Source organism: Pseudomonas sp. R-28-1W-6 (assembly GCF_009799925.1).
GTDB lineage: Bacteria > Pseudomonadota > Gammaproteobacteria > Pseudomonadales > Pseudomonadaceae > Aquipseudomonas.
In genome coordinates, this window is sequence record NZ_WELK01000014.1 from 1 (window position 1) to 48883 (window position 48883).

At 66.4% G+C, this 48883-nt stretch carries 49 protein-coding genes and 3 tRNA genes; 29 read left to right on the forward strand and 23 right to left on the reverse strand.

What is annotated here, in order from left to right; all coding sequences use genetic code 11:
• Positions 1–213: 213 nt before the first annotated feature.
• Both F3I62_RS18365 and F3I62_RS18370 read right to left on the reverse strand, forming a co-directional pair.
• Complete coding sequence (locus tag F3I62_RS18365; RefSeq protein ID WP_160491094.1) at positions 214–813, reverse strand: FMN-dependent NADH-azoreductase; 600 nt, start codon at positions 811–813, stop codon at positions 214–216.
• Between the two features lie 155 nt (positions 814–968).
• Positions 969–1283 (reverse strand): 3-phosphoglycerate kinase, encoded by a 315-nt coding sequence (locus F3I62_RS18370; protein WP_160491095.1) that lies wholly within the window; start codon positions 1281–1283, stop codon positions 969–971.
• 49 nt (positions 1284–1332) lie between these two features.
• On the opposite strand from F3I62_RS18370, the gene F3I62_RS18375 reads away from it, so the two are divergent.
• From F3I62_RS18375 to F3I62_RS18385, 3 genes are read left to right on the forward strand one after another with little or no spacing between them, the layout of a single operon-like run.
• The gene (locus tag F3I62_RS18375; protein WP_160491096.1) at positions 1333–2259 is read left to right on the forward strand and encodes a LysR family transcriptional regulator; all 927 of its coding nucleotides are present in this window, start codon (positions 1333–1335) and stop codon (positions 2257–2259) included.
• Between the two features lie 13 nt (positions 2260–2272).
• On the forward strand, positions 2273–3064 hold the full coding sequence (locus F3I62_RS18380) for an alpha/beta fold hydrolase (protein WP_160491097.1): 792 nt from the start codon (positions 2273–2275) through the stop codon (positions 3062–3064).
• Positions 3065–3084: 20 nt separating this feature from the next.
• Entirely contained in the window at positions 3085–3645 is a 561-nt protein-coding gene (locus tag F3I62_RS18385) for a peptidylprolyl isomerase (protein ID WP_160491098.1), read from the forward strand.
• 172 nt (positions 3646–3817) lie between these two features.
• Here F3I62_RS18385 and F3I62_RS18390 read toward each other — a convergent pair whose 3' ends face one another.
• The 3 genes from F3I62_RS18390 to F3I62_RS18400 all read right to left on the reverse strand — a co-directional run bounded on the left by F3I62_RS18390 (position 3818) and on the right by F3I62_RS18400 (position 6379).
• Complete coding sequence (locus tag F3I62_RS18390) at positions 3818–4171, reverse strand: VOC family protein (RefSeq protein ID WP_160491099.1); 354 nt, start codon at positions 4169–4171, stop codon at positions 3818–3820.
• A gap of 241 nt (positions 4172–4412) precedes the next feature.
• Positions 4413–6071 carry a cation acetate symporter gene (locus F3I62_RS18395; protein WP_160491100.1) on the reverse strand — a complete coding sequence of 553 codons (1659 nt, stop codon included), beginning with the start codon at positions 6069–6071 and terminating at the stop codon, positions 4413–4415.
• Entirely contained in the window at positions 6068–6379 is a 312-nt protein-coding gene (locus F3I62_RS18400) for a DUF485 domain-containing protein (RefSeq protein WP_160078813.1), read from the reverse strand. Before F3I62_RS18400 ends, F3I62_RS18395 begins: the two co-directional genes overlap by 4 nt.
• A gap of 372 nt (positions 6380–6751) precedes the next feature.
• On the opposite strand from F3I62_RS18400, the gene F3I62_RS18405 reads away from it, so the two are divergent.
• Together F3I62_RS18405 and F3I62_RS18410 are read left to right on the forward strand one after the other, a co-directional pair.
• Positions 6752–6976, forward strand: a complete 225-nt coding sequence (locus F3I62_RS18405; protein ID WP_160491101.1) for a DUF2061 domain-containing protein — start codon at positions 6752–6754, stop codon at positions 6974–6976.
• 70 nt (positions 6977–7046) lie between these two features.
• Positions 7047–8600: a beta (1-6) glucans synthase gene (locus F3I62_RS18410; protein WP_160491102.1), complete on the forward strand. Its 1554-nt coding sequence runs from the start codon at positions 7047–7049 to the stop codon at positions 8598–8600.
• 59 nt (positions 8601–8659) lie between these two features.
• On the opposite strand, the gene F3I62_RS18415 is transcribed toward F3I62_RS18410, so the two are convergent.
• The gene (locus tag F3I62_RS18415) at positions 8660–9031 is read right to left on the reverse strand and encodes a hypothetical protein (protein WP_160491103.1); all 372 of its coding nucleotides are present in this window, start codon (positions 9029–9031) and stop codon (positions 8660–8662) included.
• Positions 9032–9116: 85 nt separating this feature from the next.
• On the opposite strand from F3I62_RS18415, the gene F3I62_RS18420 reads away from it, so the two are divergent.
• From F3I62_RS18420 to F3I62_RS18435, 4 genes are all read left to right on the forward strand, one after another.
• Positions 9117–9686 carry a hypothetical protein gene (locus F3I62_RS18420; protein WP_160491104.1) on the forward strand — a complete coding sequence of 190 codons (570 nt, stop codon included), beginning with the start codon at positions 9117–9119 and terminating at the stop codon, positions 9684–9686.
• A gap of 80 nt (positions 9687–9766) precedes the next feature.
• Positions 9767–11065 (forward strand): serine/threonine protein kinase, encoded by a 1299-nt coding sequence (locus F3I62_RS18425; RefSeq protein WP_160491105.1) that lies wholly within the window; start codon positions 9767–9769, stop codon positions 11063–11065.
• 178 nt (positions 11066–11243) lie between these two features.
• Positions 11244–12005, forward strand: a complete 762-nt coding sequence (locus F3I62_RS18430; protein ID WP_160491163.1) for a VacJ family lipoprotein — start codon at positions 11244–11246, stop codon at positions 12003–12005.
• A 101-nt stretch (positions 12006–12106) separates the two neighbouring features.
• Entirely contained in the window at positions 12107–12958 is an 852-nt protein-coding gene (locus F3I62_RS18435) for a pirin family protein (protein WP_160491106.1), read from the forward strand.
• Positions 12959–13057: 99 nt separating this feature from the next.
• On the opposite strand, the gene F3I62_RS18440 is transcribed toward F3I62_RS18435, so the two are convergent.
• Together F3I62_RS18440 and F3I62_RS18445 are read right to left on the reverse strand one after the other, a co-directional pair.
• Positions 13058–14278, reverse strand: coding sequence for a patatin-like phospholipase family protein (locus F3I62_RS18440; RefSeq protein ID WP_160491107.1), 1221 nt, complete (start codon positions 14276–14278; stop codon positions 13058–13060).
• A gap of 37 nt (positions 14279–14315) precedes the next feature.
• On the reverse strand, positions 14316–15251 hold the full coding sequence (locus F3I62_RS18445; protein ID WP_160491108.1) for a lipid A biosynthesis lauroyl acyltransferase: 936 nt from the start codon (positions 15249–15251) through the stop codon (positions 14316–14318).
• A gap of 111 nt (positions 15252–15362) precedes the next feature.
• Between F3I62_RS18445 and minC the strand changes: the two genes are divergently transcribed.
• The 5 genes from minC (at position 15363) to F3I62_RS18470 (ending at position 19366) form a co-directional block, all read left to right on the forward strand.
• On the forward strand, positions 15363–16094 hold the full coding sequence (minC, locus tag F3I62_RS18450) for a septum site-determining protein MinC (RefSeq protein WP_160491109.1): 732 nt from the start codon (positions 15363–15365) through the stop codon (positions 16092–16094).
• A gap of 99 nt (positions 16095–16193) precedes the next feature.
• Complete coding sequence (gene minD / locus F3I62_RS18455) at positions 16194–17006, forward strand: septum site-determining protein MinD (RefSeq protein ID WP_160491110.1); 813 nt, start codon at positions 16194–16196, stop codon at positions 17004–17006.
• On the forward strand, positions 17006–17260 hold the full coding sequence (minE, locus tag F3I62_RS18460) for a cell division topological specificity factor MinE (protein WP_160491111.1): 255 nt from the start codon (positions 17006–17008) through the stop codon (positions 17258–17260). The genes minD and minE overlap by 1 nt, the downstream gene beginning before the upstream one ends.
• A gap of 56 nt (positions 17261–17316) precedes the next feature.
• Entirely contained in the window at positions 17317–17952 is a 636-nt protein-coding gene (locus tag F3I62_RS18465) for an RluA family pseudouridine synthase (RefSeq protein WP_160491112.1), read from the forward strand.
• A 124-nt stretch (positions 17953–18076) separates the two neighbouring features.
• Positions 18077–19366: a M18 family aminopeptidase gene (locus F3I62_RS18470; RefSeq protein ID WP_160491113.1), complete on the forward strand. Its 1290-nt coding sequence runs from the start codon at positions 18077–18079 to the stop codon at positions 19364–19366.
• A gap of 147 nt (positions 19367–19513) precedes the next feature.
• Here the strand turns inward: F3I62_RS18470 and F3I62_RS18475 are convergent, their stop codons facing one another.
• A complete protein-coding gene (locus F3I62_RS18475) occupies positions 19514–20230 on the reverse strand; it encodes a UTRA domain-containing protein (protein WP_160491114.1) in 717 nt (238 codons plus the stop codon).
• 311 nt (positions 20231–20541) lie between these two features.
• Between F3I62_RS18475 and F3I62_RS18480 the strand changes: the two genes are divergently transcribed.
• The 6 genes from F3I62_RS18480 to F3I62_RS18505 are packed head-to-tail and all read left to right on the forward strand — an operon-like array spanning position 20542 to position 25727.
• Entirely contained in the window at positions 20542–21597 is a 1056-nt protein-coding gene (locus F3I62_RS18480; protein WP_160491115.1) for an ABC transporter substrate-binding protein, read from the forward strand.
• Positions 21598–21655: 58 nt separating this feature from the next.
• Positions 21656–22462, forward strand: a complete 807-nt coding sequence (locus tag F3I62_RS18485) for an alkaline phosphatase family protein (protein WP_160491116.1) — start codon at positions 21656–21658, stop codon at positions 22460–22462.
• Positions 22459–23304, forward strand: a complete 846-nt coding sequence (locus F3I62_RS18490) for an ABC transporter permease subunit (protein ID WP_160491117.1) — start codon at positions 22459–22461, stop codon at positions 23302–23304. The genes F3I62_RS18485 and F3I62_RS18490 overlap by 4 nt, the downstream gene beginning before the upstream one ends.
• Positions 23291–24088, forward strand: coding sequence for an ABC transporter permease (locus F3I62_RS18495; RefSeq protein ID WP_160491118.1), 798 nt, complete (start codon positions 23291–23293; stop codon positions 24086–24088). Before F3I62_RS18490 ends, F3I62_RS18495 begins: the two co-directional genes overlap by 14 nt.
• Positions 24085–25074 carry an ABC transporter ATP-binding protein gene (locus F3I62_RS18500; protein WP_160491119.1) on the forward strand — a complete coding sequence of 330 codons (990 nt, stop codon included), beginning with the start codon at positions 24085–24087 and terminating at the stop codon, positions 25072–25074. The genes F3I62_RS18495 and F3I62_RS18500 overlap by 4 nt, the downstream gene beginning before the upstream one ends.
• Positions 25074–25727, forward strand: coding sequence for an HAD family phosphatase (locus F3I62_RS18505; protein WP_160491120.1), 654 nt, complete (start codon positions 25074–25076; stop codon positions 25725–25727). The genes F3I62_RS18500 and F3I62_RS18505 overlap by 1 nt, the downstream gene beginning before the upstream one ends.
• Positions 25728–25846: 119 nt before the next feature.
• Here F3I62_RS18505 and F3I62_RS18510 read toward each other — a convergent pair whose 3' ends face one another.
• Entirely contained in the window at positions 25847–26809 is a 963-nt protein-coding gene (locus F3I62_RS18510; RefSeq protein WP_160491121.1) for an NAD(P)H-quinone oxidoreductase, read from the reverse strand.
• Positions 26810–26943: 134 nt separating this feature from the next.
• Between F3I62_RS18510 and F3I62_RS18515 the strand changes: the two genes are divergently transcribed.
• Together F3I62_RS18515 and F3I62_RS18520 are read left to right on the forward strand one after the other, a co-directional pair.
• Complete coding sequence (locus tag F3I62_RS18515; RefSeq protein WP_160491122.1) at positions 26944–29019, forward strand: carboxy terminal-processing peptidase; 2076 nt, start codon at positions 26944–26946, stop codon at positions 29017–29019.
• Positions 29020–29121: 102 nt separating this feature from the next.
• Positions 29122–30876: a bifunctional diguanylate cyclase/phosphodiesterase gene (locus F3I62_RS18520; RefSeq protein ID WP_160491123.1), complete on the forward strand. Its 1755-nt coding sequence runs from the start codon at positions 29122–29124 to the stop codon at positions 30874–30876.
• On the opposite strand, the gene F3I62_RS18525 is transcribed toward F3I62_RS18520, so the two are convergent.
• The 7 genes from F3I62_RS18525 to F3I62_RS18555 all read right to left on the reverse strand — a co-directional run bounded on the left by F3I62_RS18525 (position 30868) and on the right by F3I62_RS18555 (position 34076).
• Entirely contained in the window at positions 30868–31338 is a 471-nt protein-coding gene (locus F3I62_RS18525; RefSeq protein WP_160491124.1) for a sel1 repeat family protein, read from the reverse strand. The genes F3I62_RS18520 and F3I62_RS18525 overlap by 9 nt on opposite strands.
• Positions 31339–31707, reverse strand: coding sequence for a hypothetical protein (locus tag F3I62_RS18530; protein WP_160491125.1), 369 nt, complete (start codon positions 31705–31707; stop codon positions 31339–31341).
• Positions 31704–32021 carry a helix-turn-helix domain-containing protein gene (locus F3I62_RS18535; protein ID WP_160491126.1) on the reverse strand — a complete coding sequence of 106 codons (318 nt, stop codon included), beginning with the start codon at positions 32019–32021 and terminating at the stop codon, positions 31704–31706. Before F3I62_RS18535 ends, F3I62_RS18530 begins: the two co-directional genes overlap by 4 nt.
• 151 nt (positions 32022–32172) lie before the next feature.
• Positions 32173–32610, reverse strand: coding sequence for a YkvA family protein (locus tag F3I62_RS18540; RefSeq protein ID WP_160491127.1), 438 nt, complete (start codon positions 32608–32610; stop codon positions 32173–32175).
• A gap of 364 nt (positions 32611–32974) precedes the next feature.
• Positions 32975–33682, reverse strand: a complete 708-nt coding sequence (locus F3I62_RS18545; protein ID WP_160491128.1) for an FKBP-type peptidyl-prolyl cis-trans isomerase — start codon at positions 33680–33682, stop codon at positions 32975–32977.
• A 221-nt stretch (positions 33683–33903) separates the two neighbouring features.
• Positions 33904–33980, reverse strand: a tRNA-Asp gene (locus tag F3I62_RS18550).
• 20 nt (positions 33981–34000) lie between these two features.
• A tRNA-Val gene (locus tag F3I62_RS18555) sits at positions 34001–34076 on the reverse strand.
• A 202-nt stretch (positions 34077–34278) separates the two neighbouring features.
• Between F3I62_RS18555 and rdgC the strand changes: the two genes are divergently transcribed.
• Positions 34279–35199 (forward strand): recombination-associated protein RdgC, encoded by a 921-nt coding sequence (gene rdgC, locus F3I62_RS18560; protein WP_160491129.1) that lies wholly within the window; start codon positions 34279–34281, stop codon positions 35197–35199.
• A gap of 167 nt (positions 35200–35366) precedes the next feature.
• On the forward strand, positions 35367–35681 hold the full coding sequence (gene sugE / locus F3I62_RS18565) for a quaternary ammonium compound efflux SMR transporter SugE (RefSeq protein ID WP_160491130.1): 315 nt from the start codon (positions 35367–35369) through the stop codon (positions 35679–35681).
• A gap of 525 nt (positions 35682–36206) precedes the next feature.
• Here the strand turns inward: sugE and F3I62_RS18570 are convergent.
• From F3I62_RS18570 to cysM, 5 genes are all read right to left on the reverse strand, one after another.
• Positions 36207–36746, reverse strand: coding sequence for a DUF2058 domain-containing protein (locus F3I62_RS18570; RefSeq protein ID WP_160491131.1), 540 nt, complete (start codon positions 36744–36746; stop codon positions 36207–36209).
• A gap of 20 nt (positions 36747–36766) precedes the next feature.
• Entirely contained in the window at positions 36767–37597 is an 831-nt protein-coding gene (gene mazG / locus F3I62_RS18575; RefSeq protein WP_160491132.1) for a nucleoside triphosphate pyrophosphohydrolase, read from the reverse strand.
• A gap of 120 nt (positions 37598–37717) precedes the next feature.
• A complete protein-coding gene (relA, locus tag F3I62_RS18580; RefSeq protein ID WP_160491133.1) occupies positions 37718–39964 on the reverse strand; it encodes a GTP diphosphokinase in 2247 nt (748 codons plus the stop codon).
• Between the two features lie 80 nt (positions 39965–40044).
• A complete protein-coding gene (rlmD, locus tag F3I62_RS18585) occupies positions 40045–41412 on the reverse strand; it encodes a 23S rRNA (uracil(1939)-C(5))-methyltransferase RlmD (protein ID WP_160491134.1) in 1368 nt (455 codons plus the stop codon).
• Between the two features lie 61 nt (positions 41413–41473).
• Positions 41474–42367, reverse strand: a complete 894-nt coding sequence (cysM, locus tag F3I62_RS18590; protein WP_160083236.1) for a cysteine synthase CysM — start codon at positions 42365–42367, stop codon at positions 41474–41476.
• Between the two features lie 231 nt (positions 42368–42598).
• On the opposite strand from cysM, the gene F3I62_RS18595 reads away from it, so the two are divergent.
• From F3I62_RS18595 to F3I62_RS18610, 4 genes are all read left to right on the forward strand, one after another.
• Positions 42599–45352 carry an ATP-binding protein gene (locus tag F3I62_RS18595; RefSeq protein ID WP_160491135.1) on the forward strand — a complete coding sequence of 918 codons (2754 nt, stop codon included), beginning with the start codon at positions 42599–42601 and terminating at the stop codon, positions 45350–45352.
• Positions 45353–45468: 116 nt separating this feature from the next.
• A complete protein-coding gene (locus F3I62_RS18600) occupies positions 45469–46464 on the forward strand; it encodes a 2-hydroxyacid dehydrogenase (protein ID WP_160491136.1) in 996 nt (331 codons plus the stop codon).
• A 30-nt stretch (positions 46465–46494) separates the two neighbouring features.
• Positions 46495–46932 (forward strand): hypothetical protein, encoded by a 438-nt coding sequence (locus F3I62_RS18605; RefSeq protein WP_160491137.1) that lies wholly within the window; start codon positions 46495–46497, stop codon positions 46930–46932.
• Positions 46929–47333, forward strand: a complete 405-nt coding sequence (locus F3I62_RS18610) for an META domain-containing protein (RefSeq protein ID WP_160491138.1) — start codon at positions 46929–46931, stop codon at positions 47331–47333. Before F3I62_RS18605 ends, F3I62_RS18610 begins: the two co-directional genes overlap by 4 nt.
• Before the next feature lie 107 nt (positions 47334–47440).
• Here the strand turns inward: F3I62_RS18610 and dinB are convergent, their stop codons facing one another.
• Positions 47441–48496, reverse strand: a complete 1056-nt coding sequence (gene dinB / locus F3I62_RS18615; protein ID WP_160491139.1) for a DNA polymerase IV — start codon at positions 48494–48496, stop codon at positions 47441–47443.
• 137 nt (positions 48497–48633) lie between these two features.
• Between dinB and F3I62_RS18620 the strand changes: the two genes are divergently transcribed.
• Positions 48634–48710: transfer RNA gene (locus F3I62_RS18620), tRNA-Met, on the forward strand.
• The last annotated feature ends 173 nt before the right edge of the window (positions 48711–48883 follow it).

Sequence of the window (48883 nt, forward strand, 5' to 3'; positions counted from 1 at the left end):
CGGGGGCGGGGGCGGGGGGGGGGGTGGGGCGGGGTGGGGGGGGGGGAGGGGGGCGGCTAACAATTGCCGGCAGCACTTTTCGACGTCGCGTAGCGACGGCCCTAAGGGTGGCCGCCAGGCATGGCGGGTGATAAAAAACGACCCGCCGGGCCATCGCGGCCGGGCGGGTCAAGAATTGGACCGAGGAGCGTCGGCCCGGGGAAACGGGGAGCCTCAGGCGACCTTGGCCAGCTGCTCGCGGGCCTGGGCCAGGCCCTTCTCGAGGAACTCGGCGCCCAGGTTGAGGCCTTCAGCGTGGATGAAGGTCACGTCGTGGATACCGACGAAGCCCAGCGCCTGGCGCAGGTAGGGTTCCTGGTGATCCAGGCTGCTGCCACTGTAGACGCCGCCGCGGGCGGTCAGCACATAGGCGCGCTTGCCGCTCAGCAGGCCCTGCGGGCCGGTCTCGGTGTACTTGAAGGTGACGCCGGCGCGCAGCACGTGGTCCAACCAGGACTTCAGGGTGCTGGGGATGGCGAAGTTGTACATCGGTGCAGCCAGAACCAGCACATCGGCAGCCAGCAGCTCGTCGGTGAGCAGGTTGGAGCGGGCCGCGGCGGCCTTTTCCACCTCGTTCTGCTGCTCGGCGGGCTTCATCCAGCCACTGAGCAGGTCGATATCCAGGTGCGGCACCTGCTCCACAGCCAGGTCGCGGACCTGGATCTGGTCCTGCGGGTTGGCGGCCTGCCACTGGGCGATGAAGTCGGCGGTCAGCTGACGGGATACGGAACCTTCTTTGCGGGCGCTGCTTTCGATAACCAGGACACGGGACATTGGGCTTACCTCCATCGGGGGTTGTTGTGCGTCGATGGGGGCAGATTAGGGGAATGTAGTTCGATAAAAAAGCGCAAAAAACCGCTACTAACTATCGATTAAGTTGATTTGTAGGCAACCCCGCACTAGGCTGCCAACAGTTCGGCTCAACGGGCTCAGCTGGGATGGCACACCAGGTCGATGCGCAGCTTGATCACGTTGCGGTTGAACTTCACCGTCAGGTTGCTGTTCTGCCCCGGCGCCAGATCGATCTTGCGCGTGCGCGGCGCATCCGGGCCATTGCGGAACGTCGCCTTGCACTGGGCGGCGCGCTCGCCGTAGTTGTAGAGCATCACCGAGCCGATATCGCTGTCGATGTCCTCGGCGGTCGCCGACACTTCGGCACCATTCATCTGCTTGTTCATCTCCACCGGATACGCGACGGCGGTGAGCGGCAACAGCGCGACCAGGGCCAGGCAAAGCTTGTTCATGCGGCAGTCTCCTTCAGGGGACGTCAAGAGTAGAGAAGAGGAAGCAACGATGAAAGCGCCCCGTGTCACCCTCGATCAATGGCGCACGCTGCAGGCGGTGGTCGACCACGGCGGCTTCGCCCAGGCCGCCGAGGGGCTGCACCGCTCGCAATCCTCGGTGAGCTACACCGTGGCGCGCATGCAGGAGCAGCTCGGCGTGCCGCTGCTGCGCATCGACGGGCGCAAGGCGGTGCTCACCGAGGCCGGCGAAGTGCTGCTGCGCCGCTCGCGGCAACTGGTCAAGCAGGCCAGCCAGCTGGAAGACCTGGCCCATTCCATGGAGCAGGGCTGGGAAGCCGAGGTGCGCCTGGTGGTCGATGCTGCCTACCCCAACGTGCGCCTGCTGCGCGCGCTGTCGGCCTTCATCCCGCAAAGCCGCGGCTGCCGCGTGCGCCTGCGCGAGGAGGTGCTGTCGGGGGTCGAGGAGGTGCTGCTGGAAGGCACCGCCGACCTGGCCATCACCGGCCTGAACATTCCCGGCTACCTGGGCACCGAGCTGTGCAGCATCGAATTCGTCGCCGTCGCCCACCCCGATCACGCCCTGCACCGCCTGCAGCGCGAACTGACCTTCCAGGACCTGGAAAGCCAGATGCAGGTGGTGATCCGCGACTCCGGGCGCACCCAGCCGCGCGATGTCGGCTGGCTCGGCGCCGAACAGCGCTGGACGGTGAGCAGCCTGCCCACCGCCGCCTCCTTCGTCAGCAGCGGCCTGGGTTTCGCCTGGCTGCCGCGCCACTCGATCGAGCGCGAACTGCGCGAAGGCCTGCTCAAGCCGCTGCCGCTGGCCCAGGGCGGCACGCGCAACCCCTCCTTCTCGCTGTATGCCAACAAGGACAAGCCCCTGGGCCCGGCCACGCAGATCCTCGTCGAGCTGATCAAGACCTTCGATGCCGCCCCGCTGGACGCGCCGTTCGCCGCGCCGCTGCCGAGCCACTGAGAGCACACACCCCATGTCCTATTTCGAACACGCCGGCTGCCAGCTGCATTTCGAGGATCATGGCCAGGGCACCCCGCTGCTGCTGGTGCATGGCCTCGGCTCGAGCATTCGCGACTGGGAGTACCAGCTGCCGGCACTGAGCGCCGGGCATCGGCTGATCGCCCTCGACGTGCGCGGCCACGGCCGCTCCGGCAAACCGCGCGAGGCCTACAGCATCAAGGCCTTTGCCGACGACGTGGCGGCGCTGATCGAGCACCTGGGCCTGGAGCGGGTGCACCTGGTCGGCATCTCCATGGGCGGCATGATCGCCTTCCAGCTGGCGGTCGACCAGCCGCAGCTGCTGCTGAGCCTGACCATCGTCAACAGCACCCCGGAAGTGAAGGCCAAGAACCTGAACGAGCGCTGGCAGCTGCTCAAACGCTGGAGCCTGTCGCGCCTGCTCAGCCTGGAAACCATCGGCAAGGGCCTGGGCCGCATCCTCTTCCCGCGCCCGGAACAGGCCGAGCTGCGGCAGAAGATCGAGCAGCGCTGGCCGCAGAACGACAAGCGCGCCTACCTGGCCAGCCTGGATGCGATCATCGGCTGGAGCGTATGGGAACGCCTGGACGCGATCACCTGTCCTACCCTGGTGGTCAGCGGCGACCGCGACTACACCCCGGTGGCGCACAAGCAGCGCTATGTGCAGGCCATGCGCAATGCGCGCCTGGTGGTGATCGAGCAGTCCCGCCACGCCACGCCGATGGACCAGCCCGAACGTTTCAACACCACCCTGCTCGACTTCATCGACTCCGTCGAACACCCCTGACCCACAACAAGGATCTACCCATGCTGAAGAAACTTGCCCTCGCCGCCTCCAGCCTGCTGCTCAGCCTCAACCTGCTGGCCGCCCCCGTCGCCAACCCGCACGTGCTGCTGACCACCAGCCTGGGTGAAATCGAAATCGAGCTGGCCGCCGACAAGGCGCCGATCAGCACCCAGAACTTCCTCGCCTATGTGGAGTCCGGCTTCTACGACGGCACCCAGTTCCACCGGGTGATTCCCGGCTTCATGGTTCAGGGCGGCGGCTTCGATGCCGACATGAGCGAGAAGGACACCCAGGCGCCGATCAAGAACGAGGCCGACAACGGCCTGCGCAACGAGCGCGGCACCCTGGCCATGGCCCGCACCCAGGTGGTCGACTCGGCCACCAGCCAGTTCTTCATCAACCACAAGGACAACGCCTTCCTCGACCACGGCGGCCGCGATTTCGGCTACGCGGTGTTCGGCAAGGTGGTGCGCGGCATGGACGTGGTCGACAAGATCGCCCAGGTGCCGACCGGCAACCGCGGCATGCACCAGAACGTACCGCGCCAGCCGGTGCTGATCGTCTCGGCGAAGAAGCTCTAAGAGCCGGTTGCGAACTGTCTCGGCCGCTCACTGGCTTCGGAACTGGGCGGCTCCTGGGTAGGCTGCGCCGTGCGCACCGGCGACCTGCACCTGGCTTGCGGTGCGCACGGCGCACCCTACGCGAGGGAGTGAGCTGCCCCCAGGAGCCCCGCCATGGAAGTGCCTGCCCTGCTCAGTGCGCCGACCACACCGCCAGCTCGTTGCCGTTGGGGTCGGCGAACTGGAAACGGCGGCCCCCGGGGAAGCTGAAAATATCCCGCACTATCGCCCCGCCGTGGGCACGCACCCGCGCCAGCGCCGCCTCCAGATCGTCGGCATACAGCACCACCAGCACCGAGCCGTTGGCGGTCGACGCCTGCCGGTCGGCCTGGTAGAAGCCGCCATCCAGGCGCCCGTCATTGAAGGCGCAGTACTCCGGGCCGTAGTCGACGAACTGCCAGCCGAACACCTCGTGGTAAAAGCTCTTGACCCGCTCCAGGTCACGGGCGGGCAATTCGATGTAGTCGATCTTGCGGTCTGCGGGCATGGTCATTCTCCTCAAGAAGTCCAACCGCTGCGGTTGGCGAGCAGCTGTTCGGCCGTGGATCTGCACAAGCGCTTACGGATGCCGATCAACACCAGGCAACCCGCTTTTCCCGTGGCCGGCAATCCGGGAAGCGACTGAGTCATCGCCAGCCTTCGCTGGATACACGACTCCAGCCTAGCCAATAGCGCCCACAAAAAAGGGCAGCCCGAGGGCTGCCCAATCACACGGAGAAACTGGCGGGTTAGTGGGACACCGCACCGCTGGCGCCGAGGCCGGTCTGCGAGCGGACGAACTGCGAGTAGAAGCGTGCACGTTCTTCGCTGGCTGCCGCGGACTTGTCGGTGATCGAGAAGAACCAGATGCCGGCAAAGGCAATCGCCATGGAGAACAGCGCCGGGTACTCGTAGGGGTAGATGGCTTCGGCATGGCCGAGGATCTGCACCCACACGGTTGGGCCGAGGATCATCAGCGCCACGGCGGTGATCAGGCCGAGCCAGCCGCCGATCATGGCGCCACGGGTGGTCAGCTTCTTCCAGTACATGGAGAGGATCAGTACCGGGAAGTTGCAGCTGGCCGCGATGGAGAAGGCCAGACCGACCATGAAGGCGATGTTCTGCTTCTCGAACAGGATGCCCAGCACGATCGCCAGTACGCCGAGGCACACGGTGGTGATCTTCGATACGCGCAGCTCATCCTTCTCGTTGACGCGGCCCTTGCGGAACACGCTGGCATACAGGTCGTGGGACACCGCCGAAGCGCCGGCCAGGGTCAGCCCGGAGACCACCGCGAGGATGGTGGCGAAGGCCACGGCCGAGATGAAGCCGAGGAACCAGCTGCCGCCCACGGCGTTGGCCAGGTGGATGGCCGCCATGTTGTTGCCGCCGAGCAGGGCACCGGTGGCGTCCTTGAAGGCCGGGTTGGTGCTGACCAGGAGGATCGCGCCGAAACCGATGATGAAGGTCAGGATGTAGAAGTAGCCGATGAAGCCGGTGGCGTAGAACACCGATTTACGCGCTTCCTTGGCATCCGACACGGTGAAGAAGCGCATCAGGATGTGCGGCAGGCCGGCGGTACCGAACATCAGCGCCAGGCCCAGGGAGATGGCCGACACCGGATCCTTCACCAGACCGCCGGGGCTCATGATGGCCTCGCCTTTCGGGTGCACGGCAATGGCTTCGCTGAACAGGCGGGCGAAGTCGAAGTCGACGTGCTTCATCACCATCAGCGCCATGAAGGAGGCACCGGAGAGCAGCAGCACGGCCTTGATGATCTGCACCCAGGTAGTCGCCAGCATGCCGCCGAACAGCACGTAGAGCACCATCAGGATACCGACCAGGACGACCGCCACGTGGTAGTCGAGACCGAACAGCAGCTCGATCAGCTTGCCGGCACCGACCATCTGCGCGATCAGGTAGAACGCCACCACCACCAGCGAGCCGCTGGCGGACAGGGTGCGGATCTGGGTCTGACCGAGGCGGTAGGAGGCCACGTCGGCGAAGGTGTACTTGCCGAGGTTGCGCAGGCGTTCGGCGATCAGGAACAGGATCACCGGCCAGCCGACCAGGAAGCCGATCGAGTAGATCAGGCCGTCATAGCCGCTGGTGAACACCAGCGCGGAAATACCCAGGAACGAGGCCGCCGACATGTAGTCGCCGGCGATCGCCAGGCCGTTCTGGAAGCCGGTGATGCTGCCGCCGGCGGTGTAGAAATCGGACGTCGAGGTGTTGCGCTTGGACGCCCAGTAGGTGATATACAGGGTGGCGCCGACGAAGGCGAGGAACATGACGATGGCCGAGGTGTTGAGCGGCTGACGCTGTACGTCGCCCTCAATCGCACCGGCAGCCCAGAGGGCCGGAGCCAGGGCCAGCAGACCTATGGCAGTGAGGAGTCGCGCGATCATTTCTGCACCTCGTCGAGAATGGCCTTGTTCAGACGGTCGAATTCGCCGTTGGCGCGCTTGACGTAGATACCGGTCAGCACGAAGGCGGAAACGATCAGACCGACACCCAGGGGAATCCCCCAGGTAACCGGCGAGTCGGCATTGATACGGGTTCCGAGCAGTTGCGGCTCGAAGGCGATCAGTAGGATGAAGGCCACGTACATGCCGAGCATGATGGCGGATAGGATCCAGGCAAAGCGTTCGCGCTTGGCGACCAGTTCCTGGAATTGCGGATTCTGTTCAATCCGCTTGTAGATGCTGTCGTTCATTGTTGTTGTCCTCCGCAGCATGGGTTGCTGGTGAGTTCACTCTAGTTGGCCGGCCAACGGCTGACAGACGACCTTAGTCGTAGCAGCCGGGCTTTCTCGACCAAAGTCTTAGGGCCCGCCAGCCGCGACGGCGCACCAGGTCGGAGGCGGCGCCGCGCGTGCCGGTTGCCCGACCTACTGCATTCAGGCTAACGCGAGAACAGCAGCCCCCGAGGCGGACAGACGACCGGTCAATGCCGCCCCTGTGCCAGCCGGCGCGCCCCGCCAGAACAGCCTTCTCGCTATCGAGTCGATGCACAGGCCTTATTTCACGGGCATCGCCCCGCGACCTAGGCTGCAGCACAAGACACAACGACTCCTTCGAGGTGCGCCATGCTCAAGACCCTCACCTTCACCGCCATGCACTTCTGCATCGCCTTCGGCGTGACCTATGCACTGACCGGCAGCGTGGCGGCCAGCGGCCTGGTGGCGGCGATCGAGCCGTTGTGCAACTCGGTGGGGTTCTACTGCCACGAGAAGCTCTGGCAGCGTTTCGGGAAGCGCGGCGCACGGCAGCAGGCCATTCCCCAGCATGCCTGGCTGCATCACCAGGCATAAGCGTCCGGACTGCCCGCAAGGCGCCGTGATCCGCTAAGATGCGCGGCTTTGTCGCCACGCATCCAGAGCCATGAGCCAGCCCGTCCGTTTCCCCGTTCTGCCCTACCTGTTCACCAGCCTGCTCGCCGTGCTGGCGCTCGCCGCCCTGTGGTACGGCATCGGCCGCCCGGTCGTGCTGGCCGATGCCGCCACGCCGACGCACAAGCTGCAGTGCGCCTCCTACACGCCGTTCGGCAAGGACCAGTCGCCCTTCCAGCAACCCTTCGTGCTGCGCCCCGAGCTGGTGGATGCCGACCTGGCCCTGCTGGCCCAGCGCTTCACCTGCATCCGCACCTACTCGCAGATCGGCCTGGAAGGCATTCCCGAGCTGGCGCGCAAGCATGGCCTGAAGCTGCTCGCCGGCGCCTGGGTCAGCAGCAACCCGCAGGACACCGACCGCGAAGTGGCGGCGCTGATCGACACCGCCAACCGCTACCCGGACGTGGTCGACGGGGTGATCGTCGGCAACGAGGTGCTGCTGCGCAAGGACGCCACCGCCGAACGCCTGATCCAGCTGATCGGCCAGGTCAAGGCCGCGGTCAAGCAGCCAGTCACCTATGCCGACGTCTGGGAGTTCTGGCTGCAGCACCCCGAGGTGGCGCCGGCGGTGGACTTCATCACCATCCACCTGCTGCCCTACTGGGAAGACGAACCCAGCGGCATCGAGGACGCCCTGCACAAGGTCGCCGAGGTGCGCCAGACCTTCGGCAACAGCTACGCGCCCAAGGACATCCTGATCGGCGAAACCGGCTGGCCAAGCGAGGGCCGCCAGCGCGAGACCGCCCTGCCCAGCCGGGTCAACGAGGCGCTGTTCATCCGCGGCTTCGTCAAGCTGGCCGAGGACAATGGCTGGCGCTACAACCTGATCGAGGCCTTCGACCAGCCATGGAAGCGCGACAGCGAAGGCGCCGTCGGCGGCTACTGGGGTCTGTTCGATGCCGACCGCGGCGACAAGGGCATCCTCGCCGGGCCGGTGTCCAACCTGCCGCACTGGCCGCTGTGGCTGGGTCTGAGCGGCGTCCTGTTCGGCCTGAGCCTGCTGCTGGCCGGCGCCCCGGCGTCGCGTCGCGCCGCCCTGCTGCTGCCGCTGAGCGCCGCCCTCGGCGCCGCCTGCATCGCCGGCTGGGGCGAACTGGCCAGCATCACCAGCCGCAACGGCGGCGAGTGGCTGTGGGCCGGCGCGCTGCTGGTGCTCAACCTGATCGTCCTGGCGCATGTCAGCCTGGCCCTGTCCGCCCGCAACGGCTGGCGCGCAGGGCTGTTCGCCTGGCTGGACAGTCGCGGCGGCTGGTGGCTGGCCGCCAGCGGCTTCGCCGGCGCGATCCTGATGCTCGGCCTGGTGTTCGACGCGCGCTACCGCAGCTTCCCGAGCATGGCCCTGCTGCTGCCGGCCCTGGTCTACCTGTGCCGCCCGGTCGGCGGCCCGCACCGGGAAATCGCCCTGCTGGCGGTGCTGATCGCCGCCGGCATCGCCCCGCAGCTGTACCAGGAAGGCCCGCACAACCTGCAGGCCATCGGCTGGGCGCTCACCTCGGCGCTGCTGGTGGCGGCGCTGTGGCGCAGCCTGCGGTTCAAGCGCGGCTGAGACGCCAGCAACAGCAAAAAGGGACGCCCAGGCGTCCCTTTTTGCATTCCGGCAAGGCCTCAGGCGCTGACGGGCACCTGGCGCACCAGGCGCAGCCCCGCCAGGACCACGGCGAACACCGCCAGGCTGGCGCTGTACAGCACCAGCGCCGGCAGGCCGACCAGCAGCGCCAGCAAGGCCAGGCCCCAGCCCAGGCGCCCCGGCATGCAGAAGGCCAGCAGCGCCAGACCCAGGGCGGTGCTGGCGATCACCCGGAAATGGATCAGCCAGCCCAGCCCGGCGCGCGCCTGGCACTCCCAGCGCGCCGCCTCGTCCACGCACAGGCCCACCCACTGGCTGTCCTCCATCAGGGCGAAACGCACGCCGTAGCTGGCCGCCAGCCACAGTGGCAGAAGCAGCAACAACACGAGCAAGGGCAGATGACGGGACATGGGCGAACTCCGGTGGTCGAAAAAGCGGCGCCCAGCTTAATCGGCCTGCTGATTAGTGCAACAACGGCATTCTAGAATGCACGCCATGAATGCCCGTCGCCTGCTCTACGCCCTCGCCGCCCTGTCCGTGCTCTGGCTCGGCTGGGCCATGCTGCAACCGCCTGCGTCCCTGCCGGATCACGGTCAGCCGGGCGCGGCCGGCTACCGCCTGGCCGGGCACACCATCACCCCGCTCGAGCCGTTCCAGCTTGAGGCCCGCGTGCTTGGCCGCGAAGACTACCGCTTCGACCGCGGCGCCCAGGTCTCGCCCACCGACCTGGCCTTGGGCTGGGGACCGATGGCCGACCCGCAGGTGCTGGCGCAAATCGCCATCAGCCAGGGCAACCGCTGGTATCGCTGGCGGGTCGAGGAGTTCCCCATCCCGCGCCGCGAGATCGAGATCCACAGCGCCAACATGCACCTGATCCCGGCCAACGCCGCGGTGGCCGACGCCCTGGCCGCGGTGCGGCCGGGCCAGCGCATCGCCCTGCGCGGGCAGCTGGTCGAGGTAAAGGGCGATGACGGCTTCCGCTGGCTCAGCTCGCGCACCCGCGAGGACACCGGCGACGGTGCCTGCGAGCTGATCTGGGTGGAGCAGCTCAGCCGCGTCGACTGAGCGCCACGGCACTCTTCGCCCTTGCGCTTGTCCTAGCCCTGCTATTCACTGCCCTACGCCTCATGCAAAAGGATTCGGCCATGTCCCGCTTGCCCGCCCTTGCCGCCCTGCTCGGCAGCCTGCTGGCCATCCTGCCCGTGCAGGCCGCCGACATCGACGCCGCCAGCTATGGCTACCCGTTGAGCAACCCGTTCGAGGCGACCATCGCCAGCACGCCGCCGGCCCTGCGCCCGCAGCTGCCGGCCGACGACGACATCGACCAGGCCGACTACGACCTCAAGCTGCGCCCGGAACGCGAGTTCCAGCTGCCGAAAAACTTCTGGCCGGTGACCAAGCTTCGTTACCGCCTGGCCCGGCAGGACGGCCGCGCGCCGCTGATCTTCATCATTTCCGGTACCGGCGCGCACTACGCCAGCAGCAAGACCGAGGACCTCAAGCGCCTGTTCTACGGCGCCGGCTACCACGTGGTGCAGCTGTCCTCGCCGACCAGCTACGACTTCATGAGCGCCGCCTCGCGCAGCGCCACTCCCGGCATCTCCAGCGCCGACGCCGAGGACCTGTACCGGGTGATGATGGCCGTGCGCGCCCAGCACCCCAGGCTGGAGGTCAGCGAGTTCCACCTGGTCGGCTATAGCCTCGGCGGGTTGCACGCGGCCTTCGTCAGCGAACTGGACGAGCGCATGCGCAGCTTCAACTTCAAGCGCGTGCTGCTGGTCAACCCGCCGGTCAACCTGTACACCTCGGTGAGCAACCTCGACCGCCTGGTGCAGACGCGGGTCGCGGGGATCGACAGCGGCCCCACCTACTTCGAGCAGATGCTGGAGAAACTGGCGCACTACTTCGAGGCAAAGGGGCATATCGATCTGAATGAGGCCATGCTGTACGACTTCCTGCAGACGGACGAGCAGCTGAGCAACGAACAGCTGGCCATGCTGATCGGCAGTGTCTTCCGCTTCTCCTCGGCGGACATCGCCTTCACTTCGGACCTGATCAACCGCCGCGGCCTGATCACCCCGACGCAGTACCCGATCCGCGAGGGCACCAGCCTGACGCCCTTCTTCGAGCGCGCCCTGCAGTGCGACTTCGACTGCTACCTGAGCGAACAGCTGCTGCCCTACTGGCGCGCCAAGTACGACGGCGGCAGCCTGCTGCAAATGGTCGACCAGGCCAGCCTGTACGCCCTCGAGGGCTACCTGAAGAGCAGCGCCAAGGTGGCCGTGATGCACAACGCCGACGACCTGATCCTCGGCCCCGGCGACCTCGGTTTCCTGCGCCGCACCTTCGGCGAGCGCCTGACCCTGTACCCGCTCGGCGGGCACTGCGGCAACCTCAACTACCGCGTCAACAGTGACGCCATGCTGGAGTTCTTCCGTGGCTAACAGGCCGTTGAAAAATGTTGGCGAGGCAGCCGAAGCTAGGCGCAACGTTAGTAACAGCCTACGGCTGGTCAAAACGGCGAAGAAGCGCAGTTTACGAGTTGTAAATGAGCATTCTGAGCCTGTTTTTAACGACGCATCGGCAACGCAGGTAGTTTTTCAACGGCCTGCTAAGCGAGGGATTTCGCATGCAGCACTGCTGCTCAGCCTGGCGCTGCCGGCCGGCGCCGCCCAGGCCGCCACGGATGCCGACGGCTTCACCAACCCCCTGGAGCAGCTGCAGTTCAACCCCAGCCTCGACCAGCGCGAGTTCGAGCGCTCGAGCCTCAGCGCGCTGAACGTGTACGACCCCTGGGAGTCGTGGAACCGGCGGGTCTACCACTTCAACTACCGCTTCGACGAATGGGTGTTCCTGCCGGTGGTCAACGGCTACCGCTACGTCACCCCACGCCTGGTGCGCAGCGGCGTGAGCAACTTCTTCAGCAACCTGGGCGATGTGCCCAACCTGCTCAACAGCCTGCTGCAGTTCAAGGGCAAACGCTCGCTGCAGACCACCGGGCGCCTGCTGCTCAACACCACGGTCGGCGTGGCCGGGCTGTGGGACCCAGCCAGCCGGCTCGGGCTGCCCAGGCAGAGCGAGGACTTCGGCCAGACCCTGGGCTTCTACGGCGTGCCCGATGGGCCTTACGTCATGCTGCCGCTGCTCGGCCCGTCCAACCTGCGCGACACCGGCGGCAAGGTCTTCGACTTCGCCGCGGAAAGCCAGATCAACTACCTGAACATGAGCGAAACCAGCAGCGACCACCCGGAAATCACCGGCCTGCGCGTGGTCGACCTGCGCCACAGCACCAACCTGCGCTATGGCCAGCTCAACACCCCGTTCGAGTACGAGAAGATCCGCTACGTCTACCGCGAGGCGCGCAAGCTGCAGATCGCCGAGTAGCGAAAAACATCGATATCTTCGATTGAATCGACGCGCATTTCGCAACCATCAATTCAATCGACAGGCATAACATAGGCACATTCCCACTTCGGAGGTGCCCCATGACCCAGTTCCGCCAAGTCGTCTCCCAGCATATCGGCCAGCCTGCCTCGGACGGCGCCGGCGTGCGCCTGACCCGCGTGTTCGGCGGCGCCGGCATCGAGCGTTTCGACCCGTTCCTGATGCTCGACGAGTTCGGCTCGGACAACCCCGACGACTACATCGCCGGCTTCCCGCCGCACCCGCACCGCGGCTTCGAGACCATCACCTACATGCTCGAAGGACGCATGCGCCACGAGGACCACCTGGGCAACGTCGGCCTGCTGCAGAGCGGCGGCGTGCAGTGGATGACCGCCGCCCGCGGCATCATCCACAGCGAGATGCCGCAGCAGCAGGAGGGCGTGATGCGCGGCTTCCAGCTGTGGCTCAACCTGCCGGCCAAGGACAAGCTGGGCGCCGCCGGCTACCGCGACTACGGCCCCGAGGAAATCCCGCGGCTGGTCACCCAGGATGGCGTGGCGGTCAGCGTGATCGCCGGACAGTTCGACGACGGCCAGGTGCAGCAGGCCGGCGCCGTGCAGCGCCCGCAGACCCGGCCGCAGCTGTTCGACCTGCACTTGCCGGCCGGCAGCCGTATCGCCCCGCGCCTGGCCGATGGCCAGCGGGTGCTGCTGTATGTGTACGAGGGCGAGCTGGGGGTGAACGGCCATGCCATCGGCAAGAGCCGCCTGGCGCGCCTGTCCGAGCAGGGCGCCATCGAGCTGGCCAGCGAGTCCGGCGCGCGGGTGCTGCTGATCGCCGGCACGCCGCTGGGCGAGCCTATCGTGCAGTACGGCCCCTTCGTGATGAACAGCCGCGAGGAGATCGAGCAAGCCCTGCGCGACTTCCGCGACGACAAGCTGACCGAAGCCTGAGAGCCGGTGGGTTGAGGGGCGGTGCACCGGAGCCGACAACTGCGGGATCGACTCCCGCAGCGCTCAAGCCACCCCATGCACCGCAGGATCGGCTGGCAGTCAGCGCGTCGAGGTCACACCGATGACATCGCTGGCGGTTGACGCCGGCACGGCCACGGCCAGGCCGAGGAAGCGGCACAACTCCTGTTTCTGCGCCATGGCGTCCTGATAGCCCAGTTCGATCAGCTCGTTGCAGTAGCCGGGCTCGAACAGCAGGTAGCTGAGTACCCCGGCCCCGCTGGCGCGGGTCGCCCCGGGGCCGCGCAGGAAGAAGCGCATGGACCGGGCCAGCTCGTGGCGATGGCGGGCGGCGATCTGGTCCAGCGGCTGGCTGGGGGCGATCACCAGCACCTCCACCGGTTTCAGGCCCAGGCCACGCGGATGCAGGCCGGACGGCACCAGGCGGCCCATGTGGTTGAGCCGCTCGAGCAACTCGATATCGCCTTCCAGGCTGTCGATGAAGGTGCTGTTGAGCATGTGCCCGCTGATCTGCGCCAGGCTCGGCGGCCTGCCGCTCTGCGGGCGCGGCACCATCTGGTTGGCCCCACGCCCCAGCGGATTGCCGCTGACCCCGACCACCAGCACGCGATTGGCGCCCAGGTGCAGGGCCGGGCTGATCGGCGCCGACTGGCGCAACGCGCCATCGCCGAAGTACTCGCGGTTGACCTTCACCGGCGGAAAGATCAGCGGAATCGAGGCGCTGGCCAGCAGGTGATCGAGGCTCAGGCGGGTCGGCACCCCGACGCGGCGGTGACGGAACCAGGGGTCGATGGTCGCGCGGCCCTGGTAGAAGGTCACCGCCTGGCCGCTCTCGTAGCCGAAGGCGGTCACCGCCACCGCGCGCAGCTGGCGCATGCGCACCGCCGCGGCGATCCCGGAGAAATCCAGTTCGCGTTCGAGCATGGCGCGCAGCGGCGAGCTGTCGAGCAGCGCCACCGGAATATCCCCGCCCATGCCCAGCAGGCTGTGACCGATAAAGCGCCCGGCCTGGCGCAGCACGCCGGGCCAGTCGGTACGGTAGACCTGATCGCAATGGAAGTTCTGCCAGACCTGGGTCAGGCGGCGGATCGCCTCGCTGAAATGCAAGGCGCCGCAGGCCAGGCCCACGGCATTGATGGCCCCGGCCGAGGTGCCGACTATCACCGGGAACGGGTTGTGCGCGGCATTCGGCAACAGGTCGGCGATCGCCCCGAGTACGCCGACCTGGTAAGCCGCCCGAGCCCCGCCGCCGGAGAGAATCAGCCCGGTCAGCGGGGTTTCGGAATGCACGGCTTGGTTCATGAACGATTCCCGCAGGTTTTTCCGCCAGTATAGGGGGCTATCGGCGGCGCTTCTTATACAGCTTCGGCTCGCCCGGCGGGCGGGTCTTGAAGCGCCGATGGGCCCACAGGTACTGCTCCGGGTGCTGACGAATGGCCGTTTCGACCCACTGGTTGATGCGCAGGCAGTCGGCTTCCTCGCTCTCACCGGGGAAATCGGCCAGCGGCGGGTGGATGGTCAGCTGATAACCCCGACCATCGGCCAGGCGGCACTGGGTAAAGGGCACGACGATGGCCTTGCCCAGCCGGGCAAACTTGCTGGTGGCCGTCACGGTAGCCGCCTGGATACCGAACAGCGGCACGAAGACACTGCGCTGGGCGCCGTAGTCCTGATCCGGCGCATACCAGATTGCCCGGCCGCTGCGCAGCACCTTGAGCATCGACCGCACGTCATCACGCTCGATGGCCGTGGCGTCGAGATTGTGCCGCTCGCGGCCGCGGCGCTGGATATAGTCGAAGGCCGGATTCTTGTGTTCACGGTACATGCCATCGATGGTGTGTACCTGCCCCAGCAGCGCGGCGCCGATTTCCAGGGTGGTGAAGTGCATCGCCATGAGAATCACCCCCTGGCCGTCCGCCTGGGCCTGCTTGAGCAGCTCCAGGCCCTTGATGTGAGCCAGGCCGGCCAGGCGCCGCCGCGACCAAAACCAGCCCATGGCCGCTTCGAAGAAGGCCATGCCGGTGGAGGCAAAGTTTTCACGCAGCAGCAACTGCCGCTCGGCGGTCGACAACTGGGGGAAACACAGCTCGAGATTGCGCTCGATGATGTGCCGCCGCGCGCCAGCCAGGTGATACATCAGCCAGCCGAGCCCACGCCCCAGCACCAGCAGCCAGCGATACGGCAACTGCACCAGCAGCCAGAGCAGGCCCATTCCCAGCCACAACGGCCAGAAACGCGGATGCAGGAAATAGACTCTAAATTGCGGGCGATCCATGAAACATTCCGGACAGACGACAAGGCCGGGCATTCTACAGGACTCGCCGCGGCTTGCGGCCTCACGGTCTTATCGTTATAAGTCGTCGCCATCACAAGGCACGACAAGACCATGAGCCAAGCCGATCTCCTCGACCAAGACCCCGTGTTCCAGCTCAAAGGCAGCATGCTCGCCATCACCATCCTGGAGCTGGCGCACAACGACCTGGAGCGCCTGGACCGCCAGCTGGCCGACAAGGTCGCCCAGGCCCCCAACTTCTTCCAGAACATTCCCCTGGTGCTGGCCCTGGACAAGCTGCCGGACGGCGAAGGCAACCTCGACCTGGCCCGGCTGATGGAGCTGTGCCGCAACCACGGCCTGCGCACCCTGGCCATCCGCGCCAGCCGCGAGGAAGACATCGCCGCCGCCAACGCCCTGGACCTGCCCGTGCTGCCGCCATCCGGCGCGCGCGAGAAGCTGGTCGAGCCGGTGGAAAGCCGCAAGAAGGTGGAAAAACCCGCCGAGCCGGTGTTCAAGCCGAGCCGGATCGTCACCACCCCGGTGCGCGGCGGCCAGCAGATCTACGCCCAGGGCGGCGACCTGGTGGTGCTGTCGCCGGTCAGCGCCGGCGCGGAACTTCTCGCCGACGGCAATATCCATGTGTACGGCCCGATGCGCGGGCGCGCCCTGGCTGGCGTCAAGGGCAACACCCAGGCACGGATTTTCTGCCAGCAGATGGGCGCGGAAATGCTCTCCATCGCCGGCCAGTACAAGACCGCCGAAGACTTGCGCCGCGATCCGCTGTGGGGGCAATCGGTACAGGTCAGCCTGTCGGGTGACGTGTTGAACATCACCCGCCTTTAACGGATACTGCGGCCCAATTTCAGGGAGCAAAAGGGCATTCGGAAGCCAGTTTACCGGCGCCGGATTTCCCGCTTTTTCATATATTTGGGGTGAATCACCTTGGCCAAGATCCTCGTAGTCACTTCCGGCAAGGGTGGCGTGGGTAAAACCACCACCAGCGCCGCCATCGGCACCGGTCTCGCTCTGCGCGGGCACAAAACCGTCATCGTCGACTTCGACGTCGGCCTGCGCAACCTCGACCTGATCATGGGTTGCGAGCGCCGCGTGGTGTATGACTTCGTCAACGTCATCAACGGCGAAGCGACCCTGACCCAGGCCCTGATCAAGGACAAGCGCCTCGAGAACCTGTACGTGCTGGCCGCCAGCCAGACCCGTGACAAGGACGCGCTGACCAAGGAAGGCGTGGGCAAGGTCATCGACGAGCTGTCGCAGAACTTCGAATACGTGATCTGCGACTCGCCGGCCGGCATCGAGACCGGCGCGCACCTGGCCATGTACTTCGCCGACGAGGCGATCGTCGTGACCAACCCGGAAGTCTCCTCGGTACGCGACTCCGACCGCATGCTCGGCCTGCTGGCCAGCAAGTCGCGCCGCGCCGAACAGGGCCTGGAGCCGATCAAGGAGCGCCTGCTGCTGACCCGCTACAACCCGGAGCGGGTGACCAAGGGCGAAATGCTCGGCGTGGAAGACGTCGAGGAGATCCTCGCCATCAACCTGCTGGGCGTGATCCCGGAATCCCAGGCCGTGCTGAAGGCCTCCAACCAGGGTGTACCGGTGATCCTCGACGAACAGAGCGATGCCGGCCAGGCCTACGGCGATGCCGTCGACCGTCTGCTGGGCAAGGAAGTGCCCCATCGCTTCCTCGACGTGCAGAAGAAAGGAATCATGCAACGCCTGTTTGGAGCGCGCTAATGAACATTTTCGACTTCTTTCGTGAACGCAAGAAGGAAACCCCTGCGTCGATTGCGAAAGAGCGTCTGTCGATCATCGTCGCCCACGAGCGCGGTCAGCGCAGCCAGCCGGACTACCTGCCGGCCCTGCAGAAGGAACTGGTCGAGGTGATCCGCAAGTACGTCAATATCGACCAGGATCAGGTGCAGGTCGCCCTGGAAAACCAGGGCAGCTGTTCCATTCTGGAACTCAACATTACCCTGCCGGATCGTTGATTCGTCCAAGGTAAACAACGGCGGCCCTGGCCGCCGTTGTCATTTGTGGAACGCCCATGCCGCTGTCGAATGTCGAAATCCTCCACCAGGACGCCGCCCTGCTGGTGATCAACAAGCCCACCCTGCTGCTCTCGGTGCCCGGCCGCGCCGAGGACAACCGCGACTGCCTGGTGACCCGCCTGCAGGAAAACGGCTACCCGGAAGCACGCATCGTCCATCGCCTGGACTGGGAGACCTCGGGCATCATCGTCCTCGCTCGTGATGCCGACAGCCACCGCGAGCTGTCACGCCAGTTCCACGACCGCGAGACCGAGAAGGCCTACACCGCCCTGTGCTGGGGCCAGCCCGAGCTGGACAGCGGCAGCATCAACCTGCCGCTGCGCTACGACCCGCCGACCAAGCCGCGCCACGTGGTCGACCATGAGCAGGGCAAACATGCGCTGACCTACTGGCGCATTGTCGAGCGCTGCGGCGACTACTGCCGGGTCGAGCTGACGCCGATCACCGGCAGATCCCATCAACTGCGCGTGCACATGCTGTCGATCGGCCATCCGCTGCTCGGCGACGGTCTATACGCCCACGAGCAGGCCCTGGCCGCCTGGCCGCGCCTGTGCCTGCACGCCAGCATGCTCAGCCTGACCCACCCGCAAACCGGCGAGCGGCTGCACTTCGAGTGCCCGGCGCCATTCTGACGGCTTTTCCCTCTGCCATGCCGCAACGGCGTAGCGCGCCGTACACGGGATAAGGGCCGACACGCGCCTGCCAAACGCCCCGCGGAATCCGATAAACTCGGGGCATTGCCGTCCGGAGCTGTGTATGCGCGAAGAACTGAACCAGGGCCTGATCGATTTCCTCAAGGCCTCGCCCACCCCCTTCCACGCCACCCGCAGCCTGGCCCAGCGCCTGCAGGCCGCCGGCTACCGGGCCCTGGACGAGCGCGAGCCCTGGCATACCGAAGCCGGCGGACGCTACTACGTGACCCGCAACGACTCCTCGCTGATCGCCTTCAAGCTGGGCAAGCGCAGCGCCCTGGACGGCGGCCTGCGCCTGGTCGGCGCGCATACCGACAGCCCCTGCCTGCGCGTCAAGCCGCAACCGGAGCTGCAGCGCCAGGGCTTCTTCCAGCTCGGCGTGGAAGTCTACGGCGGCGCCCTGCTCGCGCCCTGGTTCGACCGCGACCTGTCCCTGGCCGGGCGGGTGACCTTCCGCGAGGGCGGCAAGGTGCAGAGCCAGCTGATCGACTTCGAGCTGCCGATCGCCACCATTCCCAACCTGGCCATCCACCTCAACCGCGAGGCCAACCAGGGCTGGGCGATCAACCCGCAGAACGAGCTGCCGCCGATCCTGGCGCAGATCGCCGGTGAGGAGCCGGCCGACTTCCGCGCCCTGCTCACCGACCGCCTGGCCGAAGAGCACGGCATCAGCGCCGACGCGGTGCTGGACTACGAACTGAGTTTCTACGACACCCAGCCGGCCGCGGTGATCGGCCTCAACCAGGACTTCATCGCCGGCGCGCGCCTGGACAACCTGCTGTCCTGCTACGCCGGCCTGCAGGCCCTGCTCGCCGCCGAAGGCGACGAGACCTGCGTGCTGGTGTGCACCGACCACGAGGAGATCGGCTCCTGCTCGGCCTGCGGCGCCGATGGCCCGTTCCTCGAGCAGGTGCTGCGCCGCGTGCTGCCGGAAGGCGACGGCTTCGTGCGCAGCATCCAGAAGTCGCTGCTGGTGTCGGCCGACAACGCCCACGGCGTGCACCCCAACTACGCCGACAAGCACGACGCCAACCACGGCCCCAAGCTCAACGCCGGCCCGGTGATCAAGGTCAACAGCAACCAGCGCTACGCCACCAACAGCGAGACCGCCGGCTTCTTCCGCCACCTGTGCCTGGCCGAGGAAGTGCCGGTGCAGAGCTTCGTGGTGCGCAGCGACATGGGTTGCGGCTCGACCATCGGCCCGATCACCGCCAGCCAGCTGGGCGTGCGCACCGTGGACATCGGCCTGCCGACCTTCGCCATGCACTCGATCCGCGAACTGGCCGGCAGCCATGACCTGGCTCACCTGGTGAAAGTCCTCAGCGCCTTCTTCGCCAGCGCCGAGCTGGCGTAACTCTATCGCGCAGGTTGGGTTGAGGCGCGCAGCGCCGAAGCCCAACGAGCGGAGCCCAGCCCGACCTCTTGGTAACCCGCCGCCCTGGCGTTGGGCTTCGCTGCGCTCAACCACAACCTACCCATCGCAAACCTGGCACCGCACCGCTCACTCCGGCACTTCGACGCTGACGTGAATGGCGTCGTGGCGCCAGAATTCCAGGTCGCAGTCGATCAGCCGCCCGTGCTGGTCGCGGTTGACCCGGGTGATGCGCAGCGCCGGGCTGCCCAGGGTGGTCTTCAGGCTGTTCGCCGCCTCGGCCGGCAACGCGGTGGGCAGGATGTCGAAACGCACCCGCCCGTAGTGGATGGCGTACTCGCTGGCGTACAGCTCGGTCAGCGAGCAGGTCAGGTCGAACTGCAGGATGCCGGGAAAGTAGGCCGGATTCAGGTAGTGCTCGACGTACAGCACCAGGCGCCCGTCGATGCGCCGCGCGCGGCGGATCTGCAGTACCGCCGACAGCGCCGGCAACTCCAGCAGCGCGCAGATATCCACCGGCGCCGGCATCAGCCGGGCGCTGAGCAGCTCGGTGGAGGACTGCCGCCCCTGCTCGCGCACCATCGCATGGAAGTGGCTGCGCACCAGCGGGTTGTAGGCCAGCCGCGGCGGCGAGACGAACCAGCCGCGGCGCTCCTCGCGGTAGATCAGCCCCTCGGCCTCCAGCTGCCCCAGCGCCTCGCGCAGGGTGATGCGGGTGGTCTCGAACAGCTCACTGAGCTTGCGCTCGGCCGGCAGCTGGCTGCCCTGCGCCAGCAGGCCATGCTCGATCTGCTCCTGCAGGGCCCGGCAGATGGCGGTAACGGTACGGGGCGCTTCGTCGCGCATGCAAAACTCCACTCTGGAATAGACCAGCACCAACAAGGGGCACGACCGGTCGAAAGTGCGGCCATGCTAGGCAGCCTAGATGACCGTGGCGTGACAGCCCGGAGGTGTAGCGAGTCTCCTGCACGCCCCATGCCACAAGGCCCGGCAGTCTTCCGGCAAATCAGCCACTTAGCCATGGTCTACGCTTGCAGACGCGGCCTGGCCCGGATGAAGCGGGGCAGCGTCGCCATAAAAACGTCATAGAAAGCTTCTAGATTGGCCTGGGTCTTGCTGATCTATACCAATCTTTCACCCCGCTAAGGAGCTTCACCATGAAACGCCTGCTGCTGGCTTCACTGATGGGATCGGCCATTATTCTGGGTAACCAGGCCATGGCCAACGAGGATGTAAAGAGCCTGGAACAAGCCGCCCGCGCAGAGGGCGAGGTCAACAGCGTCGGCATGCCGGACAGCTGGGCCAACTGGAAGGACACCTGGGCCGACCTGGGCAAACTCTACGGCCTCAAGCACATGGACACCGACATGAGCTCGGCCCAGGAAATCGCCAAGTTCGCCGCCGAGAAGGACAACGCCACCGCCGACATCGGCGACGTTGGCGCGGCCTTCGGCCCCATCGCCGTGCAGCAGGGCGTCACCCAGGCCTACAAACCGAGCACCTGGGAACAGATCCCGGCCTGGGCCAAGGACGCGGACGGCCACTGGATGCTGGCCTACACCGGCTCCATCGCCTTCATCGTCAACAAGCAGCTGGTCAAGGACGTGCCGCAGTCCTGGGCCGACCTCAAGCAAGGTAAGTACAAGGTCGCCATCGGTGACGTCAGCGCCGCCGCCCAGGCGGTCAACGGCGTGCTGGCCGCCGCCATCGCCAACGGCGGTGATGAGAAGAACATCCAGCCGGGCCTGGACTTCTTCGCCGAGATCGCCAAGCAGGGCCGTCTGGGCCTGTCCAACCCGACCATCCAGACCCTGGAAAAAGGCGAAGTGGAAGTCGGCATCGTCTGGGATTTCAACGGCCTGTCCTACCGCGACCAGATCGACCCGAGCCGTTTCGAAGTGCTGATCCCCTCCGATGGCTCGGTGATTTCCGGCTACACCACCATCATCAACAAGTACGCCAAGCACCCCAACGCCGCCAAGCTGGCGCGCGAGTACATCTTGAGCGACGCCGGCCAGATCAACCTGGCCAAGGGCAACGCCCGGCCGATCCGCGCCGAGCACCTGACCCTGCCGGCCGAGGTGCAGGCCAAGCTGCTGCCCAACGCGCAGTACGCCAAGGTCCAGCCGATCAAGGACCCGGCCGCCTGGGAAGCCACCTCGAAGGCGCTGCCGCAGCTGTGGCAGGAAAACGTGATCATCGAAATGCAGTAATCGTGGCTCCGCAGCCCGACACTCGCCGGGCTGCGTTTTAGCTCAAGGAAATCGCCCGATGAAACACAACGTCATCCTGGTGCTGCTGGATGGCCTGAACTACGAGGTGGCCCGCCATGCGCTGGGCCATCTGCAGGCCTACTGCGGTGCCGACCGCGCCGTGCTGTACAAGCTCGAATGCGAGCTGCCGGCGCTGTCGCGCCCGCTCTACGAATGCATCCTGACCGGCGTGGCGCCGCTCGACAGCGGCATCGTGCACAACGACGTGGTGCGTCTGTCCAACCAGCGCAGCATCTTCCACTATGCCCGCGCTGCCGGCCTGTCCACCGCCGCCGCGGCCTATCACTGGATCAGCGAGCTGTACAACCGCGCGCCCTTCGACGCGGCCCGCGACCGCCACACCAGCGACCCGGCCCTGCCGATCCAGCAGGGCCACTTCTATTACGCCGACCACTACCCGGACTCGCACCTGTTCGCCGACGCCGAGCACCTGCGTCTGCAGCACCGGCCGAACTTCCTCCTGGTGCACCCGATGAACATCGACGACGCCGGCCACAAGCATGGCCTGGACTCGCCGCAATACCGCAACAGCGCACGCCGCGCCGACATCCTCCTGGCCGAATACCTGCAGCGCTGGCTGGATACCGGCTACCAGGTACTGGTCACCGCCGACCACGGCATGAACAACGACCACTCGCACAACGGCCTGCTGGCGGAGGAGCGCGAAGTCCCGCTGTTCGTCGCCGGCAGCGCCTTCAGCCTGGATGCCAGCGCGCAGCCGCTGCAGACCGAGCTGTGCGGCACCATCTGCAGCCTGCTCGGCGCCAGCCACGACAAACCGCTGTGCAAGGAACTGCTCAAGTGACGGCAAGCAAACCTCGCGGCAAATGGCTGGCCCTGCTGTGCCTGCTGCCCTTCGCCATCTTCTTCATCGCCTTCCAGATCGCCCCGCTGCTGTGGGTCGCGGTGCACAGCCTGAGCGTCGGCGACGCCTGGGGCCTGGGCAATTTCGCGAAGATCTTCGCCTCCAAGTTCTACCTGCAGGCGATCAAGCACAGCCTGCAGATCGCCTTCTGGTCCAGCCTGTTCGGCATCGTCATCGCCGTGCTCGGCAGCTACTCGCTGCGCCAGGTCGACTCCAGGCTGCGCGACTTCGTCATGGCCTTCTCCAACATGACCAGCAACTTCGCCGGCGTGCCGCTGGCCTTCGCCTTCATCATCATCCTCGGCTTCAACGGCGCGCTGACCCTGCTGCTCAAGCAGACTGGGGTGATCGAGGACTTCAACCTGTACTCCAAGACCGGGCTGATCGTGCTCTACACCTACTTCCAGATCCCCCTCGGCGTGCTGCTGCTCTACCCCGCCTTCGACGCCCTGCGCGAGGACTGGCGCGAGTCCGCCGCCCTGCTCGGCGCCGGCACCTGGGACTTCTGGCGGCATATCGGCCTGCCGGTGCTGACCCCGGCCCTGCTCGGCACCTTCGTCATCCTGCTGGCCAACGCCCTCGGCGCCTACGCCACGGTGTATGCGCTGACCACCGGCAACTTCAACGTGCTGCCGATCCGCATCGCCGCCATGGTCGCCGGCGACATCAGCCTCAACCCGGACATGGCCAGCGCCCTGGCCATGGTGCTGGTGGGCCTGATGGTGGTGATAACCGTGGTCCATCAGTGGCTGCTGAAGAGGAGCTACCATGTCGCGCGCTGATGCCAAACCGGCCGCCCTCTATCACCGCACGGTGGTCTGGCTGCTGTTCCTGATCCTCCTCCTGCCGCTGGCCGGCACCCTGCTCTATTCGTTATCCACCAGCTGGTCGGCGACCATCCTGCCGTCCGGCCTGACCTTCAAGTGGTACCTGGCGCTGTGGAGCGACCCGCGCTTTCTCGCCGCCTTCGGCCAGTCGCTTCTGGTGTGCTTCGGCTCGCTGCTGCTGGCCACGGTACTGATCCTGCCGCTGCTGTTTGTGGTGCATTACCACTTCCCCAAGCTCGACGGGCTGATGAACATCTTGATTTTGCTGCCGTTCGCCGTGCCGCCGGTGGTGTCCTCGGTGGGCCTGCTGCAGGTCTACGGCTCCGGACCGCTGGCGATGGTCGGCACGCCGTGGATCCTGATCGGCTGCTACTTCACCGTGGCCCTGCCGTTCATGTACCGGGCGATCACCAACAACCTGCAGGCGATCAACCTGCGCGACCTGATGGACGCCGCCCAACTGCTCGGCGCCAGCACCTGGCAGGCCGCCTTCCTGGTGGTACTGCCGAACCTGCGCAAGGGCCTGATGGTCTCGCTGTTCCTCTCCTTCAGCTTCCTGTTCGGCGAGTTCGTCTTCGCCAACCTGCTGGTCGGCACCCGCTACGAGACCCTGCAGGTGTACCTGAACAACATGAAAAACAGCAGCGGCCACTTCAACAGCGCGCTGGTGATTTCCTACTTCTTCTTCGTGCTGATCTTCACCTGGGCGGCCAATCGCCTGAACAAGGACAACTCATGAGTTACCTGAGCATCCGCGGCCTGCACAAAAGCTACGGCGCCACCTCGATCTTCAGCGACATCAACTGCGAAATCGCCCAGGGCGAGTTCGTCACCCTGCTCGGCCCCTCCGGTTGCGGCAAATCCACTCTGCTGCGCTGCATCGCCGGCCTCACCGAGGTCGACGGCGGGCAGATCCTGCTGGGCGGCCAGGATCTGGTGCCGCTGGCGCCGCAGAAGCGCGACATCGGCATGGTGTTCCAGAGCTACGCGCTGTTCCCCAACATGAGCGTGGCGCAGAACGTCGCCTTCGGCCTGCGCATGCACAAGGTCGGCAAGGAGGAAAGCGCCCAGCGCGTGCAGGAGGCCCTGACCATGGTCGAGCTGGGCGATTTCGCCAGCCGCTACCCGCACCAGCTCTCTGGCGGCCAGTGCCAGCGCGTGGCCCTGGCCCGCTCGCTGGTCACCCGCCCACGCCTGCTGCTGCTCGACGAGCCGCTGTCGGCCCTGGATGCACGCATCCGCAAGCACCTGCGCGAGCAGATCCGCGGCATCCAGCAGGAGCTGGGCCTGACCACCATCTTCGTCACCCACGACCAGGAAGAAGCGCTGACCCTGAGCGACCGCATCTTCCTGATGAACGCCGGCAAGATCGTGCAGAGCGGCGATGCGGAAACCCTCTACACCGCACCGGTGGATGCCTTCGCCGCCGGTTTCATCGGCAACTACAACCTGCTCGACGCGCCAGCCGCCAGCCGCCTGCTGCTGCGCCCGGTCAGCAGCCGCATCGCCATCCGCCCGGAAGCCATCCAGCTGCACCACAGCGGCGCCATCGCCGCGGAAATCCTCGGCCACAGCCTGCTCGGCAACGTCATCCGCTACCGCGTGCAGGCCAACGGCGTGCAACTGGTGGTCGATGTGCTCAACCGCCGCGAAGGCGACCTGATCGGCAAGGGCCAGTGCATCGGCCTGACCATCGACGAACAGGCGATCCGGGAGGTGGCGTGATGGCCCTGGCAATCTTCGACCTCGACGAAACCCTGATCGACGGCGACTGCGCCTCGCTGTGGGCCAAACACATGGCCGCCATCCAGTGGGTCGACGCAGACAGCTTCCTGACCCGCGAGCAGGAGCTGATGGCCCTCTACTCCCGGGGCGAGCTGGCCATGGAGGAGTACATGGCCTACACCCTGTCGCCGCTGGTGGGGCGCACTCAGGAGGAAGTCGAGTTCGTCGTCGGCCCCTTCGTCGAGGACGTCATCGAACCGATCATCTACAGCGATGCCATGCGCTGCCTGGCCAAGCACCGCGCCGCCGGCGACCGCCTGCTGGTGATCTCCGCCTCGGCGCACTTCCTGGTCAGCGCCATCGCCGAACGCCTGGGCGTAGCGGAAGTGCTGGCCATCGACCTGGAGCAGCAGCACGGCCACTACAGCGGCAAGACCCACGGCGTGCTGACCTACCGCGAAGGCAAGGTGCTGCGCCTGCAGGACTGGCTGGAGCAGCAGGGGGAAAGCCTGGCCGGCGCCTACTTCTATTCCGACTCGCGCAACGACCTGCCGCTGCTCGGCCAAGTGGACTTCCCCCGCGCGGTCAACCCGGACCCGACCCTGCGCGCCCATGCCGAGCAGGCCGGCTGGGAAATTCTCAGCTGGAAGTGATGACATCCGCGCCTGGTGAGAATGCTTAGGGTGCGCCGTGCGCACCTGAGCCCTGTGCGTGGCTTGCGGTGCGCACAGCGCACCCTACATGAGATCGCAAACAGGCTCGCAGAGGCTGGTCAGACCAGGTTCTCGTCGATCAGCAAGACCACCTTGCCGGCCACCCGATTGCTCGCCAGGGCGGCAAAGGCGGCCTGCACGTCCCGGGCGGCGAAGCTCTGCTCCAGTTGCGGTTTCAGCCGCCCTTCGCCGAACAGCGGCCAGACATGCTGGCCCAAGTCGCTGAGCAGCTCGGCCTTGAACGCGTCATCGCGGTTGCGCAGGGTCGAGCCGATCAGCTGGATGCGCTTGCCCAGCAGCAGGGCCATGTCCAGCTGCGCCTTGCTGCCGCCCATCAGGCCGATATTCACCCAGCGCCCGTCGCGCGCCAGCAGGGCCAGGTTCAGTTCGGCATAGGCGGCGCCGACCGGGTCGAGGATCACGTCGAACGGGGCGAAATCGCGCAGGCTTTCCAGGTTTTCGCCACGCAGCGCACCGCCCTGGGCGCCGAGGCTCTCGCAATAGGCCAGCCGCTCGGCGGAGCCGACGCTGACCCAGCACGTGTTGCCGAAGGCCTTGCACAGCTGGATCGCCGCCGAGCCCACGCCACTGGCGCCGGCATGCAGCAGTACCTTCTCGCCCGGCTTCAGGGCCGCCAGCTGGTACAGATTGAGCCAGGCGGTGGCATACACCTCCGGCAGCGCCGCCGCTTCGGCCAGCGACAGGCCTTGCGGCACCGGCAGGGCATGGCGGGCGTCGACCACCACCTCCTCGGCCATGCCGCCACCGGCCAGCAGGCAGCAGACCCGGTCGCCGACCTGCCAGGCACTGCCGGCGCCAACCTCGCTGACCACCCCGGCACACTCCAGGCCGAGGATGTCGCTGCTACCGGGCGGTGGCGGGTACATCCCGGCGCGCTGCAGCAGGTCGGCGCGATTCAGCCCGGCCGCCGCCACGCGCACGCGAATCTGCCCGACATCGCAGGCCGGGCTGGGCCGTTCGCACCATTCAACCTGCCCCTCGACGCCTTGCAATGCCTTCATGCTGCCTCCATAGTGAATGTGCCTCCCAGCGCAGTGCGCCGGGATTTCTGCATTATGCTGCCGGGTTCGGATGGAACCGGGCGCTCAAAAGACGGCCTAATATGCGTTATCACCTGCCTTCGCGTCGAATCACTATGCTGCGCTCCTTCTCCACCACCGCCCTCGCCCTCGTCCTGGGCCTGCACGCCCTGCCGGCAGCCGCCAAGACCGGCCCGGAGAACTGGGACTACCTGCAGCCCGACCGCGAGCAGATCATCGCCAGCCTGAACGTGGTGGAATTGCTCAAGCGCCATCACTACAACAAGCCACCGCTCGACGACACGCGTTCGCAGAAGGTCTATGACGGCTACCTGAAGATGCTCGACCCGGCACGCAGCTACTTCACCGCCGCGGACATCGCCGAATTCGACCAGTGGCGCAACCAGTTCGACGACCTGCTGAAAAGCGGCGACCTGGAACCCGGCTTCCTCATGTACAAGCGCCAGCTGGTGCGCGTGCAGGAACGCCTGGACTACGCCCTCAAGCTGCTGCAGAACACCAGCGCACTGGACTTCAGCGTCGAGGAAAGCCTGCTGGTCGACCGCGAGAACGCCCCCTGGGCGAAGAACCACGGCGAACTCGACGACCTCTGGCGCAAACGCGTCAAGGATGAGGTGCTGCGCCTCAAGCTGACCGGCAAGGAACCCAAGGCCATCGAGGAACTGCTGACCAAGCGCTACCAGAACCAGCGCAAGCGCCTCGACCAGACCAGCGGCGAAGACGTGTTCCAGGCCTACATCAACGCCTTCGCGCAGACCTACGACCCGCACACCAACTACCTCTCCCCGGACAACGCGGAGAACTTCGACATCAACATGAGCCTGTCGCTGGAAGGCATCGGCGCCGTGCTGCAGTCGGACAACGAATACGTCAAAGTGGTGCGCCTGGTGCCGGCCGGCCCGGCGGAGAAGAGTAAGCAGATCGTCCCGGCGGACAAGATCATCGGCGTGGCCCAGGGCGACAAGGAGATGGTCGACGTGATCGGCTGGCGCCTGGATGAAGTGGTCAAGCTGATCCGCGGGCCGAAAGGCTCCACCGTGCGCCTGGAAGTGATCCCGGCCAGCAATGCCGCCAGCGACCAGACCAGCAAGGTGGTCAGCATCACCCGCGAGGCGGTCAAGCTGGAGGAGCAGGCCGCGCAGAAGTCGATCCTCAAGCTCAAGCATGATGGCCGCGACTACAAGCTCGGGGTGATCAAGGTTCCGGCCTTCTACCTCGACTTCAAGGCCTTCCGCGCCGGCGACCCGAACTACAAGAGCACCACCCGCGACGTCAAACGGCTGCTCACCGAGCTGAAACAGGAAAAGGTCGACGGCGTGGTCCTCGACTTGCGCGACAACGGCGGTGGCTCCCTGCAAGAAGCCACCGAACTGACCGGCCTGTTCATCGACCAGGGCCCGACCGTGCTGGTACGCAACAGCGACGGCCGCGTCGACGTGCTGGCCGACGAGGAGCCCGGGGTGTTCTACACCGGCCCACTGGCGGTGCTGGTAGACCGCCTGTCGGCTTCCGCCTCGGAAATCTTCGCCGGCGCCATGCAGGACTACCACCGCGGCCTGATCCTCGGCGGCCAGACCTTCGGCAAGGGCACGGTGCAGACCATTCAGGAACTCAACCACGGCGAGCTGAAGCTGACCCTGGCCAAGTTCTACCGGGTTTCCGGGCAGAGCACCCAGCACCAGGGCGTGCTGCCGGACATCGCCTACCCGGACGTGGTCGACACCCAGGAAATCGGCGAGAGCGCCCTGCCCGAAGCCATGCCCTGGGACAGCATCCGCGCCGCGGTCAAGCCGGAGGTTGACCCGTTCAAGCCGTTCCTCGCCGAGCTCAAGGCCCGTCACGATGCGCGTACCGCCAGCAACCCGGACTTCGTCTTCACCCGCGAGCGCCTGGCCCTGGCCCAGGAACTGATGCAGCAGACCAGCATCAGCCTCAACGAGCAGACCCGCCGCAGCCAGCGCGCCAGCATCGAGGCCCGTCAACTGGCCCTGGAAAACGCCAAACGCAAGGCCAAGGGCGAGGAGCTGCTCAAGGAGATCAAGGAAGAGGACGAAGACAGCCTCCCCGTCGAGCCGGAAAAGGCCAAGCCGGAAGACGACGCCTACCTGACCGAGAGCGGCCGCATCCTGCTCGACTACCTGGGCATGGACACCCAGGTGGCCAAGCACTGAGGCGCGCCGCAGACGTCATCAAAGCGTCATCGTTCTGTCGTGAAATGAAAGGGCCGGTAGCACTACCGGCCCTTTTCTTTTTCCGGCCAGTCGAGATCCACCATGACCGTCACCGAGCAGTTGAGCGCGCTGGATCAGATCCTCGCTCACGGCGACTTGCACAGCCTGTTCCAACCCATCATTGCCCTGGCCGATCGGCGCATCCTCGGTTACGAGGCCCTCACTCGCGGCCCGTCCAACAGCCCGCTGCACTCGCCCATCGCCCTGTTCAGCGTGGCGCGCAACTGCGGCCGCCTGAGCGAACTGGAACTGGCCAGCCGGCGCAGCGCCTGCCGCCGCTTCCGTGACCTGCAGCTGGACGGCAAGCTGTTCCTCAACGTCTCCCCCGAGTCCCTGCTGGAACCCACCCACCAGCCCGGCCGCACGCTCAAGCTGCTGCAGGAATTCGGCATCACCCCGGACCGGGTGGTGATCGAGCTGACCGAACAGGCACCGATCGACGACTTCGCCCTGCTCGACACCGCCCTGCACCACTACCGCGCCATGGGCTTCTCCATCGCCCTGGACGACCTCGGTGCCGGCTACTCCAGCCTGCGCCTGTGGTCCGAGCTACGCCCGGACTACGTGAAGATCGACCGCCACTTCATCGACGGCATCCACCAGGACGCGGTGAAGCGCGAGTTCGTCGGCTCCATCCTGAAGATGGCCAAGGCCTCGCGCGCCCAGGTGATCGCCGAAGGCATCGAACTGGCGGAAGAACTGGCCGTGCTCAGCGAGATGGGCGTGGACCTGCTGCAGGGCTACCTGCTCAGCCGGCCGCAGGAGCAGCCACCACGCGATGCACGCAAGCTGCTGCCACAGCTGGACAGCGTGATCGGCAGCCTGGGCGAGGACAGCGCCGACCTCAGCGCCCTGCTCAACGAGCAGCCCGCGGTGAGCCACAGCACGGCCACGGCCGAGGTGCTGGAGGCCTTTCGTGCCCAGGCCAACCTCAACTCCCTGGCCGTGCTCGACGACCAGCAGCAACCGGTCGGCATCATCCACCGCAATTCGCTGTCGGAGGCCCTGCTCAAGCCGTTCGCCACCGACCTGTTCGCGCGCAAGCCGATCAGCCGGCTGATGAGCACGGACTTTCTCGCCGTGGACCTCGGCCAGTCGCTGCAGCAGGTCAGCCGCCTGCTCACCAGCCGCGCCCGCCAGCGCATCGAGGAAGACTTCATCATCACCCAGCAGGGCCGTTACCGCGGCCTGGGCCGGGTGATCGACGTACTCAAGCTGATCACCGAGCTGAAGATCCAGCAGGCCCGCCACGCCAACCCGCTGACCCTGCTGCCGGGTAACGTGCCGATCCAGCAGTGCCTGACCCGCCTGCTGCAGCAGGGCCGCGATGCGGCGGTGTGCTATGTGGATATCGACAGCTTCAAGCCGTTCAACGACCTCTACGGCTATGCCCGCGGCGACGAGGTGCTGCTGTGCCTGGCGCAGTGCCTGAACGAGCGGGTCGACCCCAGTCGCGACTTCGTCGGCCATATCGGCGGCGACGATTTCATGCTGGTGCTCGGTTCGGCCGACTGGCGCAAGCGCATCCAGCTACTGCTGGAGGACTTCCAGGGCCAGTGCCGGCGCTTCTACCGCGACGAACACCTGCAGGCCGGCTGCTTCGTCGCCCACAACCGCCAGGGCCGGCGCGAGGAGTTTCCCCTGCTGTCGCTGTCGGTCGGCGTGGTGCAGCTGCGGCAATCGGCCTGTGCCGATCTGGATGCCAGCCAGCTGGCCGGCCTGGCCTCGGAGGCCAAGCGCCACGCCAAGGCGGTGCCGGGTTACAGCCTGCACGTGCTGGACAGCCTGTCAGCCTAGCCCCAGCTCACCCGCGCGCTGCTCGAAGCGCTGCGCCAGCACGGCATCCGCCGCCAGCCCCGGCGCACCCTCGCGGTACAGCCTGGCCAGGCGATGGGCAGCCAGGGGGTGACCGGCGGCCGCGGCCAGGGTCCACCAGCGCGCCGCCTCGACGCCGTCCGGCGCCTGCCGGCTATCGCCGGCGAGGCTCAGCAGGCCGAGCTGGTAGGCGGCCTTGCCATCGCCGCCGCTCGCGGCCAGGCGCAACAGACGCACGCCCTCTTCGCGTGCGCCCAGGCCCTGACCACGGAACAGCAGCAGGTGGCCGTAGAAACTTTGCGCCGGCCCATGGCCTTGCGCCGCCATGCGCGCGAACTGCCCCTGCATCCAGGTCCAGGCGCGCGGTTGCTGCATCAGCCAGCGCCAATGGAACAGCCGGCGCGCCAGCCAATAGCCCAGCCGGGCACGCAGCCGCCAGAACACTCAGGCCTCCTCGGCCGGATAGCTGAACTCGAAGACCCGCGCCACTTCGGCGGCATGCCAGGACGCCGCGGCAATCCCGTCGGAAGGCCCGGCGAAGCGCCCGAGGCGGGTGACGCATTCGAAGAAGCCGGTACGCGGCAGGCGGCTGGCACCCTGGCTGATCACCAGTGCACTGCGCAGCGGCCGCTCGGCCCGCGCGTCCAGCGCCGCCAGGTGCTCGAGCGCGGCGGTCAGGGTCTGCATGGCCGGGGTCGGCAGCTGCAGCCGCTCGACCAGGGCCCGATAGGTCAGCAGATGACGTTGGCGCCGCGCATCCTCCAGCTCGACCAGCAGCGCCTGCCAGTGCTGACGGTGGATGCGCACGCTCAAGAGCCCTGCTCCCAGGCACTCACCCCGAGCACCCGGCCCAAGGCGCGCAGAATGGCCCCGTCCGGCTGGCGCTCACCGCTTTCGAACAGGCTCAGGTAATGCGGGCTGATGCCCACGGCACGGGCCAGGTCGGCCTGGGACAGGCCCTGCGCCTCGCGCAGCGCGGCCAGCTGGCTCAACGGCGCAGCGGCGGCCGGCTCTTGCGGCGCGGCGGGTACGGCACGTCCGGCGGCCTGCAGCAGCGTCTGGTATTCGGCCCAGGGCAGTACGGCATACTCGGCCTCACCGTCACGCGTGATTACTTGCACACTCATTGACACTCTCCGTGGACTGCAGCGCCGACTGACTCGACGCCCTCCTTGCAGGCCGCCATCTTAACAACTGGCCCCGGCACAGAGGGTGACCCATCGCGCCCTAGCGTTACAAGAGTGACGCAGCGGCGCACCCCATAACCTGAACAGTAGCTCAGGATTGCCCCGTCTCCTCTGCCGCCGGCGGCGCCTCGATGCGCGCCAGTTGCGCCGGCGACTGCGCCTCGCGCCAGGCACGGTAGGCATCCAGTTCGCCCTGCCAGGTACGCAGGAGCCAGGCCAGCACCGCCAGGTCATCCAGCAGGCCGATGCCCAGCAGCCAATCCGGCAGCGCATCCAGCGGCGTGAGGAAATACAACAGGCCGGCCACTATGCTCAACAGGGCCCGGGGACTGACAGCCCGGTATTCGCCACGCCACCAGGCCGCGCACAAGCCCAGCAGCAACTGCAGATCCCCGCGCACCCGGCCCAGGCGCGCAGCATTGCCGGCACCCTTGCGCGCCACGGCCGCCAGCAGCCGCGGCAACTTGCCGCGCTCGAGCATGCCCTGCGCGGCCTGCAGGTAACGCCGCAAATGCTTTGCCACATTCATGGTTTTTCTCCACAACCCGCGTGCTTGCTGGGCCGATTCGGGTTATCCACCAAAGCTGTGGATAACCTTGTGCACAGATTCTTGATGAGTCATTCAAACGCCCGTCTCATGCGGTCTCCGGACAGATCGGGCATTTTTTGCTCAAGCCTTAAATTCATTAAAAATCATAGAGTTAGCTATCTAGCAAGGCTCATGAAAAACGTAACAGTCGGCGCGGCGCAGACAATCGGGCGAATGTGCATAACCGTAACACCTGCTCGTCGATTACCTCTTTTTCAGACCGCCGAGTCAGCCCGACGTTCTGCCAGGGACGCAGAAACGACAACGCCCCGACCAGGCGGGGCGTTGCGCGCAAGCATCAGGCTTACTGCTGGGCAGCAGGATCCTTGATGGCCAGCAGTTCCAGCTCGAATACCAGCACCGAGTTGGCCGGAATGGTCGGGCTCGGGCTCTGCTCACCGTAAGCCAGCTCGCTCGGGATGTACAGCTTGTACTTCTCGCCGACGTGCATCAGTTGCAGGCCTTCGACCCAACCCGGGATCACGCCGCTGACCGGCAGGTCGATCGGGCTGCCGCGCTCGACGGAGCTGTCGAAGACGGTGCCATCGGTCAGCTTGCCTTCGTAGTGAACGGTGACCACGTCGGTGGCCTTGGGCTGAGCGCCGTCGGCTTTCTTCAGCACTTCGTACTGCAGGCCGGAAGCGGTGGTGGTCACGCCGTCTTTCTTGGCGTTGTCCTCGAGGAACTTCTTGCCGGCCTTGGCCGCTTCCTCGTTCAGCGCCAGCATGCGCTGCTCGGCACGCTTCTGCAGGAAGGTGAAGGCCTCGACCAGCTCTTCGTCCTTCAGCTTCTGCTCCTGCTTGCCCAGGGCGTCGGCGATGCCCTGGGAAATGGCCTTCTGGTCCAGGTCGTCGATGCCTTGCTGGGCCAGGCTCTTGCCCATGTTCAGGCCGATGCCGTAGGAGGCTTTCTGCGCCGGGGTTTTCAGTTCGACTTCGCTGGTCTGCGAATCGCAACCGGCCAGTACCAGGCCTACCAGGGCAACCGCCGCGGCTAAACGATGTTGTTTCATGCTTGATCCTTGTTGGAGCGCCCTGAAGCAGGCTATCGGTGAGTGGGCGAGCTTAGCAGCCTGCGCCAATTAATGGCTACGCCAGTAGGAGCCATGAACCGTGGATTAGTTCAGCTTGTGCGCCAGCTCCAGGCCCACTCGCAGTAAATCGCGGGCAAAAAAAAACGACCTTTCGGTCGTTTCTTCCAGCCTTGGTCTTCAGTCTAACCAAGGCTTATGTATGGCGCAGCGGACGGGACTCGAACCCGCGACCCCCGGCGTGACAGGCCGGTATTCTAACCGACTGAACTACCGCTGCGCGTAACCTCGTGAGCGAGATGGTGGGTGATGACGGGATCGAACCGCCGACCCTCTGCTTGTAAGGCAGATGCTCTCCCGGCTGAGCTAATCACCCTTCACTCTCGAAGTGGGGCGCATTCTAGACAGCGTCCCGAACCTTGGCAAGCTCTTTTTCAAAAAAAATTTTCAGCAGTTCCAAAGGCTTAGGAGAACGGGGGCTGCTCGTCATTTCCCGCAGAGGAAGACTCGACTGCAGCTTGGACAATCCGCCCCGGCAGAGAATAATGCGCGCTTTGCGTAATTGGAGTGTCACCCCCATGTGGTTCCGCAACCTGCTTGTCTATCGCCTGACCCAGGACCTGCCTTTCGACGCCGAGGCGCTGGAAGCGGCACTGGCCACCAAGCCGGCACGTTCCTGCGCCAGCCAGGAGCTGACCACCTACGGTTTCATCGCCCCCTTCGGCAAAGGCGAAGACGCGCCGCTGGTGCACGTCAGCGGTGACTTCCTGCTGGTCGCAGCGCGCAAGGAAGAGCGCATCCTGCCGGGCAGCGTGGTGCGCGACGCCCTGAAGGAAAAGGTCGAGCAGATCGAAGCCGAACAGATGCGCAAGGTCTACAAGAAGGAGCGCGACCAGCTCAAGGACGAGATCGTCATGTCCTTCCTGCCGCGCGCCTTCGTCCGCCGCTCGGCCACCTTCGCCGCCATCGCGCCCAAGCTCGGCCTGATCCTGGTCGACTCGGCCAGTCCTAAGCGCGCCGAAGACCTGCTCTCGACCCTGCGCGAAGTCATGGGCTCGCTGCCGGTACGCCCGCTGACGGTGAAGATGGCGCCGACCGCAACCATGACCGACTGGGTCAAGTCGCAGCAGGCCGCGGCGGACTTCTTCGTCCTCGACGAGTGCGAGCTGCGCGACACCGCCGAAGACGGCGGCGTGGTGCGCTGCAAGCGCCAGGACCTGACCAGCGAGGAAATCCAGCTGCACCTGTCCGCCGGCAAGCTGGTCACCCAGCTGTCCCTGGCCTGGCAGGACAAGCTGTCCTTCGTCCTCGACGACAAGCTGGTGGTCAAGCGCCTGCGCTTCGAGGACCTGCTGCAGGACCAGGCCGCCCAGGATGGCGGCGACGACAACCTAGGCCAGCTGGACGCCAGCTTCACCCTGATGATGCTGACCTTCTGCGACTTCCTGCCGGCGCTGTTCGAAGCCCTCGGCGGCGAAGATATTCCAGAAGGCATCTGACCGCCCGGACAAATCCGGCAACATCTGCCGGGGCCGGCTCGTCCTTGCGAGCTTGCCCTGTGCAGAGCGATGTGCAGAATAACGCACAGCGCAAGGACGACCTTGCCACTCCTCGCGAGTGACCACCCGGGACGGCCCGCATTCATAGCCTTACTGCGGAGCCACCCATGTCCTGGATCATCCTGTTTCTCGCCGGTCTGTTCGAAGTCGGCTGGGCCGTCGGCCTGAAATACACCGACGGTTTCACCCGCCCCCTCCCTACCCTGCTCACCGTTGGCGCGATGATCGTCAGCCTGGCCCTGCTCGGCCTGGCGATGAAGGAGCTGCCGCTGGGCACCGCCTACGCCATCTGGACCGGAGTCGGCGCGGTGGGCACGGTGATCGCCGGGATCATCCTGTTCGGCGAGTCGATGGCGCTGCTGCGCCTGCTCAGCGTCGGGCTGATCGTGGCCGGCCTGCTCGGGCTGAAGCTCAGCCATTGAAGCACGGACAGAAAAAAGCCCGCCGATTCAGGCTGTGCGAAAACACGCCTGCCTGGGCGACCTTGGCCACGAACTCCAGTTGCTGGTTGTCACCATCCTCCCGAGTGATTGTGTGGTGCAGGATCAGGTAATGCTCACCATCCACCGCGCTCTGTAGGTTGCAGGCCACATTGGCCCCTTGGTGGGTGGCATCAGACGGGCTTCGTCCTCTCCGACGACGAATTGTTCCAGCCCTTGCGCCCCATCAGCGTCAGGGCCGTCAGGTTGTCGGCATGCCGGCTGCTCAGGTAACGCCCTACATACAGGCACCCGCAATACATAAAGGGGACATCGTCTTTTCTTGGCCTAATTTCTATCCTGCGAGGGTGAAGCTTGTGGTTCAACCCCACATGCAGCCCCGAAAGCACAAGAAAAAACCCGATATCAGGCAGCTGACATCGGGCTTTCGGGGCTCCCCACCAAGCATCTAATGCTTAAGTGAACGGCATTAGGGGCAGTGCCCGGCTTTTTTGCGCTGATGCGCCTTCACCACATCAGGTCATCCGGCACCTGGTAGGCGGCGTACGGGTCGTCGGCATCCGGCGCTTCGGTCTGGGTGTTGAGCAGCAGCACGCGCTGCGGGTCGCGCTCCTGGATCTTCAGCGCGGCTTCGCGGGGGATGATCTCGTAGCCGCCGGCATGGCGGACGATGGCCAGCGAGCCACGACTGAGCTTGTCGCGCAGCATGCCGTTGACCGCGATGCGCTTGACCTTCTTGTCGTCGACGAAGTTGTAGTAGTCCTCGCTGCTCAGCTTCGGCAGGCGCGAGGTCTCGATCAGTTGCTTGATCTGCGCGGCGAGGGCCTTCTGCGCGGCCTTCTCCTGCTGCTGGCGGTTCAGCTCCTGGTCGCGCGCAACCTTCTCGGCCATGGCCTGCAGGGCGGCCTGTTTCTGCGAGTCGTCGACTTCGACCTGGTTCTTCTTCTCCAGGCGCTGCTGCTTCTGCTTCTGCTTGCCGGCCTGCTTGGCCTGCTTTTCATTGACCAGGCCGGCTTTCAACAGCTGATCGCGGAGGGAAAGGCTCATAGGGCATTCAATCTCGACAGTTAACAGCCAGGCAGGCGTTTTTCCTGCTTCTTGGCTTCGCCCCACAGGGCATCCAGTTGTTCCAGGCTGCAATTCTCAATGGCCTGGCCGGCTGCGCGCAAGGTTTGTTCGATAAAGCGGAAGCGCCGCTCGAACTTGCCGTTGGCACTGCGCAGGGCGGTTTCCGGATCGACCTTGAGATGGCGTGCCAGGTTGGTGACCACGAACAGCAGGTCGCCGATTTCCTCGGCGATGGCCTGCGGGTCGTTCTCGCTCATGGCCTCCAGCACTTCGTCCAGCTCTTCGCGCACCTTGTCCACCACCGGCAGGGCCTCCGGCCAGTCGAAACCGACCTGGGCCGCGCGCTTCTGCAACTTGGCCGCGCGGCTGAGGGCCGGCAGCGCGTGGGGCACATCATCGAGCAGGGACAGCTGCTCGGGGGCGGCAGCCTTCTCCGCACGCTCCTCGGCCTTCAGCTCTTCCCAACGCTGCTTGACCGCCGCTTCCTCGAGCCTGGCCGCATCCGGCGCGCCATACAGGTCGCCATCGACGAACACATGCGGGTGGCGGCGGATCAGCTTGCGGGTAATGCCATCGACCACCTGGGCGAACTCGAAGCGCCCCTCCTCGCGGGCCAGCTGGCTGTAGTAGACCACCTGGAACAGCAGGTCGCCGAGCTCGCCCGGCAGGTGTTCGAAGTCGCCGCGCTCGATGGCGTCGGCCACCTCGTAGGCTTCCTCGATGGTGTACGGGACTATGCTCGCGTAGTCCTGTTTCAGGTCCCACGGGCAGCCGTGCTGCGGGTCGCGCAGGCGGGCCATCAGGTGCAGCAGGTCGTCGAGTTGGTACATGACAAGCCCCGAAGTAGATAACGGTGATGGTTGAGCGTCGCGAGCGCAGGCCGTAGGGCGGATAAAACCCGCGTATCGACACAAGGGTTTCACTCGCCCTACCCGGCTATCGGCAGCCGCTCAATTACTGCGGCTACGGCGGACCTCGATGATGTTGGGCAACTGCGAGATGCGCCCGAGCAGGCGGCCCAGGGCATCCAGCCCGGGAATCTCGATGGTCAGCTGCATCGATGCGGTGTTGTCTTCCTTGTTCGAGCGGGTATTGACCGCCAGCACGTTGAGCCGTTCGTTGAGCAGCAGCTGCGAGACGTCGCGCAGCAGACCGGAACGGTCGTAGGCACGAATGATGATGTCCACCGGATAGGTCTGCACCGGCACCGGGCCCCAGCTGACCTGGATGATCCGTTCCGGCTCGCGCCCGGCCAGCTGCAGCACCGAGGCGCAGTCCTGGCGGTGGATGGACACCCCGCGGCCGAGGGTGATGTAGCCGACGATCGGGTCGCCCGGCAGCGGCTGGCAGCAGCCGGCCATCTGCGTCAGCAGGTTGCCGACCCCCTGGATCTGGATATCGCCGCGCTTGCCCGGCTTGTAGCCACCAGCGGCGCGCCGCGGGATCAGCTCCAGCTGCTCGCTGCCGCGCTCCGGCTCGACCAGCTGCTGGGCCAGGTTGACCGCGTGGGCCAGGCGCAGGTCGCCGGCACCGAGGGCGGCATGCATGTCCTCGGCGGTCTTCATGTTGCACTTGTCGGCCAGCTTGTCGAAGTCCACGTGGGGCAGCGCCAGGCGCGCCAACTCGCGTTCGAGCATGGCCTTGCCGGCGGCGACGTTCTGGTCGCGGTCCTGCAGCTTGAACCAGTGGACGATCTTCGCCCGCGCCCGCGAGGTGGTGATGTAGCCGAGGTTGGAGTTCAGCCAGTCGCGGCTCGGCGAGCCGTGCTTGCCGGTGATGATCTCCACCTGCTCGCCGGTCTGCAGGCTGTAGGTCAGCGGCACGATGCGCCCGTTGACCTTGGCCCCGCGGCAGTTGTGGCCGATCTCGGTGTGCACCCGGTAGGCGAAGTCCAGCGGCGTGGCGCCCTTGGGCAGGTCGATGGCGTGGCCGTCCGGGGTGAACACGTAGACCCGGTCCGGCTCGATATCGACGCGCAGCTGGTCGGCCAGGCCGCCGATGTCGCCCAGTTCCTCGTGCCACTCGAGCACCTGGCGCAGCCAGGAGATCTTCTCCTCGTAGTGGTCGGAGTTGCCCTTGACGTCGGTGCCCTTGTACTTCCAGTGCGCACACACCCCCAGCTCGGCTTCCTCGTGCATGGCCGAGGTGCGGATCTGCACTTCCAGGACCTTGCCGTCCGGACCGATCACCGCGGTGTGCAGGGAGCGGTAGCCGTTCTCCTTGGGGTTGGCGATGTAGTCGTCGAACTCCTTGGGGATGTGCCGCCACAGGCTGTGCACGATGCCCAGCGCGGTGTAGCAGTCGCGCATCTCCGGCACCAGCACGCGCACCGCGCGCACGTCGTAGATCTGGCTGAACTGCAGGCCCTTGCGCTGCATCTTGCGCCAGATCGAATAGATGTGTTTGGCCCGCCCGCTGATGTCGGCCTTGATCCCGGCGGCGGTCAGCTCGTTGCGCAGCTGCTGCATCACGTCGGCGATGTACTGCTGGCGATCCAGGCGGCGCTCGTGCAGCAGCTTGGCGATCTGCTTGTACTGCTCGGGCTCCAGGTAGCGGAAGGACAGGTCCTCCAGCTCCCACTTGATATGGCCGATGCCCAGGCGGTGAGCCAGCGGCGCGTAGATGTCGAACACCTCGCGGGCCACCCGATGGCGCTTCTCGTCGTCGGCATGCTTGACCGCGCGGATCGCGCAGGTGCGTTCGGCCAGCTTGATCAGCGCCACGCGCACGTCGTCGACCATGGCCACCAGCATCTTGCGCAGGTTTTCCACCTGCGCCTGGGAGCCGAGCACCAGGGAATCACGCGGGTTGAGGCTGGCACTGATCGCCGCCATGCGCAGCACGCCCTCGACCAGCTTGGCCACCACCGGGCCGAATTTCTCCTGCACCGTCTTGAGGGTGATCTTGCCCTCGCGCACGGTGCGGTAGATCACCGCGGCGACCAGCGAATCCTGGTCGAGCTTGAGATCGGCGAGGATCTCGGCGATCTCCAGGCCGGTGCGAAAGCTGGAGTTGCCCTCGGCCCACAGGTTCTGCGCGGCATTGGCCTGCTGCTCGGCGTCGCGGGCGAACTCGCAGGCGACTTTCAGCGCCGCGCGGTCCAGCGCCGGATCGGCACTCAGGGTGTGGTCCAGCCACGCCTCCAGGTTGATGCTGCCGTCATCGTTGATCGGCTGATGAGCCCTGACCTGTACCATTGTTTACCTTCCCTACGGCGGGCGTTCGCCCCACCGAAATATCGCCAGCCTCTCTGGGCCGGTCGGATTGCGTGAGCGTCCTAGCCCACCTCGAATAACGCCATCGCCTCGACATGCGCCGTCTGCGGGAACATGTCGAGGATGCCGGCCCGCTTGAGCCGATACCCCTGGCGCACCAGCTCGGCCGCATCGCGGGCCAGGGTCGCCGGGTTGCACGATACATAGACCAGGCGCCGGGCACCCAGCGCGCCGATCTGCTTGACCACCTCGAATGCGCCGTCACGCGGCGGATCGAGCAATACCGCGTCGAACGGCTGCTTGGCCCAGCCGGCTGTGCCCAGCGGTTTCGACAGATCGGCCTGGAAAAAGTGCAGATTGCCCAGGCCATTGACCGCGGCATTCTCGCGAGCCCGCTCGACCATCGCCTGCACCCCTTCCACCGCCACCACCTCGGCCACCTGCTGGGCCAGCGGCAGGGCGAAGTTGCCCAGGCCGCAGAACAGATCCAGCAGCCGCTCGCCAGTCTGCGGCGCCAACCAGTCTAGCGCCTGTTCGACCATCGCCTGATTGACCGGCCCGTTGACCTGGACGAAGTCGCCCGGGCGGTACTGCAGCTCCAGGTTCCACGGCTCCAGGCGGTAGCCCAGGCGCTGCCCGGACCTCTCCAGGCCGGGCTGATCGGCCGCCGGCTCGCCGGCCCCGTGCAGCCACAGCTGGGCCTGGTGCTCGGCGCAGAAGCTGCGCAGGCGCGCCAGGTCGGCCTCGCCCAGCGGCGCGGTGTGGCGCAGCAGCAGGGCCGCCTGGGTGCCGTGGAACAGTTCGACGTGACCGAGCGCCTGCGGCTTGTCCAGGCTGCGCAGTAACAGCGGTAACGCGCGCAGCAAAGGCTGCAAGGGCTGTACCAGGACCGGGCAATCGGCGATGGCGACGATGTCCTGGCTGGCGGCAGCGCGGAAACCGACCTCCAGCTGCCTGGCCTTGACGTCCCAGCGCACGGCGATGCGCGCGCGGCGGCGGTAGGCGAACTCGGGGCCGACCAGCGGCGCGGCCCACTGCTCGGGCTCAAGCCCGGCCACCCGCTGCAGCTGCTCACTCAGGCTGCGCTGTTTCAGGGCAAGCTGCTCGGCGTGCGGCAGGTGCTGCAGGGTGCAGCCGCCACACCTGCCAGCATGCGCGCAAGGGGGCTGGCGGCGCAGCTCCACCGCCTGCAGGATGCGCTCGGCGCGGGCCTCGACCACCTGGCTGCGGGCAGCCAGCACGCGGGCCTCGACCTCCTCGCCGGGCAGGCCACCGGCGACGAACCAGGTGCGCCCCTCGACGAAGGCGATGCCGCGGCCGTCATTAGCCAGCCGCTCGATGCCGAGCTTCTGCTTCTTGCCCACCGGCACCTGCGCCTTGCGCTCGCCGCCGCTGGGTTGGAAACGCAAGCCACTGCTGCGCTTGGCCATCTGGATTACCTGCTGTTCGATACGGTGGGCATGGGCCGCGGCTTGCGCGCGGCCGTCATGGTTACTGCGGGTCGTCGTAGATCCCGGTGGACAGGTAGCGGTCGCCGCGGTCGCAGATGATCGCCACCATCACCGCGTTCTCCACCTCCGCGGACAGGCGCAGCATGCCGGCCACCGCCCCGCCGGAGGAAACCCCGCAGAAGATGCCCTCCTCGCGCGCCAGGCGGCGCATCACCTGCTCGGCCTCCTGCTGGCCCATGTCGATCACCCGGTCGACCCGCGTGGCGTCGAAGATCTTCGGCAGGTACTCCTCGGGCCACCGGCGGATACCGGGGATCGCCGAGCCTTCCTGGGGCTGCAGGCCGACGATCTGCACCGCCGGATTCTGTTCCTTGAGGTAACGCGACACGCCCATGATGGTGCCGGTGGTGCCCATGGAGCTGATGAAGTGGGTGATGCGGCCCTGGGTCTGCTGCCAGATCTCCGGGCCGGTGCTGCTGTAGTGGGCCACCGGATTGTCGCCGTTGGCGAACTGGTCGAGGACCTTGCCGCGCCCCTCTTCCTGCATCTGCAGGGCCAGGTCGCGGGCGCCTTCCATGCTGTCGACCAGGATCAGCTCGGCGCCGTAGGCGGTCATCGCCGCCTTGCGTTCGGCGGTGGAGTTGTCCGGCATGATCAGCACCATCTTGTAGCCCTTGATCGCCGCGGCCATGGCCAGGGCGATGCCGGTGTTGCCGCTGGTGGCCTCGATCAGCACGTCGCCGGGCCGGATGTCACCGCGCAGCTCGGCGCGGCTGATCATCGACAGCGCCGGGCGATCCTTCACCGAACCGGCCGGGTTGTTGCCTTCCAGCTTCACCAGCAGGGTATTGGAGGTGTTGCCGGGCAGGCGTTGCAGGCGCACCAGCGGGGTGTTGCCGATGCACTCGGCGATAGTGGGGAACTGCAGGCTCATGGCGAACTGAATGATCCGGGTACAGATGGAGGTGCCCATGATACCGGCAAACCGGGCCAGGCCATATTGCGGAACGCTCGCACTTTATTACTACGGGTTATAGAAAGGGGCCGGCTCTCTGCGCCAGGGGAACAGGCGCAAACGCCAACTGCTCGCAATTTGCCAAAAGCCCTGGGAGATTCCCGGTCAATGTGCCGCTAAACTGCCGGCAACACCACGATGGAGAAGGTCGTGTTCAAGGAACTCGGGATCAAGGGCCGCGTGCTGCTGCTCACCCTGCTGCCCACCAGCTTGCTGGCGCTGGTGCTGGGTGGCTATTTCACCTGGATGCAGCTGGCCGAACTGCGCAGCCAGCTGCAGCAGCGCGGCGAGCTGATGGTGCAGCAGCTCGCCCCGCTGGCCGCCGCCGCGCTCGGGCGCAACGACGCCGCGCTGCTCGAACGCCTGGCCAAGGAAACCCTCAATCAGGACGATGTGCGGGCCGTCAACTTCCTCTCCAGCGAGCGCACGCCCCTGGCCCATGCCGGCCCGAGCATGCTCAGCCCGCCGCCGCAAAGCGATGGCAGCCCCTTGGTACAAAGCAGCGGGCGCGACGCCACGCGCTTTCTGCTGCCGGTCTACGGCCGCCACCGCAGCCTGGTCGGCGCGCAGAGCGATGCCGAGGCCAACCGCCTGATCGGCTGGGTCGAGCTGGAGCTGTCGCACCACCGCACCCTGCTGCAGGGCTACCGCAGCCTGTTCGCCAGCCTGCTGCTGATCGCCGCCGGGCTGACCGTCACCGCCCTGCTCGCCCTGCGCATGAGCCGCAGCATCAACGAGCCGCTGCGCAGCATCAAACAGGGGGTGGCCCAGCTCAAGGACGGCAACCTGCAGACCCGCCTGCCGGCCCTCGGCAATCACGAGCTGGACGAACTGGCCTCGGGCATCAACCGCATGGCCGAATCGCTGCAGAACGCCCAGGACGAACTGCAGCACAGCATCGACCAGGCCACCGAGGACGTGCGGCAGAACCTGGAGACCATCGAGATCCAGAACATCGAGCTGGACTTCGCGCGCAAGGAGGCCCTGGAGGCCAGCCGGATCAAGTCCGAGTTCCTCGCCAACATGAGCCACGAGATCCGCACCCCGCTCAACGGCATTCTCGGCTTCACCAACCTGCTGCAGAAAAGCGACATGAGCCCGCGCCAGCAGGACTACCTGAACACCATCGAGAAGTCCGCCGAGAGCCTGCTGGGCATCATCAACGAGATCCTCGACTTCTCCAAGATCGAGGCCGGCAAGCTGATCCTGGAAAGCATCCCGTTCAACCTGCGCGACCTGCTGCAGGACACCCTGACCATCCTCGCCCCGGCCGCCCACGAGAAGCAGCTGGAGCTGGTCAGCCTGATCTACCGCGACACGCCGCTGTCGCTGCAGGGCGACCCGCAGCGCCTCAAGCAGGTGCTGACCAACCTGGTGAGCAACGCGATCAAGTTCACCCGCGAAGGCACCATCGCCCTGCGCGCCATGGTCGAGGACGAAAGCGACGACCGCGCGCAGCTGCGCATCAGCGTGCAGGACACCGGCGTCGGTCTCTCCGAGGACGACCAGCGCGCACTGTTCCAGGCCTTCAGCCAGGCCGACAACTCGCTGAGCCGCCAGGCCGGCGGCACCGGCCTTGGCCTGGTGATCTCCAAGCGCCTGATCGAGCAGATGGGCGGCGAGATCGGCGTCGACAGCAGCCCGGGCAGCGGCTCGGAATTCTGGATCAGCCTGAGCCTGCCCAAGGCCCGCGACGACAGCGAGGACCTGCCGCGCGCGCCGCTGGGCGGCCGGCGCGTGGCCCTGCTGGAAAGCCATGTCCTGGTCAACCAGTCCCTGCACCACCAGCTGGAGGACTGCGGCCTGCAGGTGCTGGCCTTCAACAGCCTCGACGGCCTGCTCGAATGCGTGGAACAGCAGCACCAGGGCGAGCAGCCGATCGAACTGGCAGTGCTCGGCGTGCGCGCCCAGGAGCTGCCACCGGAACAGCTCAGCCAGCGGGTCTGGGACCTCGACCGGCTCAACTGCAAGAGCCTGGTGCTGTGTCCCACCACCGAGCAGGCGCTGTACCACCAGTGCCTGCCGGACGCGCACAGCCAGCTGCAGGCCAAGCCGGCCTGCACGCGCAAGCTGCAGCGCGCGCTGATCGACCTGGTCCATCCGCGCCCGCACAAGGTCGAGGTGCGCCAGCCGCTGACCAGCCGCGCCCCGCGCCTGCTGTGCGTCGACGACAATCCGGCCAACCTGCTGCTGGTGCAGACCCTGCTCGGCGACATGGGCGCCGAAGTGGTCGCCGTCGACAGCGGCTATGCGGCCCTCGACAGTGCCCAGCAGCACAGCTTCGACCTGGTCTTCATGGACGTGCAGATGCCCGGCCTGGATGGCCGCCAGACCACCGAGGCGCTGCGCCTGTGGGAACAGGAACACGGTCGCAGCCCGATGCCGATCGTCGCCCTCACCGCCCACGCCCTGGCCAACGAGAAGCGCGCCCTGCTGCAGAGCGGCATGGACGACTACCTGACCAAGCCGATCAACGAACGCCAGCTGGCCCAGGTGGTGCTCAAGTGGACCGGTCTGGACCTGCGCAGCCAGCTGGCCACCGAGGCGAGCGAGGCGCAGCCGGCGACCAGCACGCTGCGCGTGCTCGACCCCGAGGAAGGCCTGCGCCTGGCCGCCGGCAAGGCCGACCTGGCCGGCGACATGCTGAACATGCTGCTGGCCTCGCTGGCCGCCGACCGCCAGACCATCCGCCAGGCCCGCGACGCCGGCGAGCGCAACGTGCTGATCGAGCGCGTGCACCGCCTGCACGGCGCCACCCGCTACTGCGGCGTGCCGCAATTGCGCGCGGCCTGCCAGCGCAGCGAAACCCTGCTGAAACAGGACGACCCGGCGGCGCAACAGGCCCTCGACGAGCTGGATGCCGCCATCGCCCGCCTGGCCGAGGAGGCTGCGGTCTGCGCCTGAGCCCACGGAGCAGGAGCCTGCTCCGTGGCTGCGACTCCATTCGCGGCTGCAGGCCATGCCGCCCCTTACCCCATCCATAGATGCAGGCTGGCAGCCTGCAGCCCCCAGGAACCCGCATGCGCACTCTCCTGTTCAGCAGCAAGCCCTATGACCGCGACAGCTTCCTCGCCGCCGACTGGCCCGCCAGCTGGCCGCTGCAGTTCCAGGAAGCCCGCCTGGGCCTGGATACCGCCACCCTGGCCGAGGGCTACCCGGTGGTCTGCCCGTTCATCAACGACGACCTCTCGGCGCCCGTGCTGCAGCGCCTGGCCGCCGGCGGCACGCGGCTGATCGCCCTGCGCTCGGCCGGCTACAACCATGTCGACCTGAAGGCCGCCCAGCAGTTGGGCCTGAGCGTGGTGCGGGTGCCCGCCTACTCGCCCTTTGCCGTGGCCGAACATGCGGTGGCGCTGATCCTGGCGCTCAACCGGCGCATCCACCGCGCCTTCAACCGTACCCGCGAGGGCGACTTCAGCCTGCACGGGCTGAGCGGTTTCGACCTGCACGGCAAGACCGTCGGCATCATCGGCGGCGGCCAGATCGGCCTGGCCTTCGCCCGCATCATGGCCGGCTTCGGCTGCCACAACCTGCTGCACGACCCCTACCCGCTGGCCAACCTGGACGCCGTCAACGGGCGCCAGGTCGGCCTCGACGAACTGCTCGCCAGCAGCGACGTCATCAGCCTGCACTGCCCGCTGACGCCCAGCAGCCACCACCTGATCGACGCCGCGCGCCTGGCACAGATGAAACCCGGCGCCATGCTGATCAACACCGGGCGCGGCGCGCTGGTCGACACCCCGGCGCTGATCGGCGCACTGAAGAGCGGCCAGCTCGGCTACCTGGGCCTGGATGTCTATGAAGAGGAAGCCGAACTGTTCTTCGAGGACCGCTCCGACCAGCCGCTGCAGGACGACGTGCTGGCGCGCCTGCTGAGCTTTCCCAATGTCATCGTCACCGCCCACCAGGCCTTCCTCACCCGCGAGGCGCTGAGTGCCATCGCCGCCACCACCCGCGACAACATCGTCGCCTGGGCCGCGGGCCGCCCGGTCAATCAGGTGCAACCTGGCCCGTGATAGCATGCCCGGCACGATTCCGGAGGACCCATGGCCGAACACGATTTCCGTTATTCCCTGCTTGCCCCGCAACACACCCTGACCGAGTGCCGCGCCCTGTCGCCCGGCCGCTACCAGGTGACCGGCAACGGCGGCTCGATTCAACCCGGCGACACCCTGCTGGTGACCCTCAAGGGCAGCCGCACCCTGACCCTGCGCCTGCTCGTGGAAAAGGTCCGCCACATGATCACCCCGCCCGGCCAGTGGCTGGCGGTCGCCAACGGCCCGGCCTTCCGCGAACTGGCTATCCTCAACTGGCAGGTCAACTGCAACGGTTGCGCCAGCCAGCTGGACTTCGAGTTCGCCGTAGACGCCGCCCTGGGCGAGCAGGCCCGCCCCGCCGCCGCCGAGGCGCGCATCCTGGAACTCGGCTGGCGCAGCCATGACGGTCAGCACTTCTGCCCCCGCTGCACGGAGAAAAGCGCATGAAGCCAACGCTCGCCCTCGGTCTGCTCGCCGCCTGCCTGGCCGGCTGCGCGGCCGACCCGATTCAACTGGAAAGCGACAAGACCTACCAGGTGGAATGGATCGGCGAGCGCCCGCTGATCGACCGCAGCCACCTGACCCTGACCCTCGGCGAGGATGGCCGCGCCTACGGCAACGCCGGCTGCAATCACTGGTTCGCCGCCTACACCCTGGAGGGCGACAAGCTGAGCTTCGGCCAGGCCGGCAGCACCCGCAAGATGTGCGCACCGGCGCTGATGGAGCAGGAGCAGCGCTTCCTCGACGTCCTCGGCAGCGTGCAGCGCTGGGATGTCTCGGGGATCGGCCAGCTACGCCTGTGGCCCGCCGCCGGCAAGCCGATCCGCCTGTGGCCGGAAGAAGGCTGAGAAACACCTGTCTGAATACGTAGGTTGCGGTTGAGCACAGCGAAGCCCAACGGTCGGTGTTATGTGCGCGGCTACGTGGGCTTCGTCGCGTCGCTCCTCAACCCACCCTACGGCGCAAACAGCTCCAGCTGTTCATGGCGGCCGCGCAGGTCGACCAGCCTGACCCCCACCCCGAGCAGTCGCACCGGCTTGTTGCCGCGGGCGAAGGCGGCGCTGAGCAGCAACTGGTAGCTGTTCAGGTCGCGCCGCGCGCCGGCCTGCTCCAGGGTGGTCTGGCTGAAGTCGTGGAACTTGACCTTGACGAAGGGTTTGTCCGCCTTGTAGCTGCTGTCGAGGCGCGCCAGGCGGGTTTCCAGCTGCTCCAGCAGCTCCGGCAGACGCTTCAGGCACAGCGCCAGGTTGGGGATATCCTCATCGTAGGTGTTCTCCACGCTCACCGACTGGCGCCGGCTGTCGGTCTGCAGGGCGCGCTCGTCGATGCCGCGGCAGAGGTTCCACAGGCGCTCGCCGAAGCTGCCGAACTCGCGGGCCAGGGCCAGCCGGCTCCACTCGCGCAGGTCCAGGCAGGTGCTGATGCCCAGGCGCCCCAGCCGGTCCGCGGTGACCTTGCCCACCCCGTGCAGCTTGCCCACCGGCAGCGCGGCAACGAACGCCTCGACCTGGTCCGGGGTGATCACGAACAGCCCGTTGGGCTTGCGCCAGTCGCTGGCGATCTTGGCCAGAAACTTGTTCGGCGCCACCCCGGCGGACACGGTGATATGCAGCTCCTGCGACACCCGCCGGCGGATTTCCTGGGCGATGCGCGTGGCGCTGCCGGCGAAATGCGCGCTGTCGGTCACGTCCAGGTAGGCCTCATCCAGCGACAGCGGCTCGATGATCTCGGTGAAATCGCGAAAGATGCCGTGAATTTCCCGGGAAACCGCCTTGTAGGCGTCCATCCGCGGCTTGACCATCTGCAGGTCCGGGCACAGCTTCAGGGCCTGGCGCATGGGCATGGCCGAGCGCACGCCCCAGGCCCGCGCCTCGTAGTTGCAGGTGGCGACCACCCCGCGGCGGTCGGCGGCGCCGCCCACGGCCAGCGGTTTACCGGCCAGGCGCGGGTCGTCGCGCATCTCGATGGCGGCGTAGAAGCAGTCGCAATCCACATGGATGATCTTGCGCACGAAAAGTCCGGAAAGCCCCAGCAGGCAAGCCCTGAAGACCTTGAGTCTACCATCCGCCCCTCGCTAAGCACCTGAGTGATCAGGATTTTTTCCAAGTTAAAGGTTGACAGCCGAGGATTTGGCGATAGAATTGGCGCCGCGGGATGGAGCAGTCTGGTAGCTCGTCGGGCTCATAACCCGAAGGTCGTAGGTTCAAATCCTGCTCCCGCAACCAGTTTCGAAGAAAGGCCACTCAAACGAGTGGCCTTTTTCGTTTCTGCCTTTTTATCTAAGTATTTGATTAAAAAGCAGAAATCGATTGACAGAAACTTATTCCGCAGTAGAATTGGCGTCGCGGGATGGAGCAGTCTGGTAGCTCGTCGGGCTCATAACCCGAAGGTCGTAGGT

What these genes read in the sequence shown, in the direction of transcription:
- F3I62_RS18365 (WP_160491094.1), bottom strand. Translation starts at nt 813, where the DNA reads ATGTCCCGTGTCCTGGTTATCGAAAGCAGCGCCCGCAAAGAAGGTTCC.
- F3I62_RS18370 (WP_160491095.1), bottom strand. Translation starts at nt 1,283, where the DNA reads ATGAACAAGCTTTGCCTGGCCCTGGTCGCGCTGTTGCCGCTCACCGCC.
- F3I62_RS18375 (WP_160491096.1), top strand. Translation starts at nt 1,333, where the DNA reads ATGAAAGCGCCCCGTGTCACCCTCGATCAATGGCGCACGCTGCAGGCG.
- F3I62_RS18380 (WP_160491097.1), top strand. Translation starts at nt 2,273, where the DNA reads ATGTCCTATTTCGAACACGCCGGCTGCCAGCTGCATTTCGAGGATCAT.
- F3I62_RS18385 (WP_160491098.1), top strand. Translation starts at nt 3,085, where the DNA reads ATGCTGAAGAAACTTGCCCTCGCCGCCTCCAGCCTGCTGCTCAGCCTC.
- F3I62_RS18390 (WP_160491099.1), bottom strand. Translation starts at nt 4,171, where the DNA reads ATGCCCGCAGACCGCAAGATCGACTACATCGAATTGCCCGCCCGTGAC.
- F3I62_RS18395 (WP_160491100.1), bottom strand. Translation starts at nt 6,071, where the DNA reads ATGATCGCGCGACTCCTCACTGCCATAGGTCTGCTGGCCCTGGCTCCG.
- F3I62_RS18400 (WP_160078813.1), bottom strand. Translation starts at nt 6,379, where the DNA reads ATGAACGACAGCATCTACAAGCGGATTGAACAGAATCCGCAATTCCAG.
- F3I62_RS18405 (WP_160491101.1), top strand. Translation starts at nt 6,752, where the DNA reads ATGCTCAAGACCCTCACCTTCACCGCCATGCACTTCTGCATCGCCTTC.
- F3I62_RS18410 (WP_160491102.1), top strand. Translation starts at nt 7,047, where the DNA reads ATGAGCCAGCCCGTCCGTTTCCCCGTTCTGCCCTACCTGTTCACCAGC.
- F3I62_RS18415 (WP_160491103.1), bottom strand. Translation starts at nt 9,031, where the DNA reads ATGTCCCGTCATCTGCCCTTGCTCGTGTTGTTGCTGCTTCTGCCACTG.
- F3I62_RS18420 (WP_160491104.1), top strand. Translation starts at nt 9,117, where the DNA reads ATGAATGCCCGTCGCCTGCTCTACGCCCTCGCCGCCCTGTCCGTGCTC.
- F3I62_RS18425 (WP_160491105.1), top strand. Translation starts at nt 9,767, where the DNA reads ATGTCCCGCTTGCCCGCCCTTGCCGCCCTGCTCGGCAGCCTGCTGGCC.
- F3I62_RS18435 (WP_160491106.1), top strand. Translation starts at nt 12,107, where the DNA reads ATGACCCAGTTCCGCCAAGTCGTCTCCCAGCATATCGGCCAGCCTGCC.
- F3I62_RS18440 (WP_160491107.1), bottom strand. Translation starts at nt 14,278, where the DNA reads ATGAACCAAGCCGTGCATTCCGAAACCCCGCTGACCGGGCTGATTCTC.
- F3I62_RS18445 (WP_160491108.1), bottom strand. Translation starts at nt 15,251, where the DNA reads ATGGATCGCCCGCAATTTAGAGTCTATTTCCTGCATCCGCGTTTCTGG.
- minC (WP_160491109.1), top strand. Translation starts at nt 15,363, where the DNA reads ATGAGCCAAGCCGATCTCCTCGACCAAGACCCCGTGTTCCAGCTCAAA.
- minE (WP_160491111.1), top strand. Translation starts at nt 17,006, where the DNA reads ATGAACATTTTCGACTTCTTTCGTGAACGCAAGAAGGAAACCCCTGCG.
- F3I62_RS18465 (WP_160491112.1), top strand. Translation starts at nt 17,317, where the DNA reads ATGCCGCTGTCGAATGTCGAAATCCTCCACCAGGACGCCGCCCTGCTG.
- F3I62_RS18470 (WP_160491113.1), top strand. Translation starts at nt 18,077, where the DNA reads ATGCGCGAAGAACTGAACCAGGGCCTGATCGATTTCCTCAAGGCCTCG.
- F3I62_RS18475 (WP_160491114.1), bottom strand. Translation starts at nt 20,230, where the DNA reads ATGCGCGACGAAGCGCCCCGTACCGTTACCGCCATCTGCCGGGCCCTG.
- F3I62_RS18480 (WP_160491115.1), top strand. Translation starts at nt 20,542, where the DNA reads ATGAAACGCCTGCTGCTGGCTTCACTGATGGGATCGGCCATTATTCTG.
- F3I62_RS18485 (WP_160491116.1), top strand. Translation starts at nt 21,656, where the DNA reads ATGAAACACAACGTCATCCTGGTGCTGCTGGATGGCCTGAACTACGAG.
- F3I62_RS18495 (WP_160491118.1), top strand. Translation starts at nt 23,291, where the DNA reads ATGTCGCGCGCTGATGCCAAACCGGCCGCCCTCTATCACCGCACGGTG.
- F3I62_RS18500 (WP_160491119.1), top strand. Translation starts at nt 24,085, where the DNA reads ATGAGTTACCTGAGCATCCGCGGCCTGCACAAAAGCTACGGCGCCACC.
- F3I62_RS18505 (WP_160491120.1), top strand. Translation starts at nt 25,074, where the DNA reads ATGGCCCTGGCAATCTTCGACCTCGACGAAACCCTGATCGACGGCGAC.
- F3I62_RS18510 (WP_160491121.1), bottom strand. Translation starts at nt 26,809, where the DNA reads ATGAAGGCATTGCAAGGCGTCGAGGGGCAGGTTGAATGGTGCGAACGG.
- F3I62_RS18515 (WP_160491122.1), top strand. Translation starts at nt 26,944, where the DNA reads ATGCTGCGCTCCTTCTCCACCACCGCCCTCGCCCTCGTCCTGGGCCTG.
- F3I62_RS18520 (WP_160491123.1), top strand. Translation starts at nt 29,122, where the DNA reads ATGACCGTCACCGAGCAGTTGAGCGCGCTGGATCAGATCCTCGCTCAC.
- F3I62_RS18535 (WP_160491126.1), bottom strand. Translation starts at nt 32,021, where the DNA reads ATGAGTGTGCAAGTAATCACGCGTGACGGTGAGGCCGAGTATGCCGTA.
- F3I62_RS18540 (WP_160491127.1), bottom strand. Translation starts at nt 32,610, where the DNA reads ATGAATGTGGCAAAGCATTTGCGGCGTTACCTGCAGGCCGCGCAGGGC.
- F3I62_RS18545 (WP_160491128.1), bottom strand. Translation starts at nt 33,682, where the DNA reads ATGAAACAACATCGTTTAGCCGCGGCGGTTGCCCTGGTAGGCCTGGTA.
- rdgC (WP_160491129.1), top strand. Translation starts at nt 34,279, where the DNA reads ATGTGGTTCCGCAACCTGCTTGTCTATCGCCTGACCCAGGACCTGCCT.
- sugE (WP_160491130.1), top strand. Translation starts at nt 35,367, where the DNA reads ATGTCCTGGATCATCCTGTTTCTCGCCGGTCTGTTCGAAGTCGGCTGG.
- F3I62_RS18570 (WP_160491131.1), bottom strand. Translation starts at nt 36,746, where the DNA reads ATGAGCCTTTCCCTCCGCGATCAGCTGTTGAAAGCCGGCCTGGTCAAT.
- mazG (WP_160491132.1), bottom strand. Translation starts at nt 37,597, where the DNA reads ATGTACCAACTCGACGACCTGCTGCACCTGATGGCCCGCCTGCGCGAC.
- relA (WP_160491133.1), bottom strand. Translation starts at nt 39,964, where the DNA reads ATGGTACAGGTCAGGGCTCATCAGCCGATCAACGATGACGGCAGCATC.
- rlmD (WP_160491134.1), bottom strand. Translation starts at nt 41,412, where the DNA reads ATGGCCAAGCGCAGCAGTGGCTTGCGTTTCCAACCCAGCGGCGGCGAG.
- cysM (WP_160083236.1), bottom strand. Translation starts at nt 42,367, where the DNA reads ATGAGCCTGCAGTTCCCCACTATCGCCGAGTGCATCGGCAACACCCCG.
- F3I62_RS18600 (WP_160491136.1), top strand. Translation starts at nt 45,469, where the DNA reads ATGCGCACTCTCCTGTTCAGCAGCAAGCCCTATGACCGCGACAGCTTC.
- F3I62_RS18605 (WP_160491137.1), top strand. Translation starts at nt 46,495, where the DNA reads ATGGCCGAACACGATTTCCGTTATTCCCTGCTTGCCCCGCAACACACC.
- F3I62_RS18610 (WP_160491138.1), top strand. Translation starts at nt 46,929, where the DNA reads ATGAAGCCAACGCTCGCCCTCGGTCTGCTCGCCGCCTGCCTGGCCGGC.